This window comes from Streptomyces sp. NPDC034086, assembly GCF_055575515.1.
In genome coordinates this window covers 166713-220914 of sequence record NZ_JBVISM010000009.1, presented here as the reverse complement: position 1 = coordinate 220914, position 54202 = coordinate 166713, and the positions used below count along the sequence as shown (strand labels likewise).

Annotated in this window: 57 protein-coding genes (2 of these 57 only partly in view); 25 read left to right on the top strand and 32 right to left on the bottom strand. The window is 74.0% G+C overall.

The features are described from left to right. From ACZ514_RS21710 to ACZ514_RS21700, 3 genes are all read left to right on the top strand, one after another. Nucleotides 1-1205 carry the 3' portion of an ABC transporter substrate-binding protein gene (locus ACZ514_RS21710; RefSeq protein WP_468165469.1) on the top strand. Its footprint begins 379 nt before the window's first position, so 1205 of the gene's 1584 nt are visible here — the last part of the coding sequence; its start codon lies beyond the left edge, outside the window; the stop codon is at nt 1203-1205. A gap of 97 nt (nt 1206-1302) precedes the next feature. After that, a complete protein-coding gene (locus ACZ514_RS21705; protein WP_468166196.1) occupies nt 1303-1971 on the top strand; it encodes a uracil-DNA glycosylase in 669 nt (222 codons plus the stop codon). Between the two features lie 50 nt (nt 1972-2021). Beyond that, a complete protein-coding gene (locus tag ACZ514_RS21700) occupies nt 2022-2591 on the top strand; it encodes a hypothetical protein (protein ID WP_468165471.1) in 570 nt (189 codons plus the stop codon). A 55-nt stretch (nt 2592-2646) separates the two neighbouring features. Here the strand turns inward: ACZ514_RS21700 and ACZ514_RS21695 are convergent, their stop codons facing one another. Then, on the bottom strand, nt 2647-3183 hold the full coding sequence (locus ACZ514_RS21695; RefSeq protein WP_468165473.1) for a hypothetical protein: 537 nt from the start codon (nt 3181-3183) through the stop codon (nt 2647-2649). Nucleotides 3184-3274: 91 nt separating this feature from the next. Next, nucleotides 3275-3796 carry a DinB family protein gene (locus ACZ514_RS21690; protein ID WP_468165475.1) on the bottom strand — a complete coding sequence of 174 codons (522 nt, stop codon included), beginning with the start codon at nt 3794-3796 and terminating at the stop codon, nt 3275-3277. An 82-nt stretch (nt 3797-3878) separates the two neighbouring features. Between ACZ514_RS21690 and ACZ514_RS21685 the strand changes: the two genes are divergently transcribed. Further along, on the top strand, nt 3879-4790 hold the full coding sequence (locus tag ACZ514_RS21685) for a Gfo/Idh/MocA family protein (RefSeq protein WP_468694230.1): 912 nt from the start codon (nt 3879-3881) through the stop codon (nt 4788-4790). Here ACZ514_RS21685 and lnt read toward each other — a convergent pair. From lnt to ACZ514_RS21660, 5 genes are all read right to left on the bottom strand, one after another. Further along, nucleotides 4729-6273, bottom strand: a complete 1545-nt coding sequence (gene lnt, locus ACZ514_RS21680) for an apolipoprotein N-acyltransferase (protein WP_469125417.1) — start codon at nt 6271-6273, stop codon at nt 4729-4731. The two genes, ACZ514_RS21685 and lnt, sit on opposite strands and share 62 nt — an antisense overlap. A 47-nt stretch (nt 6274-6320) precedes the next feature. Next, nucleotides 6321-6782 (bottom strand): nuclear transport factor 2 family protein, encoded by a 462-nt coding sequence (locus tag ACZ514_RS21675; protein WP_468165481.1) that lies wholly within the window; start codon nt 6780-6782, stop codon nt 6321-6323. A 69-nt stretch (nt 6783-6851) separates the two neighbouring features. Beyond that, nucleotides 6852-7028, bottom strand: coding sequence for a hypothetical protein (locus ACZ514_RS21670; RefSeq protein ID WP_362456231.1), 177 nt, complete (start codon nt 7026-7028; stop codon nt 6852-6854). 121 nt (nt 7029-7149) lie between these two features. Continuing rightward, nucleotides 7150-8028, bottom strand: a complete 879-nt coding sequence (locus ACZ514_RS21665; protein ID WP_468165483.1) for an undecaprenyl-diphosphate phosphatase — start codon at nt 8026-8028, stop codon at nt 7150-7152. 48 nt (nt 8029-8076) lie between these two features. Beyond that, a complete protein-coding gene (locus ACZ514_RS21660) occupies nt 8077-8844 on the bottom strand; it encodes a TVP38/TMEM64 family protein (protein WP_468165485.1) in 768 nt (255 codons plus the stop codon). 143 nt (nt 8845-8987) lie between these two features. On the opposite strand from ACZ514_RS21660, the gene ACZ514_RS21655 reads away from it, so the two are divergent. The 4 genes from ACZ514_RS21655 to ACZ514_RS21640 all read left to right on the top strand — a co-directional run bounded on the left by ACZ514_RS21655 (nt 8988) and on the right by ACZ514_RS21640 (nt 12208). Continuing rightward, nucleotides 8988-9143 carry a hypothetical protein gene (locus tag ACZ514_RS21655; protein ID WP_468165487.1) on the top strand — a complete coding sequence of 52 codons (156 nt, stop codon included), beginning with the start codon at nt 8988-8990 and terminating at the stop codon, nt 9141-9143. Between the two features lie 89 nt (nt 9144-9232). Beyond that, nucleotides 9233-10414, top strand: a complete 1182-nt coding sequence (gene tuf, locus ACZ514_RS21650; RefSeq protein ID WP_468165489.1) for an elongation factor Tu — start codon at nt 9233-9235, stop codon at nt 10412-10414. A 92-nt stretch (nt 10415-10506) separates the two neighbouring features. Continuing rightward, entirely contained in the window at nt 10507-11349 is an 843-nt protein-coding gene (locus ACZ514_RS21645; protein ID WP_468165491.1) for a patatin-like phospholipase family protein, read from the top strand. A 67-nt stretch (nt 11350-11416) separates the two neighbouring features. Beyond that, a complete protein-coding gene (locus tag ACZ514_RS21640) occupies nt 11417-12208 on the top strand; it encodes a spermidine synthase (protein WP_468695455.1) in 792 nt (263 codons plus the stop codon). Here ACZ514_RS21640 and ACZ514_RS21635 read toward each other — a convergent pair. Both ACZ514_RS21635 and ACZ514_RS21630 read right to left on the bottom strand, forming a co-directional pair. Continuing rightward, nucleotides 12195-13493 carry an MFS transporter gene (locus ACZ514_RS21635; protein WP_468165493.1) on the bottom strand — a complete coding sequence of 433 codons (1299 nt, stop codon included), beginning with the start codon at nt 13491-13493 and terminating at the stop codon, nt 12195-12197. The genes ACZ514_RS21640 and ACZ514_RS21635 overlap by 14 nt on opposite strands. A gap of 96 nt (nt 13494-13589) precedes the next feature. Beyond that, complete coding sequence (locus ACZ514_RS21630) at nt 13590-14621, bottom strand: DUF8017 domain-containing protein (RefSeq protein WP_468165495.1); 1032 nt, start codon at nt 14619-14621, stop codon at nt 13590-13592. A gap of 111 nt (nt 14622-14732) precedes the next feature. Between ACZ514_RS21630 and ACZ514_RS21625 the strand changes: the two genes are divergently transcribed. After that, nucleotides 14733-15170 carry a DUF4442 domain-containing protein gene (locus ACZ514_RS21625; RefSeq protein WP_388937504.1) on the top strand — a complete coding sequence of 146 codons (438 nt, stop codon included), beginning with the start codon at nt 14733-14735 and terminating at the stop codon, nt 15168-15170. A 366-nt stretch (nt 15171-15536) separates the two neighbouring features. After that, nucleotides 15537-16199, top strand: a complete 663-nt coding sequence (locus tag ACZ514_RS21620) for a DedA family protein (protein WP_468166199.1) — start codon at nt 15537-15539, stop codon at nt 16197-16199. A gap of 26 nt (nt 16200-16225) precedes the next feature. Here the strand turns inward: ACZ514_RS21620 and ACZ514_RS21615 are convergent, their stop codons facing one another. After that, entirely contained in the window at nt 16226-16819 is a 594-nt protein-coding gene (locus ACZ514_RS21615) for a gamma carbonic anhydrase family protein (RefSeq protein ID WP_469125416.1), read from the bottom strand. Between the two features lie 132 nt (nt 16820-16951). Between ACZ514_RS21615 and ACZ514_RS21610 the strand changes: the two genes are divergently transcribed. Further along, nucleotides 16952-17701: an acyltransferase gene (locus ACZ514_RS21610; protein ID WP_468165498.1), complete on the top strand. Its 750-nt coding sequence runs from the start codon at nt 16952-16954 to the stop codon at nt 17699-17701. 174 nt (nt 17702-17875) lie between these two features. On the opposite strand, the gene ACZ514_RS21605 is transcribed toward ACZ514_RS21610, so the two are convergent. Further along, complete coding sequence (locus tag ACZ514_RS21605) at nt 17876-18079, bottom strand: hypothetical protein (RefSeq protein ID WP_468165499.1); 204 nt, start codon at nt 18077-18079, stop codon at nt 17876-17878. Nucleotides 18080-18247: 168 nt separating this feature from the next. Between ACZ514_RS21605 and ACZ514_RS21600 the strand changes: the two genes are divergently transcribed. Continuing rightward, a complete protein-coding gene (locus tag ACZ514_RS21600; RefSeq protein ID WP_469125415.1) occupies nt 18248-19252 on the top strand; it encodes a LuxR C-terminal-related transcriptional regulator in 1005 nt (334 codons plus the stop codon). 67 nt (nt 19253-19319) lie between these two features. On the opposite strand, the gene ACZ514_RS21595 is transcribed toward ACZ514_RS21600, so the two are convergent. Next, nucleotides 19320-20186, bottom strand: a complete 867-nt coding sequence (locus tag ACZ514_RS21595; RefSeq protein ID WP_469125414.1) for an EamA family transporter — start codon at nt 20184-20186, stop codon at nt 19320-19322. Nucleotides 20187-20294: 108 nt separating this feature from the next. On the opposite strand from ACZ514_RS21595, the gene ACZ514_RS21590 reads away from it, so the two are divergent. Next, nucleotides 20295-20891: a helix-turn-helix domain-containing protein gene (locus ACZ514_RS21590; RefSeq protein WP_469125413.1), complete on the top strand. Its 597-nt coding sequence runs from the start codon at nt 20295-20297 to the stop codon at nt 20889-20891. A 1-nt stretch (nt 20892) separates the two neighbouring features. Here the strand turns inward: ACZ514_RS21590 and ACZ514_RS21585 are convergent, their stop codons facing one another. Beyond that, nucleotides 20893-21297, bottom strand: a complete 405-nt coding sequence (locus tag ACZ514_RS21585) for a CoA-binding protein (RefSeq protein WP_469125412.1) — start codon at nt 21295-21297, stop codon at nt 20893-20895. A 580-nt stretch (nt 21298-21877) separates the two neighbouring features. Between ACZ514_RS21585 and ACZ514_RS21580 the strand changes: the two genes are divergently transcribed. The 3 genes from ACZ514_RS21580 to ACZ514_RS21570 all read left to right on the top strand — a co-directional run bounded on the left by ACZ514_RS21580 (nt 21878) and on the right by ACZ514_RS21570 (nt 26883). Beyond that, nucleotides 21878-22507 (top strand): YigZ family protein, encoded by a 630-nt coding sequence (locus ACZ514_RS21580; protein WP_467893624.1) that lies wholly within the window; start codon nt 21878-21880, stop codon nt 22505-22507. Between the two features lie 201 nt (nt 22508-22708). Beyond that, entirely contained in the window at nt 22709-23875 is a 1167-nt protein-coding gene (locus tag ACZ514_RS21575) for an exonuclease SbcCD subunit D (RefSeq protein WP_468165510.1), read from the top strand. Continuing rightward, nucleotides 23872-26883 (top strand): AAA family ATPase, encoded by a 3012-nt coding sequence (locus ACZ514_RS21570; RefSeq protein WP_468165512.1) that lies wholly within the window; start codon nt 23872-23874, stop codon nt 26881-26883. Before ACZ514_RS21575 ends, ACZ514_RS21570 begins: the two co-directional genes overlap by 4 nt. Here ACZ514_RS21570 and ACZ514_RS21565 read toward each other — a convergent pair. After that, the gene (locus ACZ514_RS21565) at nt 26873-27319 is read right to left on the bottom strand and encodes an Lrp/AsnC family transcriptional regulator (RefSeq protein ID WP_468165514.1); all 447 of its coding nucleotides are present in this window, start codon (nt 27317-27319) and stop codon (nt 26873-26875) included. The genes ACZ514_RS21570 and ACZ514_RS21565 overlap by 11 nt on opposite strands. Nucleotides 27320-27413: 94 nt before the next feature. On the opposite strand from ACZ514_RS21565, the gene ACZ514_RS21560 reads away from it, so the two are divergent. Then, nucleotides 27414-27929 (top strand): rhodanese-like domain-containing protein, encoded by a 516-nt coding sequence (locus ACZ514_RS21560; protein ID WP_468165516.1) that lies wholly within the window; start codon nt 27414-27416, stop codon nt 27927-27929. Between the two features lie 76 nt (nt 27930-28005). On the opposite strand, the gene ACZ514_RS21555 is transcribed toward ACZ514_RS21560, so the two are convergent. From ACZ514_RS21555 to ACZ514_RS21540, 4 genes are all read right to left on the bottom strand, one after another. Further along, nucleotides 28006-29715, bottom strand: a complete 1710-nt coding sequence (locus ACZ514_RS21555; protein WP_469125411.1) for a DUF885 domain-containing protein — start codon at nt 29713-29715, stop codon at nt 28006-28008. An 84-nt stretch (nt 29716-29799) separates the two neighbouring features. Beyond that, on the bottom strand, nt 29800-31233 hold the full coding sequence (locus ACZ514_RS21550; protein WP_468694255.1) for a GNAT family N-acetyltransferase: 1434 nt from the start codon (nt 31231-31233) through the stop codon (nt 29800-29802). A 127-nt stretch (nt 31234-31360) separates the two neighbouring features. Beyond that, nucleotides 31361-32959: an alkaline phosphatase D family protein gene (locus ACZ514_RS21545; RefSeq protein ID WP_469125410.1), complete on the bottom strand. Its 1599-nt coding sequence runs from the start codon at nt 32957-32959 to the stop codon at nt 31361-31363. 106 nt (nt 32960-33065) lie between these two features. After that, nucleotides 33066-33917 (bottom strand): alpha/beta fold hydrolase, encoded by an 852-nt coding sequence (locus ACZ514_RS21540; RefSeq protein WP_469125409.1) that lies wholly within the window; start codon nt 33915-33917, stop codon nt 33066-33068. 332 nt (nt 33918-34249) lie between these two features. Here ACZ514_RS21540 and ACZ514_RS21535 point away from each other — a divergent pair, with 332 nt between their 5' ends. Continuing rightward, entirely contained in the window at nt 34250-35002 is a 753-nt protein-coding gene (locus ACZ514_RS21535) for a GntR family transcriptional regulator (RefSeq protein WP_468165526.1), read from the top strand. 107 nt (nt 35003-35109) lie between these two features. Here the strand turns inward: ACZ514_RS21535 and ACZ514_RS21530 are convergent, their stop codons facing one another. The 3 genes from ACZ514_RS21530 to ACZ514_RS21520 all read right to left on the bottom strand — a co-directional run bounded on the left by ACZ514_RS21530 (nt 35110) and on the right by ACZ514_RS21520 (nt 38192). Next, on the bottom strand, nt 35110-36264 hold the full coding sequence (locus ACZ514_RS21530) for an ROK family transcriptional regulator (protein WP_469125408.1): 1155 nt from the start codon (nt 36262-36264) through the stop codon (nt 35110-35112). Nucleotides 36265-36364: 100 nt separating this feature from the next. Beyond that, entirely contained in the window at nt 36365-37015 is a 651-nt protein-coding gene (locus tag ACZ514_RS21525) for a response regulator (protein ID WP_469125407.1), read from the bottom strand. Between the two features lie 4 nt (nt 37016-37019). Further along, the gene (locus ACZ514_RS21520) at nt 37020-38192 is read right to left on the bottom strand and encodes a sensor histidine kinase (protein ID WP_468165532.1); all 1173 of its coding nucleotides are present in this window, start codon (nt 38190-38192) and stop codon (nt 37020-37022) included. Nucleotides 38193-38300: 108 nt separating this feature from the next. Here ACZ514_RS21520 and ACZ514_RS21515 point away from each other — a divergent pair, with 108 nt between their 5' ends. From ACZ514_RS21515 to ACZ514_RS21505, 3 genes are read left to right on the top strand one after another with little or no spacing between them, the layout of a single operon-like run. Beyond that, nucleotides 38301-39215 carry an ATP-binding cassette domain-containing protein gene (locus ACZ514_RS21515; RefSeq protein ID WP_469125406.1) on the top strand — a complete coding sequence of 305 codons (915 nt, stop codon included), beginning with the start codon at nt 38301-38303 and terminating at the stop codon, nt 39213-39215. 5 nt (nt 39216-39220) lie between these two features. After that, nucleotides 39221-39985: an ABC transporter permease gene (locus ACZ514_RS21510; RefSeq protein WP_469125405.1), complete on the top strand. Its 765-nt coding sequence runs from the start codon at nt 39221-39223 to the stop codon at nt 39983-39985. Nucleotides 39986-40025: 40 nt separating this feature from the next. Then, entirely contained in the window at nt 40026-40463 is a 438-nt protein-coding gene (locus tag ACZ514_RS21505; RefSeq protein ID WP_468165538.1) for a hypothetical protein, read from the top strand. A gap of 12 nt (nt 40464-40475) precedes the next feature. Here the strand turns inward: ACZ514_RS21505 and mug are convergent, their stop codons facing one another. From mug to ACZ514_RS21480, 5 genes are all read right to left on the bottom strand, one after another. Continuing rightward, nucleotides 40476-41024 (bottom strand): G/U mismatch-specific DNA glycosylase, encoded by a 549-nt coding sequence (gene mug / locus ACZ514_RS21500; protein WP_468166201.1) that lies wholly within the window; start codon nt 41022-41024, stop codon nt 40476-40478. Continuing rightward, on the bottom strand, nt 41021-42454 hold the full coding sequence (purB, locus tag ACZ514_RS21495; RefSeq protein ID WP_468165540.1) for an adenylosuccinate lyase: 1434 nt from the start codon (nt 42452-42454) through the stop codon (nt 41021-41023). The genes mug and purB overlap by 4 nt, the downstream gene beginning before the upstream one ends. Nucleotides 42455-42525: 71 nt before the next feature. Then, the gene (locus tag ACZ514_RS21490; RefSeq protein ID WP_469125404.1) at nt 42526-43308 is read right to left on the bottom strand and encodes an SGNH/GDSL hydrolase family protein; all 783 of its coding nucleotides are present in this window, start codon (nt 43306-43308) and stop codon (nt 42526-42528) included. Nucleotides 43309-43344: 36 nt separating this feature from the next. Then, nucleotides 43345-44364, bottom strand: a complete 1020-nt coding sequence (locus ACZ514_RS21485; protein WP_468165545.1) for a hemolysin family protein — start codon at nt 44362-44364, stop codon at nt 43345-43347. Next, nucleotides 44361-45701, bottom strand: coding sequence for a hemolysin family protein (locus ACZ514_RS21480; protein WP_469125403.1), 1341 nt, complete (start codon nt 45699-45701; stop codon nt 44361-44363). The genes ACZ514_RS21485 and ACZ514_RS21480 overlap by 4 nt, the downstream gene beginning before the upstream one ends. Before the next feature lie 211 nt (nt 45702-45912). Between ACZ514_RS21480 and ACZ514_RS21475 the strand changes: the two genes are divergently transcribed. Then, the gene (locus ACZ514_RS21475) at nt 45913-46338 is read left to right on the top strand and encodes a GNAT family N-acetyltransferase (protein WP_468165551.1); all 426 of its coding nucleotides are present in this window, start codon (nt 45913-45915) and stop codon (nt 46336-46338) included. Nucleotides 46339-46394: 56 nt separating this feature from the next. Here the strand turns inward: ACZ514_RS21475 and ACZ514_RS21470 are convergent, their stop codons facing one another. Next, nucleotides 46395-47054, bottom strand: coding sequence for a class I SAM-dependent methyltransferase (locus tag ACZ514_RS21470; protein WP_468165554.1), 660 nt, complete (start codon nt 47052-47054; stop codon nt 46395-46397). Nucleotides 47055-47223: 169 nt separating this feature from the next. Between ACZ514_RS21470 and ACZ514_RS21465 the strand changes: the two genes are divergently transcribed. After that, nucleotides 47224-47862 carry a hypothetical protein gene (locus ACZ514_RS21465; protein ID WP_469125402.1) on the top strand — a complete coding sequence of 213 codons (639 nt, stop codon included), beginning with the start codon at nt 47224-47226 and terminating at the stop codon, nt 47860-47862. Between the two features lie 2 nt (nt 47863-47864). Here the strand turns inward: ACZ514_RS21465 and bioD are convergent, their stop codons facing one another. Genes bioD through bioB form a run of 3 tightly spaced genes read right to left on the bottom strand, consistent with a single transcriptional unit; the run spans nt 47865 to nt 51151 of the window. Beyond that, nucleotides 47865-48581 carry a dethiobiotin synthase gene (bioD, locus tag ACZ514_RS21460; RefSeq protein ID WP_469125401.1) on the bottom strand — a complete coding sequence of 239 codons (717 nt, stop codon included), beginning with the start codon at nt 48579-48581 and terminating at the stop codon, nt 47865-47867. Nucleotide 48582: 1 nt separating this feature from the next. Continuing rightward, on the bottom strand, nt 48583-49917 hold the full coding sequence (locus tag ACZ514_RS21455; protein WP_469125400.1) for an adenosylmethionine--8-amino-7-oxononanoate transaminase: 1335 nt from the start codon (nt 49915-49917) through the stop codon (nt 48583-48585). Then, nucleotides 49910-51151, bottom strand: a complete 1242-nt coding sequence (gene bioB, locus ACZ514_RS21450; protein WP_469125399.1) for a biotin synthase BioB — start codon at nt 51149-51151, stop codon at nt 49910-49912. Before bioB ends, ACZ514_RS21455 begins: the two co-directional genes overlap by 8 nt. Nucleotides 51152-51330: 179 nt before the next feature. On the opposite strand from bioB, the gene ACZ514_RS21445 reads away from it, so the two are divergent. Continuing rightward, a complete protein-coding gene (locus tag ACZ514_RS21445) occupies nt 51331-52503 on the top strand; it encodes an 8-amino-7-oxononanoate synthase (protein WP_468165566.1) in 1173 nt (390 codons plus the stop codon). A gap of 9 nt (nt 52504-52512) precedes the next feature. Here ACZ514_RS21445 and ACZ514_RS21440 read toward each other — a convergent pair whose 3' ends face one another. Continuing rightward, a complete protein-coding gene (locus tag ACZ514_RS21440; RefSeq protein ID WP_468694287.1) occupies nt 52513-52734 on the bottom strand; it encodes a DUF397 domain-containing protein in 222 nt (73 codons plus the stop codon). A gap of 12 nt (nt 52735-52746) precedes the next feature. Further along, a complete protein-coding gene (locus ACZ514_RS21435; protein WP_468165572.1) occupies nt 52747-53631 on the bottom strand; it encodes a helix-turn-helix domain-containing protein in 885 nt (294 codons plus the stop codon). Between the two features lie 197 nt (nt 53632-53828). Between ACZ514_RS21435 and ACZ514_RS21430 the strand changes: the two genes are divergently transcribed. Next, nucleotides 53829-54202, top strand: partial view of an ATP-binding protein gene (locus ACZ514_RS21430; protein WP_468165575.1) — the 5' portion only. The gene runs 76 nt beyond the window's last position; only the first 374 of its 450 coding nucleotides appear in the window; its start codon is at nt 53829-53831; its stop codon lies off the right edge, out of view.

Below are 54202 nucleotides of genomic sequence, written 5' to 3'. Positions count from 1 at the left end.
TCAACCACAAGGTCGGTCCCGCCGGTCTCTTCAACACCCTGGACAAGATCGAGGCGCCGGACGCGCTCACGGTCGTCTTCCACCTGAAGACCCCCGACGCGACCTTCCCGTACGTGCTGGGATCGCCGGCCGCCTCCCTGGTCGCGCCGAAGGACTACCCGGCCGGGAAGATCCGCACCGACGGCAAGGTCACCGGCTCCGGACCCTACGTCCTCACCTCGTACACCGAGGGCAACGAGGCGGTCCTCGGCCGCAACGAGAGCTACACCGGCTTCGCCAACCGCCGCAACGACGGCGTGACGATCCGCTACTTCTCGGACTCCAAGAAGATGGTCGCCGCCCTCAAGGGCAAGGAGATCGACGCCACCTACCGCGGCCTCTCCGCCCCCGAGATCAAGGACCTCCAGACCCCCGCCTCGCACGCCCTCGGCGTCCAGGTCGTGGAGAACGTCGGCGCCGAGATCCGCTACCTGGTCTTCAACCCGAACGACCCGCAGGTCAACAAGCAGGCGGTGCGCCAGGCGATCGCCCAGGTCATCGACCGGGGCGCGATCGTCTCCAAGGTCTACCAGGGCACCGCCGAGCCGCTCTACTCGATGGTCCCCAAGGGCGTCGTGGGCCACAGGACGCCCTTCTACGACATGTACGGCAACCCCGACGTGGCCAAGGCCAAGAAGATCCTCACGGCCGCGGGGATCACCCAGAAGGTGGAGCTGACCTTCTGGTACACCACGGACCGCTACGGTGCCTCCACCGCGGACGAGTTCACCGAGATCAAGCGGCAGCTCGACGAGAGCGACCTCTTCAAGATCACCCTGCGCGGACAGCCCTGGAAGGCCTTCCAGGAGGGCTACAAGAGCGGTCAGTACCCGGTCTTCGGCCGAGGCTGGTTCCCGGACTTCCCGGACCCCGACAACTTCATCGCGCCGTTCGTCGGCAAGGAGAACGCGGTCGGCACCCCGTACGAGCCGGCGCAGATCGTGAACGAGCTGCTGCCCAAGTCGCGCCGCGAGGGCGACCGCTCGGCGGGCGTCAGGGAGTTCGAGGCGGCCCAGCAGATCTTCGCCCAGGACGTCCGGCTGCTGCCGCTGTGGCAGGGCAAGCTCTACGTCGGCGCGCGCGAGGACATCGCCGGAGCCGAGCGGGCGCTGGACCCGCAGACCGCCATGCAGATGTGGGAGCTGTACCGCAAGACCAGCTGGTGATCCCGGCGGGACGCCCGGATGGCGGCGTTGTCAGTGGTCCCCGGTAGGTTCGGAGCAGTTGCACGAACTTGTACCGGAGGTTGTCGACGTGACCCAGATGCTGCCCGAGTCCTGGCTCCCCGTCCTCGGCGGGGAGCTGGACCAGCCCTACTTCAAGGAACTCACCGAGTTCGTCGAGAAGGAGCGGGCGAACGGGCCGGTCTACCCGCCCCGCGAGCAGGTCTTCGCGGCCCTGGAGGCCACGCCGTTCGACAAGGTGAAGGTCCTGGTCCTGGGCCAGGACCCCTACCACGGCGCCGGCCAGGGACACGGCCTGTGCTTCTCCGTGCGCCCCGGGGTCAAGACCCCGCCCTCCCTGCGCAACATCTACAAGGAGATGAAGGAAGAGCTCGGCCTGCCGGTCCCGGACAACGGGTACCTGATGCCGTGGGCCGAGCAGGGCGTCCTGCTGCTCAACGCCGTCCTCACCGTGCGCGAGGCCGAGCCCAACTCGCACAAGGGCAAGGGCTGGGAGAAGTTCACGGACGCCGTGATCCGGGCCGTGTCCGACCGCCCCGACCCGGTCGTCTTCGTGCTCTGGGGCGCCTACGCCCAGAAGAAGATCCCGCTCATCGACGAGGAGCGGCACGTCATCGTCAAGGGCGCCCACCCCTCGCCGCTGTCGGCGAAGAAGTTCTTCGGCTCCCGTCCCTTCACGCAGATCAACGAGGCCGTGGCCGCCCAGGGCCATGAGCCGATCGACTGGCGGATCCCGGACCTCGGCTGACACCACACCGCGCCTCGGCGCCAGATCCGGTGCCGCCGGTTAGCTTCTTGATGATCGGACCGGACCCGGTCCGGCGGAGCGAGCCGGAGGCCCCGTTGACGGAGCAGCAGCAGGAGGCGTCGGAGGACGCCGTCATGACCAGGATCGGCCAGGCCGTCATCCTGCTGCACGCCGGAGACCGCGAGGAGGCCCGCAACCGGCTCGGCGAGATCTGGTCCGAGATCGGCGAGGAGGGCGACTGCCTGCACCGCTGCACCCTCGCGCACTACCTGGCCGACGCGCAGGACGACCCCGCCGACGAACTGGCCTGGGACCTGCGGGCACTGACCGCCGCCGACGGGCTCGGCCAGCGGCCGGGGGAGGCGCTCCCCGGGCGCGCCGACCCGCACCCCGCCGTGCGGGTGTTCTACCCGTCCCTGCACCTCAGCCTCGCGGCCGACTACGCGAAACTGCGCCGGCCCGAGGAGGCCCGGGCCCACCTCGCGCGGGCGCGGGCCGCCACCCGGGCGCTGTCCGACGACGGGTACGGCAACGGCGTGCGGGCCGCCATCGCCCGCCTGGAGCGCCGGCTGGAGGCCGAGGGGGGCCCGGGGCCCCGGCCCTTCCCCGGGCAGGCGTAGGCCCCGCCCGGGGGCCCTGGACGGGGTGTGGCGGCCGCCGCGGGGCGCGTCCGCTTCAGCCGCCCTCGACGCCCGCGCAGATCCGGGCCTCCGGACCGTCCGGATCCCAGTCCCCGTGCCGGCGGCCCAGCGCGCACACGTCCGCGGGCCGTACCGGCAGCTCGCGCGCCAGCCCGGGCGGCAGCCGCCCCTCCCGCCCCGGGGCGTGCGGACGGCCCGCCCCGCCGGCCTGTGCGCGTCCCGGCGGCTCGGCCGGCTCCGGGATGTCGGGTACCGCCGGCGCGGCCGGTGCGGCCTCCCGTGGCTCCGTACGCGGCCCCGGTACGGTGCGCGCCGAGCCCCGCCCCGCGGCCGTCGGGGCCGACGGGCGGGCGCCCTCCCCGGGTACCGCCCTCAGCGCCTCCAGGGCGGGCGCCTGGACGACCACGGGCAGCGCCCCCGGCCCGCCGCGCGGCTCGTGCCGGGGCGGCGGCCCGCCGGTGCCCGCCGCCGGGCCGGTGGGGGAGGGGTTCACGTTCACGCAGCCGGAGACGGCCGAGACGGCACAGGCGGCTCCGAGGAGCAGCTTCGTCGAGGTTCGGGTGGGGTGCACCCGGGCAACTCTGCTGTGCCGCGACCCCGTTGCGAAAACCAGGAGCCGATATTCACCCCGCACGGGTGACACGGAAGGGGTGACCGGCGCCCTAGTCGCCGGTGGCGCCGTCGATGTGCTCGCGCAGCAGGTCCGCGTGTCCGTTGTGACGGGCGTACTCCTCGATCATGTGGGTGTAGACCCAGCGCAGGCTGAAGACCTCGCCGCGGTGGTGGCCGGCGGCGTCCGACACCGCGTCCAGGGAGCGGCCCGCCGCCGCCCGCCGCGCCAGATCGGTCTCCGTCCGCCAGACCTGCTCGGCCGAGGCCCAGGTGTCCCCGTCGGTGAACTCGAAGTCCCCGTCCGGGTTCTCGCGGGTGCTGTACAGCTCGGGCAGGTCCTCGCCGAGGGTGATCTCCCGGAACCAGTACCGCTCCACTTCCGCCATGTGCCGTACGAGGCCCAGCAGACTCAGCGCGGAAGGCCGCAGCGGGGTGAGGCGCAACTGCTCCTCGGAGAGCCCCTCGCACTTCCAGGCCAGGGTGGAGCGGTGGTAGTCGAGCCAGCCCTCCAGCATCTCGCGCTCGCCGGCGGTGGTGGAGGGTTCGGTGCGGTGCTGTCCGTTCGACGTCATGGTCCACATCCTGGACGAACCCGCCACCGCCCACCAGGGATTAAGCTGCGGCTGTCCCCAAGGCACACACAGGAGGCTCCTGGTGAAGGTCGGCGTCATCGGACTCGGCGACATCGCGCAGAAGGCGTACCTGCCCGTCCTGACCACCCGTCCCGGGCTGGAGCTGCACCTGCAGACCCGCACCCCGGCCACCCTCGAGCGGATCGGAGACGCCCACCGCGTCCCGCCGGAGCACCGCCACACCACGCTCGACTCACTGCTCGCCGAGGGCCTCGACGCCGCCTTCGTGCACGCCCCGACGGACACCCACCCGCAGATCGTGGAGCGGCTGCTGGAAGCGGGCGTCGCGACCTACGTGGACAAGCCGCTGGCCTACGAGCTGGCGGACTCCCGGCGCCTGGTCGAGCGTGCCGAGGAGCGCGGGGTGAGCCTCTTCGTCGGCTTCAACCGCCGCCACGCGCCCGGCTACACGCTGTGCGCCGACCACCCGCGCGACCTGATCGTCATGCAGAAGAACCGGGTCGGGCTGCCCGAGGACCCCCGCACCCTGGTCCTCGACGACTTCATCCACGTCGTCGACACCCTGCGCTTCCTCCTCCCCGGCGAGGCGGACCACATCGACGTACGGGCCGTGGTGCGCGAGGGGCTGATGTCGCAGGTGGTGCTCCAGATGTCCGGTGACGGTTTCACCGCCCTGGGCATCATGAACCGGCGGTCCGGGTCGACCGAGGAGGTCCTGGAGGTGTCGGGCCAGGACTCCAAGCGCCAGGTCGTCAACCTCGCCGAGGTCGTCGACCACCGCGGCCAGCCCACCGTGCGCCGGCGCGGGGACTGGGTCCCGGTGGCCCGCCAGCGCGGCATCGAGCAGGTCGTGGACACCTTCCTGGAGGCCGTCGCGGCCGGCAAGGTGCTCAGCGCCCGGGACGCCCTGCTCACCCACGAACTGTGCGAGCGGGTGGTGCTGACGGCTCTGGAGCAGGCCTCCCGGGCCTGACCGCCCGCACCGCCACGGCCGCGCAGTACAGCGCCAGCGCGGCCAGACAGGCGCCCGCCGGCCAGTTCCCGAAGCGGACGAAGAAGGTCGTGCCCCGGGCGAGCGGCACCTCGTACGTGACCGCCGTGCTCGCCGAGACGGGCAGGGCGGGCCCGACGCGCTCGCCGGACGGCCCGTGGACGGCGCTGACACCGGTCAGGGTCGCGTGCACCACCGGGCGGCCCGTCTCGGCGGCGCGCAGGGCCGCCAGGGAGGCGTGCTGGGCCGGTGCCCAGCTGTTCTGGAAGGTCGAGGTCGCCGACTGCGCGACGAGCACCCCGGCGCCCTCGCGGACCAGGTGCCGGCTCATGTCGGGGAAGGCCGACTCGAAGCACACCAGCGGACCCAGCCGCACCCCGCCGGGCAGGTTCATGACCACGGGGGCCTCGCCGCGCATCCGGTCCTCGCCCGCCGCCCTGCCGACCGAGGTGGCCCAGCCCAGCACCGAGCGGGCCGGCACGTACTCGCCGAAGGGGACCAGCCGCATCTTGTCGTACCGGTCGCCGGTGGGGCCCTCCGGGCCGACCAGCACCGAACTCTTGTAGATGCCGGGCCGGTCCGAGCGCCGGGCGTCCACGTTCACCAGCAGCGGGGCACCGAGTTCCGCGGACAGGGCCGCCAGCCGCCGGGACAGGTCGGGCCGCGCCGCCAGGTCCGCGCCGATCCCGCTCTCCCCCCACACCACCAGGTCCGGCCGGGCCCCCGCCAGCGTCCGCGTCAGTTCCTCCTCCAGCCCGAACCGCCGCTCCGCGCTGTCCGCCCCGCCCACCGGGCCCGGCTGTACGACGGCCACGCGCACCCCGCCCGACACCTCGGGGCGGGGCGCCCACACCCCCACCGCGCCCGTGAGCACCGCACCCCCCGCCAGCGAGGCCACCGCCGGAACCCGCGCCCGCGGCGCCGCGACCAGCAACACCACGGCACAGTTCACCGCCACCACCAGCAGGCTCACCAGCCACACCCCGCCCACCGAGGCCAGCCGCAGCGCCGGCGGGACCTGCCACTGGCTCGCCCCCAGCAGCCCCCACGGCCCGCCCAGCCCCTGCCAGGACCGGACCAGCTCCGAGAGCAGCCATCCCGCCGGTACGAGGACCAGCCCGGCCGCGGCCCGCCGCGGGCCCGGCACCCCGCCGAGCAGCTCCCGCACCAGCAGGGCCCAGGGCACCCAGAGCACCCCCAGCAGCACGGCGAGGGGGACCAGGAACACGTGCAGGCTCGGCAGCAGCCAGTGGTGCACCGCCACGATGAACCCCGCGCCCCCCAGCCACCCCTCCAGCGCGGCCCGCCGCCCGGTGGGCGCGGAGCGCAGCAGCAGCATCCACGGCACGAGGGCGACGTACGCGGACCACCACAGCCCCGGCGCCGGAAAGGCGAGACAGGGCAGCGCCCCGGCGGCCGCGGCGCCCGCCGCACGCCACCACCGGGTCCGCTTCGCGAGCAGCATGACGCGCCTCCGCTTCCAGTGTGGGACCGCCCCCGGCCGGGCGCGGCTCAGGCCGCCGCGTGACGCCACTTCTCGTGGACCGTGACCCGCGTGAGCCGCCAGCCGTCCGGGGTGCGGACGAGCGAGAAGGCGTACCGCCCGGCGGTCACGAAGTCGGGGGCCGTGGCGCGGCCGTCCGCACCGGCCAGCCGCATCGGGTTCAGGAAGTCCGCCCGGACCCGCGCCGAGTCCCCGGGGTAGCCGCCCCGGTCCTCCAGCCGGATCAGGCGGTTGACGATCAGGTGCTGGCGCACCGGGAAGAGCTCCATGGTCCGCGCGAGCCAGTCGGCGACCTCCGCGGCCGGGCCCTCGGCGCCGCCGGCCGAGCTGTAGTCGGCCCGTCCCCCCGGAGTGAACAGGGCCCGGTAGGCGTCCCAGTCCCCGTCGTCGACGGCCACCGCGTACCCCGAGACCACCTCGTCGATGGCGAGCCGGTCCATCACGCTCGCCAGGTCCACACGCTGCGTCATCGGGTCAGTGTGCGGCCGCGGGGCGGCGGGGCCAAGGGGCGTGCGGCCACCGGACGCGCCCGGCGCCGGTCAGTGACCGGAATGCGCCTCCCGTTGCCGGATCACGACCAGGAACGCGTCACTGGCCAGGTCCATCACCACCTCCGCCGGCACGCCCTCGCGCGTCCGCTGCGCCGCGTACTCCTCCGCGGGCCAGCTCCCCCTCGGACTCCCCGCCGGAAAACGCTCCAGTACCACGCGGCCCATGAGAACCCCTTGTCGCTCGCTTCCAGGTCTCTCCCCGGACAACGACGCGGGGGCCGCCCGGGAACGTTCCCGGACGGCCCCCGCGTCGAGTTCCGGCCATGGGCCGGCCTCACGGGCCGGATCAGGAGCCCGACTCACCCGCGTGCGGGCTGAGCACGCCCATGCCGATGAGCGCGAACAACGCGATGCCGAGCAGGATCCGGTAGATGACGAAGGGCATGAAGCTCTTCGAGGAGATGAACTTCATGAACCACGCGATGACCGCGTAGCCGACGAAGAAGGCGATCACCGTGGCGAAGATCGTCGGCCCCCACGAGATGTGCCCGGGGCTCTCCACGACGTCCTTGATCTCGAACGCGCCGGAGGCCAGCACGGCCGGGATGGCCAGGAGGAAGGAGTACCGGGCCGCCGCCTCACGGGTGAAGCCCAGCAGCAGACCGCCGGAGATCGTGGCACCGGACCGGGAGACGCCGGGGATCAGGGCCATCGCCTGGCACAGGCCGAAGATCAGGCCGTCCTTGACGCCCAGCTCCCGGAGCGTCTTGCGCTGCTTGACCACCCGGTGCCGGCCGCCCTCCTCGTCGCGGGAGGCCAGCCAGTCGGCGAAGCCGAGGACGAGGCCCATGACGATGAGGGTGGTCGCGGTCAGCCGCAGGTCGCGGGCCGGGCCGGTGATCTGGTCCTTGAACGTGACGCCCAGGACGCCGATCGGGATCGAGCCGACGATGACCAGCCAGCCCATCTTGGCGTCCTGTTCGGAACGCAGCGCCTTGGTGAACAGGGAGCGGAACCAGGTGGAGATGATCCGCGCGATGTCCTTGCGGAAGTAGATCAGCACGGCGGCCTCGGTGCCGATCTGGGTGATGGCCGTGAAGGCGGCACCCGGATCGTGCCAGCCGGCGAAAGCCGCGGTCAGCCGCAGGTGCGCGCTGGAGGAGATCGGGAGGAACTCCGTAAGCCCCTGGACGAGACCGAGGATTAGGGATTCGAACCAGCTCATGTCGGGGTGCGCTCGTCCTTGTGATCGTCGGGCAGTTCGGGTCCGATGCTAGGGCCCGTGGGGAGCCGCCGTGACCACTGGGGGGTGTGCGGGCGCGGGCCGGGACGCGCCGGCGGGTGCCAGCCGGTGCCGCTTGCGCCAGGCGACCGCCGCCGCGACCGCTCCGGACAGGGCGATGAACCCGAACGAGGCCAGGAACGCGGGCGATCCGGGGGAGGAGGCGCTGGCTCCGGCGATCACGTACGCGGCGGTGTTGGGAACCGTCCCGAGCGCCGTCGCGAGCAGGAAGGGGAGCCAGCCGCAACGCGAGACGGCGGCGAGGTAGTTGGCCGCGGCGAAGGGCACCCCGGGAAAGACCCGGACCGCCAGCACCGAGCGGAAGCCGTGCCGGCTCAGCTGGCCGTCGGCCGCCTCCAGCCAGCGTCCGCGCAGGTACGGACGCAACGCCTCCTGCCCCATGGTCCGGCCCAGACCGAACGCGAGCCCCGCGCCGATCACGGTGCCGCCGACGGCCGCCACCAGCCCGAACTGGGACCCGAAGACCGCCCCCGCGGCGAGGTTCAGCAGGGGCCGGGGCACGAAGGCGGCCGTGCACGCGCCGTACGCGCCCGCGAACAGCAGCACCCCCGTACCCACCGGGAGCCCCGGCGGCCAGCCCTGCGCCAGCAGCCGCTGGGGCTCGTAGAGCAGTACGCCGGCCCCGGCCGCGACCAGCAGCACGGCGAGCAGCGACAGCCGGGCCACCGGCGCGAGGAGGAGGGACACCCGGGGAGAGTAACCGACCCCCGTGACGCGGCGCCGTAACCCAGGCCTCATCCGGGCCCGCCCGACCGGGGTCTCCCCGTCCGGCCGGAGCATCGCCGAGGCCCGCCCGCCGGGATCCCGGCCACGCCCCCCCCGCGGCCCGCCGGACCGTAATTCGTTCGACGCGGCCCCGGCGGTCCGGCAGGATCCGGTGCATGTCCCGGTACGCCTTCCCCGCAGCGCCGTCCGCAGTCGCGGACGCGCCGAAGGCTGCCGTCGTCCTCTCCTCCCTCTCCGCGCCGGAGGCACCCACCGCCTCCGCGGCCTTCGAGGCATCCGCCTTCGCCGCGTTCGACGGCGCACGAAGCTGACCCTTCCCGGATCGTCCGGCGGACCCCGCAGGGGGAGGGTCGGCCGGATCCAGGGGTCCCGACCAGCTTCGAGCCACGGGAAAGAGATCATGGCCAAGACGGCCTTCACCCGCACCAAGCCGCACCTCAACATCGGCACCATGGGGCACGTCGACCACGGCAAGACCACCCTCACCGCCGCCATCACCAAGGTCCTCGCCGAGCGCGGCGGCGCCTCCTTCGTGCCGTTCGACCGCATCGACCGGGCCCCCGAGGAGGCCCGCCGGGGCATCACCATCAACCTCACGCACGTCGAGTACGAGACCGACACCCGGCACTACGCCCACGTCGACATGCCCGGCCACGCCGACTACGTCAAGAACATGGTCACGGGCGCGGCCCAGCTCGACGGGGCGATCCTCGTCGTCTCCGCCCTCGACGGGGTCATGCCCCAGACCGCCGAGCACGTCCTGCTCGCCCGCCAGGTCGGCGTGGACCACGTCGTGGTGGCCCTCAACAAGGCCGACGCCGGTGACCCCGAGCTCACCGACCTGGTCGAGCTGGAGGTCCGCGACCTGCTCTCCGCGCACGGCTACGGCGGGGACACCGCGCCGGTCGTACGGGTCTCCGGGCTCCGCGCCCTGGAGGGCGACCCGCAATGGACGGGGGCGATCGAGGCCCTGCTGGACGCGGTCGACACGTACGTGCCGATGCCGGTGCGGTACACGGACGCGCCGTTCCTGCTGCCGGTCGAGAACGTCCTGACCATCACCGGCCGGGGCACCGTCGTGACCGGCGCCGTCGAGCGCGGCACCGTCCGGCCCGGCGACCGGGTCACCGTCCTCGGGGGCGACGGCGAGCCCGTCGAGACCGTGGTCACCGGGCTGGAGACCTTCGGCAAGCCGATGGACTCCGCCGAGGCGGGGGACAACGTCGCGCTGCTGCTGCGCGGGGTGCCCCGCGACGGGGTGCGCCGCGGGCACGTGGTCGCGGCGCCCGGGAGCGTGGTGCCGAGCCGGCGCTTCACCGCGCGGGTGTACGTGCTCTCCGCCCGCGAGGGCGGCCGGACGACACCCGTCACGACCGGCTACCGGCCGCAGTTCTACGTCCGCACCGCCGACGTGGTCGGCGACGTGGACCTGGGCGGGGCCGCCGTGGCCCGTCCCGGGGAGACGGTCGCGATGACCGTCGAGCTGGGCCGGGACGTGCCCCTGGAGGCGGGGCTCGGCTTCGCCATCCGCGAGGGCGGCCGCACGGTCGGCGCGGGGACGGTCACGGCCGTGCTCGGCTGACCCCGGGCCCGCCCCCGCCGTGGTGACGGCGGTCCGGTTGCGTCAGACTGCCGTCACCACCGGCGTGCGGAACGAGGGAACAGGGGGCCGACATGGGCGGCGGAACGGCACTGGTGCTCGGCGGCGGGGGCCTGACCGGCGTCGGCTGGGAGTCCGGGATCCTGTACGGGCTCGCCCGGGCGGGCGTGGACCTCACCACCGCCGACCTGGTCGTCGGCACCTCGGCCGGCTCCGTGGTGGGCGCCCAGCTCACCGCGGGCCTCACCGCCCGGGAACTGTACGAACGCCAGCTCGGCGACCCCGGCGGGGAACGCCCGGCCCGGCTGGGCGCCGGGGTGCTCGCCCGCCACGCCCTCGCGATGGCGCGCTCCCGGGACTCCGCCGCCTACCGGCGCCGGGTCGGCGCCTTCGCGCTGGCCGCCGACACCGGCGCGGAGGCGGAGCGGCGCGCGGTGCTGGCGGCCCGGCTCGCCTCGCACGAGTGGCCCGAGCGCCGGCTCGTCGTCACCGCCGTCGACGCGCTCAGCGGGGACCCGGCCGACTTCGACCGGGAGAGCGGGGCCGGGCTCGTCGACGCCGTCGCCGCGAGCTGCGCCGTACCGGGCGTGTGGCCGCCGGTGACGGTCGGCGGACGCCGCTTCATCGACGGCGGCGTCCGCTCGGCGACCAACGCCGACCTCGCGGCCGGGTACGCGCGGGTGGTGATCCTCGCCCCGATCTCGCTCGGCTCCTCGCTGGTCCCCTCACCCGCCTCCCAGGCGGCCCGGCTGCGGGCGGCCGGAGCCCGGGTCCTGCTCATCACCCCCTCCCCGCAGGCCCGCAAGGCCTTCGGGCGCAACGTCCTGGACCCCGCGCGGCGGGACCCGGCCGCCCGCGCCGGGCTCGCGCAGGCCGCCGCGCACACCGCCGACGCGGCGGGCGTCTGGTCGGCCTGACAATGGTGGGGTGAGCGACGAACAGATCCCGGTGATCCGGGAAGTGGGCCAGGGCACCGCCAAGCTGATGCCGGACGTGGACCGGGAGCGCGCCTGGCTCCTCACGGTCGACGGCGCCCCCCAGTCCTACGTCGACCTCGACGAGCCGGGGCACCTGGAGTTCGAGTACGTGCGCCGCCTCGCGCACGTGCTGGACTGCGCGGCGGAGCCGGGGGCCGCGCTGGACCTCCTGCACCTGGGCGGCGGCGCGCTCACCCTCCCGCGCTACGCCGCAGCCGCCCGCCCCGGGTCCCGGCAGAGCGTCGTCGAGTTCGACGCGGCCCTGGTGGAACTGGTGGAGCGGCACCTGCCGCTGGCCCCCGGGGCGCGGGTGACGGTGCACGCCGCCGACGCGCGGGCCTGGCTGGAGGCCGCCCCGGACGCGAGCGCCGACGTCCTGGTGGCCGACGTGTTCGGGGGCTCACGGGTGCCGGCCCAGCTGACGTCGGTGGAGTACGCGCGGCAGGCGGCGCGGGTGCTGAGGCCCGGCGGGCTGTACGCGGCGAACCTGGCCGACGGGGCACCGTTCGGCTTCCTGAAGGCGCAACTGGCCAACTTCGCCGCCGCCTTCGCGGAGCTGGCGCTGATCGCCGAGCCCGGGGTGCTGCGGGGGCGGCGCTTCGGCAACGCGGTGCTGCTCGCCTCGGACGCCCCGCTGCCGCTGGCCGCGCTGGCCCGGCGCTGCGCCGCCGACGCCTTCCCGGCCCGGGTGGAGTCGGGCGAGGGGCTGGCCCGGTTCATGCGCGGGGCGCGTCCGGTGGCCGACGCGGACGCGGTGTCCTCGCCGGCTCCCCCGGCGGGGGCCTTCAGCCTCGGGTGAGCCCGGCGGGGGCGGCGGCCTCCGCCGGAGCGGGGGCGGGGACCTTCGCGGCCGGGGGCCTGCGGGTGGTACGGCGGACGTCCGGTACGAGCAGGACCAGGGCGGTGGCGGCGACCACCAGCCCCGCGCAGCCCCACAGCGCCGGGGCGCGGCCGAAGGCGGCCTCGGCCGGGCCGGCCAGCGCGGTGGCGACCGGGAGCATGGAGACGGAGCCGAACCAGTCGTAGGCGGAGACCCGGGAGAACTTCTCCTCGGGTATCTCCTGGTGCATGGTGGTCATCCAGTTGACGCCGAACACCTCGATCGCGGCGCCGCTGGCGAACATCACCGCGCACAGCCCCCACACGGGCAGCGGCACCGCCAGCGCCGCCGAGGGCAGCGCCAGCGGGAACACGCACAGGGTGCCGACCAGCAGCAGGCGGCGCGGCTTCCACACCATCATCAGGACCGCTCCCGCGATGGTGCCGGCGCCGAAGAAGGCCAGGGCCACGCCCCAGGGGGCGGGCCCGCCCAGCCGGTCGCGGGCGACGAGGGGCCCGTACACCGCCTCCGCGGCCCCCACGACGGCGACGACGACGGAGAACTGGAGCACGATGCTCCACAGCCAGGGCCGCGTCCGGAACTCCACCCAGCCCTCGCGCAGGTCGGCCAGCAGGCCGCCGCCGGGGGCGCGTTCGGCGACCTGGCCGACGTCCAGGAAGGCGCGCAGGGCGCCCGCGACCGCGAAGGCCGCCGCGTCCACGGCCAGCACCCAGCCGGGACCGATCGCGGCGATCAGCGCTCCGCCGAGGGCCGCTCCGCCGATGCCGGCACCGTTCATCGCCATGCGGAAGAGCGCGAAGGCCCGGTTGGAGTGCTCGCCGGAGACGCTGGACAGGAGCATGCCCTCGGCGGCCGGGTTGAAGAAGGCCGTTCCCGTGCCGCACAGCGCGGTGAGCAGCATCATCTGCCACAGCTGGGGGTCACCGGCGAGGACGAGTACGGCGAAGGCGGCCTGCGAGACGCAGTTGAGGGCGTTGGCCGCGACCATCACGTGGTGGCGCGGCAGCCGGTCGGCGAGGGCTCCGCCGACGAGGAGGAAGAGGACGAGGGGCAGCGTACGGGCGGCGGCGACGAGGCCGACGTCCGCGCCGCTCCCGCCGGCTTCGAGCACGGCGAAGGAGGCGGCGATGAGCGCCCCGTGGCTGCCGAGGTTGGTGACGACCGCGGCACCCGTCAGGAGGCCGTAGTTGCGTCCGGCCCAGGCGGGCCGGCGGCTGGTGCGGGGGGCGGGGCGCGGGTTCACCCCGGGACTATCCCCCGTCCCGGGCCGAGAATCCAAACGGAATAACGGTGAACGGATCATCGGCCCGGGGATCCTGCGGGGCGCCGGGTCAGCGGGTCAGCCCTCGCTGAGCCGGACCGAGCTCAGGATCTTCTCGTAGGTCGCCTGGTCGACCTCGCCGGGGACACCGGCGGCGCTGTAGAGGACCCAGCTGGCGAAGTCACCCTTGGCGTTCTTGAAGCTGAAGGCGATGCTCTTGCCGTCCGAGGAGCACTTGTTCTCCTTCGGGACGTTGCTCACGGTCGCCGTCGCCACGTGACCCTTGAGGCCGGAGGAGGTGGTGTACTCCTTGGTCTCGGAGATCTTGACGTTCTCCTTGGGCAGCTTCTGCGAGTACCCGGCGAACACCCAGGTGCCGGCCTCGTTGCGGGCGGCGTCGGAGGTGTCCTTGGCGCCCTGGCCGCCCTTGGTGCCGGTGCCGGCCAGGGAGGTGGTCTCCTCGCGTCCGTCCTTGTTGGAGTCCACCTTGCACCAGTCCTCCTTGAGGTAGGCGGGCGCGGAGAACGTGACGAGCGGGGAGCCGTCCTTCTTGGAGTCGTCCTCGAAGCCGGCGATCACGCCGGCGCCCAGCACGTTCCACTCCGGCGGGACGTCGAAGGCGGTCCCGTGCTTCGGGTTGATGACCACCTTCCAGCCCGGGATCACCGGCTTGATGTCACCGCCGGCACGCGGGTTGGGCCCGCTCGGCGCGGGGGGCGCGACCGGGGCGACGGGCGCGGAGGAGGAGGCCGGCGGCTTGTCGTCGGCCAGGTCCGTGCCCTTGTCCTCCCGGGTCAGGACGAAGGCCGCGGTGGCGGCCGCGGTCACCACGACCGCGGAGGCCGCGACGATGGCCACGGTCCGCGTGGAGAACGGGCTGCCGCCCGAGGGCCGCGCCGGCTGCTGCGGGGGCGTGTTGCCCCACGGCTGGACGGGGGGAGGGGTCTGGTAGCCCGCCTGCGGGTAGCCGTAGCCGGGCTGCTGCTCACCGAATCCCGGCTGCGGCTGCTGCTGGTACGGGTTCGGCTGTCCCGGCTGCTGCTGGTACGGGTTCTGGTGTGCGCCCTGGGGGTTCTGCTCTCCCCCGGGCTGCTGCTGTCCTGGCCACATGGCCGGTAACCATAGTGGGAGCCGCCGACAGGGGCCACGTCCGCCCCCCGTCCGGCTATGGCCAACCGCACCTACTCGTGGGTAACATCGGCTGCCATGAGCGCTGAACAGATGAACGTGGGCGAGCTGCTCGCCCAGACGGTACCGATGGCCCGCACCCTGAACCTCGAGTTCCTGGAGACCACCCCGGAGCGCGCCGTCGTCCGGCTGCCGGACCAGCCCGACTTCCACAACCACGTCGGCGGCCCGCACGCCGGCGCCATGTTCACCCTCGCCGAGTCCGCGAGCGGCGCCATCGTCCTGGCCGCCTTCGGCGAGCAGCTCTCGCGCGCCGTGCCGCTGGCCGTCAAGGCCGAGATCGGCTACAAGAAGCTCGCCAAGGGCGTGGTCACGGCCACCGCCACCCTCGGCCGTCCGGCCGCCGACGTCGTCGCCGAACTCGACGCGGGCGGCCGCCCCGAGTTCCCCGTCACCATCGCCATCCAGCGCGAGGACGAGGCCGTCACCGGTGAGATGACGGTCGTCTGGACCCTGCGCCCGAACGCGTAGTCTCCCCCCGGCCGCCGCCGCGGGGCTGAAACCCGGAGGCGCGCGAGCGCGTCACGCGGCGAACGGGGCGGGGGAGCGGCACAGTGGGGGCGGGAGCGGTCCGGCGCGGGCCGCTCCCGTCGCGCCGTCCGGGGGCGGGTCCGCGGGCGGGAACCCGGAGGCGGGGAGAGCGCGGGGAGCGGGACGCCGTACCGGGACGCCGTACCGGGACGCGGGAACGAGGTGCCCGGACCGGATGCCGCCGGGTGCCGCCGGGCGTACGTCCCGGGAACTCCCGCATGGACGGAGGCCGCCCCGCGGAGCGGATAGGCTGCCCGTTCGGCGTGTCTCGGGGGCCCGCCGGTGACGACGAGGGAGGACGTACCGGTGCACATCCAGGAATGGCTGGAGGAAATTCCGGCGATCAGTGTCTATCTCCTGGTGGGGCTGGTCATCGGGCTGGAGAGCCTGGGCATCCCGCTCCCCGGCGAGATCATCCTCGTCAGCTCCGCGCTGCTGGCCTCGCAGCACGGGGAGATCGACCCGGTCGTCCTCGGCCTGTGCGCCATCGCGGGCGCGATCATCGGCGACTCCATCGGGTACGCGATCGGCCGCCGCGGCGGCAAGCCGCTGCTGGAGAAGCTCGGCAGGCGGTTCCCCAAGCACTTCGGGCCCGACCAGGTGGCCATGGCCGAGCGCTCCTTCGACCGCTGGGGCATGTGGGCCGTCTTCTTCGGGCGCTTCGTCGCCCTGCTGCGGATCTTCGCCGGACCGCTGGCGGGCGTCCTGCGCATGCCGTACTGGCGCTTCCTCGTCGCCAACGTCCTCGGCGGCATCCTCTGGGCCGGCGGCACCACCGCCGTCATCTACTCGGTCGGCATCGTCGCCGAGCCGTGGCTCAAGCGCTTCTCCTGGCTGGCGCTGCTCCTTGCCGTGCTGATCGGGCTCACCGCGACCCTGGTGCTGCGCGGCCGGATGAAGAAGGCGGCGGCCGAGGCGCGCGAGGCGGCGCCGGAGCCCGCCACCGCCCCGGCGGGCGCCTCGGACTGACCCGAGGCCGCCGGCCGGGCGGGGGGTCAGGCGCCGGGGGTCACCGAGGCGCGGTGCTGCCGCGCCAGCTCCCCGTACATCGCGGAGTTCGCCCTGATGCCCTCGCGCTCCTCCTCGGTCAGCTCCCGCCGCACCCTGGCCGGGACCCCCGCGACCAGGGAACCGGGCGGGACGACCATGCCCTGCGGGACCAGGGCCTGCGCCGCCACCAGGGAACCCGCCCCGATCACGGCGCCGTTGAGCACGGTCGCGCCCATCCCGATCAGGCAGTCGTCCTCCACCGTGCAGCCGTGCACCACCGCGTTGTGCCCGATCGAGACCCGCTCGCCGATGGACACCGGGAACCCGGGGTCCACGTGGACCGTGCAGTTGTCCTGCACATTGCTGTCCGCGCCCAGGGTGATCGGGCCGCAGTCACCGCGGAGCACCGCCGAGTACCAGACGCTCGCGCCGGCGGCCAGCGTGACGTCGCCGACGACGACGGAGGTCGGAGCGGCGAAGGCCGTCGGGTCCACCGACGGCTTCCGGTCTCCGACGCCCGCGATGAGAGCCCCCTGGTGCGCCGGGACGGCCTCGCCCGCCCGGCCCGCCCGGTTCGCCTGGTCCGGCTGATGGTTCATGGTCATTTCCCTCTGCTTCCGGTTGCCGCGCCCTCTGCACCGTAGGGCACGGGACGCCGCCGCCCCGCGATGGGGTGAAGATCACAGGAGCCGGGTCCGGACGTCCGGCGCGGGGCGCACTACCGTGGCCGGGTGCCGAGGAACCAGAACACGTTCTCATCCCTGGCGGCCCTGCGCCGCCGGATCGCCAGCCGTGCCGTGCACGCCGGCTGGCGCTGGATGCAGCAGGCCGGGGCGGTCACCGCGCAGCACCCGGGCCGGCTGCGCTTCGGGGCGATCGGCGACGGGACCCGGCTCGCCTTCCCCCAGGGCACCGTCTTCGGAGAGCGCTGGATCCGGCTCGGCGCGCACTGCATCATCGCCGAGCAGGTCACCCTGACGGCCGGGATGATGCCCGACCTCGACCTCGGCGCGGACCCGGTGCTCGTGCTGGGCAACGGCGTCGTCCTCGGCCGCGGCAGCCACGTCATCGCCGACGCCCGGATCTCCATCGGCGACGACACCTTCTGCGGCCCCGGCGTGTACATCACCTCCACCAACCACAGCTACGACGACCCGCACGAGCCCGTCGGACGGCAGTGGCCCCGCAGTGCCCCGGTGGAGATAGGGCCGGGCTGCTGGCTGGGCACGGGTGCGGTCGTCCTGCCCGGCGCGAAGCTGGGCCGGAACGTCGTGGTGGCCGCGGGGGCCGTCGTACGGGGCGAGGTGCCCGACCACGCCGTGGTGGCGGGAGCCCCGGCCAGGGTCGTGCGCCGGTGGGAGCCGGAGACCGGCTGGCAGCCTCCGCTGCGCACCCCGGCGCCGGTGCCGATACCCGACGGGATGACGCCCGAGCAACTGCGCGGGCTGGCGCTGCTGGCGGAGGCCGAGCAGTCCCCGTAAGACGGTGCCCGGGACGCGCGGGCCGGGAGGACCGGGCCGGGGCCGCCGACCAGGCGGCGGCCCCGGACGCGGCCCCGAGCCGCCTGCGGCTCCGTGAAGCCGCCCGGGAACGACGGAGCACCCGGCCGGCGGTGTGACCGCCGTACCGGGTGCTGTCGCCTCAGCGCGGGAGGATCATCCCCAGTCGGAGTCCGGCGGCTGGATCAGCGAGTCGGCAGACGAGGCGGTGGCGTCGATCTGCTGTTCCGCTTCTCCCGTGGCTGCGATTCCCCAATTGGTGCCGGCCGGCGCGTTGGCCGCGGCACCACTGAGTCCGATGACCGCGAGGATCGCGAGCAGCGCGGCGGAGACGGTTGACCGGATGTTGATCGATATCAAGGCGTTCCTCCCTTGGCCGGCCCGACCCCCGCGGACGATGCGGGCAGCGGGGCCATATCTGCGCCACGGGCCCTGTGGCACGCGATCAAGGCTGTACCGGGCGAGGGCCGCAATCAACCTTCGGGATACTGCGTGCACCCGCAGTTCAGCTAGAGGAAGAGGGATTTGATGACGGAACAGGAAATATCCACCGCCGCTCCGGACACCTCCCGGCTGACCGAGGCGGAGCTGCGGACCTACCGACGGGCCCTGCGGGGGGAGACGCTGCCCGATGACGAGCCCGGCCTCGCCCCGCTCCTCGCGCGCGAGGTCCTGTTAGCGAACACCCACCAACCCGGCACGTACGTGCCCGCCCCCTCCCGCTACCTGGAGAGCCAGCTCACCGCGGCCGTCCTGAGGGCCCTCGCCGGCGCCACCGAGGCCCTGGCCGGGATCCCCGCCCACGTACGGGAACTCGAGGCCGAGCAGCAGCGGTACCACCACAGCCCCAGCCCGGTCGGCACGCTCCTGCTGCGCACGGTTCCGGAGGTGAACGCGGAGACCATCCGCACCATCCAGGCCGCCGAGTACGAGATCCTCACCGCGCAGCCCGGCCACCGGAAGCCGAAGGTCCTCAAGGGCGCGCTGCCGCGGGACCTGCAGGCGGCCCAGCGCGGGGTGACCGTACGGACGATCTACCGCACCAGCGGGCGCACCAACCCGACGCAGCGGGAGTGGGTCGCCACCATGACGCGCGCCGGCGCACAGGTGCGCACCCTGGGCGAGGACTTCCTGCGGCTGATCATCGTGGACCGGGCGCACGCCTTCTTCGAGGTCTACGGAGAGGACGGCACCGTCCAGCAGGAAGCGGCCTGGTACACCCAGGACCGGGGGGTGTGCGCCCTGCTGGCCGCGCACTTCCGGCAGCAGTGGGACCGGGCCGACCCGTGGGTGCCCGGCGACGGGGCGGGCGCGCCGGGGTCGGACGACTCCACCAAGACCTCGAAGCTCCAGCGGACCATCCTGCGGGGCATCGTGGCGGGCCGGAGCCACCGGCAGATCGGCGAGAACCTGGGTCTGAGCGAGCGCACGGTGACGGCCCACGTCTCGAAGATGCGCGAAGCGCTGGGCCTGGAGACGGTGCCCCAGCTGACGTTCTGGTGGGCGACGTCCCCGGAGCGGCTGCTCCCGTGAGGGGTCCGGGACGCGGCCGGGCCGGCGGCCGTCGCCCCGGGCCGGGGGTGTGCTCCGCGGCGGGCCGTCAGCCCGCCGCGAGCAGGACCGTGCCCGCGAGGGCCAGGCCCGCGCCGGCGGCCTGGACGCCGCGCAGCCGTTCCCTGAGCACGACGAAGGCGGCGAGCGCGGTCACCACGGGGTACAGCGAGGAGATCACGGCGGCCACGGTGACCGGGCCGGTCTGGGCGGCCAGGGAGTAGGTGCCGTTGGCCGCGACGTCGGCCAGGCCCACGAAGGCCAGCGCCGGCGCCATGCTCCACAGCACGCGCGGGCCGGTGCCCTCCGGCAGCGCCGGGACCCCGCGCCGGGTCTGGGCGAAGAGGGCGGCTCCGGCGACGGCGACGTTGGTGACGCGCTGGACGAACAGGGCGAGGAACAGCCCGGTCACGGTGGTGGAGGCCTCCGCGATCAAGGCCATGACCGCTCCGAAGCCGAAGGCGGCGACGAGCGTCAGCACCACCGCCCGCCGCTGGACGGGGGCGCCGCGCAGCTCGGGGCCGCCGGCCAGGACGATGCCGACGACGGCCACCGCGATCCCCGCGAACTGGCCCGGGCCGGGCCGCTCGCCCAGTGCCAGCCCCACCCCGACCGGTACGACGACGCCGACGGAGCCGAGCGGGGAGACCACGCCCATAGGGCCGAGGGCCAGGGCCTTGTAGAAGGAGAGCATCGCCGCCGGTCCGACCAGACCCGCGGCCACCGCGAACCACAGCTGCGGTCCCGCCGCGCTCCAGGCGCCGGTGCCGAGGACGATCGCGCCGAGCACGGCGACCGCGGTGAGCTGCGAGACCACCAGTACGGTGAGCGCCGGTATCCGCCGCGTCAGCAGCCCGCCGCCGAAGTCGGAGAGTCCCCACAGCACGGCTGTGGCCAGGGCGAAGAGGGCAGTCATGGAGGGGACCTCGCAGTACAGTGCGGTGGACGGTGGAGTGCAGCAGCGAATACACCGCAGGTTAGTTCAGTCTATTGAACTGTGTCATCCAGAATATTGGACGGAATGGTGTCTGATCTCGAAGAGCTCACCCAGGCGCTCGCCCGCAACCTCAAGCGGTGGCGCGGCGAACGGGGCTTCACGCTCGACGCACTGGCCACCCGTTCGGGAGTCAGCCGCGGCATGATCATCCAGATCGAGCAGGCCCGTACGAACCCCAGCGTGGGCACCACGGTCAAACTGGCCGACGCCCTCGGGGTCAGCATCACCACCCTCCTGGACCACGACCGCGGGCCCCGGGCCCGCGTCGTACCGCCGGGGGAAGGGGTGCGCATGTGGTCGAGCCCGGAGGGCAGCGAGGCGCGCATGCTGCTCGGCGACGACCGCCGCGGGCCCGTGGAGATGTGGACCTACCGCCTGGAGGTCGGAGACGGCACGGCCTCCGACCCCCACGTGGCCGGAACCTTCGAGATGCTGCACGTCACGGCCGGGGCGCTGACCCTGGACGTGGGCGAGGACCGGTACGTCGTCCCGGCGGGCGGCGCCGTCTCCTTCGAGGCGGACCTCCCGCACGCCTACCGCAACGAGGGCACGGTCCCGATGGTGATGACCATGGCGGTCTCGATCCCGCCCGTCCCGGGGGCCGGTGCCCGCCGCGCCCGGTGAGTCAGAGGGCGGGGATCTCGATGGCCGGACAGCGGTCCATGACCATGTCCAGCCCCGCCTCACGGGTACGCGCGAACGCGGCCTCGTCGACCACGTTCAGCTGGAACCAGACGGCCTCGGCGCCGGCGGCGACCGCGTCGTCGGCGACCCGGCCGGCCAGCGCGCTGTTCACGAAGACGTCCACCACGTCGATCTTGAACGGGATCGCCTCCAGCGAGGGGTAGCCCGGCTCGCCGTGCACCGTCTCCGCCTTCGGGTGCACCGGCACCACCCGCTTCCCGAACCCCCGCAGCACCTTGGCGACCCCGTAGGCCGCCCGGTCCTCGTTGTTCGACAGGCCCACCACGGCCCAGGTGTCACCGAGCTCGGTGAGGATCTTTCGGATGGTCGCCTGGTCGCCGTACACGCGCGCCGCCTCCTGCTGGGGTCGTTCCGCCGGACCGTTCCGCAGGATCAACGGCGGGGACGCCTGTCCGATTCCCCGCAGACACCGCGGGGCCCCACTCGTCGAGCGATGGGCATGCTCGACCGGAACGTGGCGGGTGCCGGCTTTCTCGCCGAGGAACAACGGCTCCAGTCGCTCTCGCTGAGCGGTGGCGTTCCAGGCCTGTGGGACGCGAGCGGCACGGCAGGGCGGGAGAGGTTCCGCGCTGTGGTGGGCCGCCTGCCCCGCTGACGCTCCTGATCGCCGCAGGCGGGTGCGCCGGGAGGCGGCGTGCCGGTCCGCGCGGCTCTCGCGGCGGCGCCGGTAGCGGGCCCCGGCGCCGGGCGCGACGGTGATCGCGGAGAATGCCCGCAGAGCAGCCGGCCGTGGCCGAAGCGGACGTACTCCACCCAGCGGCGGGTGCCGCCCGACTTCCGCGCCGAGACCCGCGCGGAGGCGTCGCGGCCCGGGTGGAGCCAGACGTGACGGCCCTGGCGCTCTCGACAGCCCGCCCCGTTCCGATGCGGCCGGACCGCCCTTCACCACGGATTAGGGTGGAGCGGTGAAGGCAGACCAGTACGTGACGGTGGCCCGTGAGGGGACGCACGAGGCGGAGATCAACCGCTCGCGCTTCCTGTGCTCGATCGCGCCCGCCGCGACCGAGCGGGAGGCGCAGGAGTTCATCGCGCGCGTCCGCAAGGAGCACCCCGCCGCCACGCACAACTGCTACGCCTACGTCATCGGCGCCGACGCCTCCGTCCAGAAGGCCAGCGACGACGGCGAGCCCGGCGGCACCGCCGGCGTGCCCATGCTGCAGATGCTGACCCGGCGCGACATCCGGTACGCGGTCGCCGTGGTCACCCGGTACTACGGCGGCGTGAAGCTCGGGGCCGGAGGGCTCATCCGGGCCTACGGCGGGGTCGTCGGCGAGGCGCTCGACGTCCTCGGCACCGTCACCCGCCACCGGTACCGGCTGGCCACCGTCACCGTCGACCACCAGCGGGCCGGCAAGACCCAGAACGACCTGCGCTCCACCGGCCGCGCCGTGCTGGACGTGCGCTACGGCGAGGCCGTCTCCATCGAGATCGGCCTCCCGGAGGCGGACGTCGAGGCCTTCCGCGCCTGGCTCGCCGACGTCACCGCCGGGACCGCCGGCTTCGAGCTCGGCGGCGAGGCCTACGGCGACGGCTGAACCCGGCGTCCGCCGCGCCCCGGCCGTTCCCCTCAACTCCCCCCCGTCGCCGCGGAGTCCGGCCGCAGCGGTTGCGCGGCGGCCGGGGTGCCGGCCGGCGGGCGGACCCGCCGGCCGGGCCGACGGGTGCCCCGGTACCGGTTAGCCTGGGTGGTCGGTGCGGAGCCAGAGGAGAACAAGCGTGCGGGTTGGAGCGGTCGAGTGAAGTTCCTGCACACCTCCGACTGGCACCTCGGACGGTCCTTCCACCGCGTCAACCTCCTCGGAGCCCAGGCGGCCTTCGTCGACCACCTCGTCGAAGCCGTCCGGGAGCACCGGGTCGACGCCGTCCTCGTCGCCGGGGACGTCTACGACCGCGCCGTGCCCCCGCTGCCCGCCGTCGAGCTCTACGACAAGGCCCTGCACCGGCTCGCCGACCTCGGCGTCCCGACGGTGATGATCTCCGGGAACCACGACTCGGCCCGCCGCCTCGGCGTCGGCGCCGGGCTCATCGGCCGGGCCGGGATCCACCTCAGGACGGACCCCGCCGGCTGCGCCGACCCCGTGGTGCTGGCCGACGTACACGGCGACGTGGCCTTCTACGGGCTGCCCTACCTGGAACCTGCACTGGTCAAGGACACCTTCGCCGCGGAGAAGGTCAGCCACGAGGCGGTGCTGGGCGCGGCCATGGACCGGATCCGGGCCGACCTGGCCGGCCGGGCCCCCGGCACCCGCTCCGTGGTCCTCGCCCACGCCTTCGTCACCGGCGGGCAGGCCAGCGACAGCGAGCGCGACATCGCCGTCGGCGGGGTCGAGGCCGTACCCGCCTCCGTCTTCGACGGGGTCGACTACGCGGCCCTCGGCCACCTCCACGGCTGCCAGACGATCAACGAACGGGTCCGCTACTCCGGTTCCCCGCTCGCCTACTCCTTCTCCGAGGCCGCCCACCGCAAGACCATGTGGCTGGTCGACCTCGGCCCGGGCGGGGAGATCACCGCCGAGCGGATCGACACTCCCGTCCCCCGCCCCCTCGCCCGGCTGCGGGGACGGCTCGAGGACCTCCTCGAAGACCCCGCGCACGCCGCGTACGAGGACTCCTGGATCGAGGCCACCCTCACCGACCCCACCCGGCCCGAGGACCCCATGGCCCGGCTCGCCGCCCGCTTTCCGCACACCCTCAGCCTCGCCTTCGACCCCGAGGGCCGCCGGGAGGAGGGCACCGCCTCCTACGCCCAGCGCCTCAAGGGCCGCAGCGACCAGGAGATCGCCGAGGACTTCGTCGCCCACGTACGCGGCGGCGGCACCGCCGACGAGGCCGAGCGGACCGTGCTGCGCGAGGCGTTCGAGGACGTACGCGCCGAGGACGGCCGTCAGGAGGCCGGCCGATGAGGCTCCACCGGCTCCGGATCACCGCCTTCGGCCCCTTCGCCGAACCCCAGACCATCGACTTCGACGCCCTCTCCGGCGCCGGCATCTTCCTGCTGCACGGCCCCACCGGCGCCGGCAAGACCTCCGTCCTCGACGCCGTCTGCTACGCCCTCTACGGATCCGTCCCCGGCTCCCGCCAAGCCCCCGGTACCACACTGCGCAGCGACCACGCCGCCCCCGGCACCCCCACCGAGGTCACCCTCGAACTCACCGTCGGCGGGCGCCGGCTGGAGATCACCCGCCGCCCCGAACAGGACCGCCCCAAGAAGCGCGGCACCGGCACCACCAGGGACAAGGCCCAGTCCTGGCTGCGCGAGCACACCGGGGACGGCTGGACCGCCCTGAGCCGCTCCCACCAGGAGATCGGCGAGGAGGTCGAGCAGCTCCTCGGCATGAGCCGCGAACAGTTCTGCCAGGTGGTCCTGCTGCCGCAGGGGGAGTTCGCCCAGTTCCTGCGGGCCGGGGCCGAAGCCCGCGGCCGGCTCCTCGGGCGGCTCTTCGACACCCGCCGCTTCGCCGCCGTCGAAACCCTGCTCGCCGAACGTCGCCGCGCCGCCGAGGCCAGGGTGCGGGCCGGCGACGAGAAGGTGCTCGCCGCCGCCCAGCGGCTCGCTCAGGCCGCCGGAGACAGCGCCGACCTGCGCGCCTGGCCGCTGCCCCGCCACCAGCCCGGCGACCCCGGGCTGGCCGAGGCGGTCCGGGCCTGGGCGGCCGTCGCCCGGTGCTCCGCCCGCGAGCGGCTCACCGTCGCCGAGTACGCCCTCGCCGCCGTCGAGGGACGGCACGCCGCCGCCCGGCGCGACGCCGAGGAGGCGCGGGAACTCGACCGGCTCCAGCGCCGCCACGCCGAAACCGCCCGCCGGGCGGCCCTGCTGGCGCAGGCGGCACCGGAGCGCGAGCGGGTACGGGCCCTGCTCGACCGGGCCCGCCGGGGCGCCCTCGTGGCCCCCGCCCTGGAACTGCGCGGAGCCGCGGCCGCCGCCCACCTCACCGCCGCGCACGCCGAAACCCTCGCCCGGGCCGAACTCCCCCCGGGCCTCGCCGAAGCCGGCGCCGAACAGCTCGCCGCCGTCGAGCAGCGCCTGCGCGAGGACCTCGGCGCGGCCGGCGCCGCCCAGCGGGCCGAACAGCGCAGCGCCGAGATCGGCCGCGAGCGCGCCACGCTGGAGCGGGAGTCCCGGGACGCCGACGAGCGGTACCAGGAGTCCGCCGAGTGGCTCGCCCGCTGGGAGGCCACCCGCACCGCCCTCCAGGAGCGGGTCGACTCCGCGCAGCAGGCCCTCACCCTGGCCGAGCAGCTCGCCGGGCGGCTGGAGCCCGCCCGGATGCAGCTGACCGCCGCCCGGCGCCGCGACGCCCTCGCCGCCGACGCCGAAGCCGCCGCGGGCGAACTGCTGCGGGCGCGCGAGGAGTCGTCCGCCGCCCGCGAGACCTGGCTGGAGCTGAAGGAGGCCCGGCTGCGGGGCATCGCCGCCGAACTCGCCGGTGCCCTGACCCCCGGGGAACCCTGCACGGTGTGCGGGTCCGCCGAGCACCCCGCGCCCGCCCGCCCCGCGCCCGGGCACGTGGACCGCGCCGCCGAGGACGCCGCCCACGCCCGCTTCGAGCAGGCCGAGGAGCGCAGGGCCGCCGTCGAGCGCCGGCTCGCCGCCGTCCGGGAGGCGCAGGCCGAGGCGGCCTCGGCCGCCGGGGACGCCACCACCGCCGAACTCCTCGACCTCACCGCCGACCTGAGCGCCCGCCACGCCGCCGCCCACGCGGACGCGGCCGCCCTGCACACCGCCCGCGAGCGGCTCGCCCGCGCCGAGCGGGAGCACGCCGCCCGCAGCGCCGAACGGCTCGAAGCCGAACGCCGTGCCGCCGCCCGGGCGTCCCGGCGCGAGGCCCTCGACGAGGAGCAGGCCTCCCTCGAAGCCGAACTGGTCCTCGTCCGGGCCGACTCGCCCAGCGTCGCCGCCCGTGCCCGCACCCTCGAGGACCGGATCCGGATGGTGACCACGGCCGCCGCCGCGCTGCGCCGGGCCGAGACCACCGCCGCCCGGCTGAAGGAGGCCGACGACCAGCTCGCCGACGCCGCTTTCAAGGCCGGGTTCGACACCACCGAGCAGGCGGCCGACGCCGTGCTGCCGGAGTACGAACGCACCGCGCTCCAGCACCGCCTGGACGCCTGGCAGGCCGAGGAGGCGATGCTGGCCGACCGGCGGGCCGAGCGGGACACCGCCGCGGCGGCCGCCCTGCCCCCCGCCGATCCGGCCGCCGCCGCGGCCGCCGAGGAGCGGGCCGCGGCCCGGCTGCGCGCCGCCGGCTCGGCCGTCGACGCGGCCCGGGTGCGCTGCGCCGAACTGGATCGGCTCTCGCGCCAGGCGGAGCAGGAGCTGCGCGCCCTGGGCCCGCTGCGCGAGGCGTACGAGCGGGTGGCCCGCCTGGCCGGGCTCACCGCGGGCACCTCCGCCGACAACGAGCGCAAGATGCGCCTGGAGGCGTACGTCCTGGCCGCGCGGCTGGAGCAGGTCGCCGCCGCCGCGACCGTACGGCTCCTGCGCATGTCCGGCGGCCGCTACACCCTCGTCCACTCCGACGCCCGGGCCGGCGGACGCGGGCGTTCCGGCCTCGGGCTGCACGTCCTGGACGCCTGGACCGGCAGCGAGCGCGACACCGCCACCCTCTCGGGCGGCGAGACCTTCTTCGCCTCCCTCGCCCTGGCCCTGGGGCTGGCCGACGTGGTCACCGACGAGGCCGGCGGCATGCGTCTGGACACCCTCTTCATCGACGAGGGCTTCGGCAGCCTCGACGACCAGTCCCTGGACGAGGTGCTCGACGTACTGGACTCGCTGCGCGAGCGGGACCGCAGCGTCGGCATCGTCAGCCACGTCGGCGACCTGCGCACCCGCGTCCAGGCCCAGCTGGAGATCGTCAAACAGCGCGGCGGCTCGGTGGTGCGCCACCACACGGCGGGCGTCACGGACTGAGCGGCCGCCGGGCGAGCGGGGACGAGTACACGATGCTGGTGGTCACCGGGCCGAGCCCGGCGATCCGGCCCGTGACCTCCTCCAGGTGGCCCATCGAACGGGCCGCCACCTTCAGGACGAAGCAGTCGTCCCCGGTCACGTGGTGGGCCTCCAGGATCTCGGGGGTCGCCTCCAGGAAGTCGTGGAACGGCTTGTAGTTGCCGTGCGGATAGCGCAGCCGCACCAGCGCCAGGATGGCCTTGCCCAGCTTCTCGTGGTCGACCACGGCCGTGTAGCCGATGATGATCCCGGCCTCCTCCAGCCGGCGGATCCGCTCGGTGACGGCGCTCGCGGACATCGACACGGCGCGGGCGAGCTCCGTGAAACTGGCGCGGCCGTCCCGCTGGAGGGCCGCCAGGATCCGCCAGTCGGTGGCGTCGGGGGAATAACCGGTCATGGTGCAGGTCTAGCAGGGGAATCCCCGGAGGAACAAGGGAAAGGCCGGGGAAAACCGCTTCCCGCTGTGATCAACAGTTCGTAGATTCTGAGCCATGACGACGACGCAGCCCCAGACCAGCGCCCCGGCCCCCGCGAACCCCGTGCTTCGGGTCCCTCCGGCCAGTCCGGCCGCCGCCGCCGCGTACTTCGCGGCGAGCCTGGCCTTCCACGCGGACGTCTCGGACGTCGCCGCCGCCTTCAAGGCCCACCGCGAGCAGGGCGCCGACCTCGGCTTCCAGCTGATCGACTCCCGCTCCACCCCCTCCTGGGACCAGGCCCACGTGCCCGGCGCGATCCACCTGCCGACCGCCCTGATTCCCGAGCAGGCGGAGAAGCTGCTCGACAAGAACGTCCCCGTGGTCACCTACTGCTGGGGCCCCGGCTGCAACGGCGGCACCCGCTCCGCCCTCGCCCTGGCCGAACTCGGCTTCCAGGTCAAGGAGATGCTCGGTGGCATCGAGTACTGGATCCGCGAGGGATTCGAGGTCGAGACCTGGCAGGGTCCGCAGCGGCGCGCCGAGGCCGACCCGCTGACGGCTCCCACCGACTCGGACGACTGCGGCTGCTGAGCCGCTCCCACGGCGGCGGGCCGCCCGCCCCCCCAGGAGGGGGCGGGCGGCCCGCCGCCGTGCGCGAACCGGAGGCTCAGAGCCGCGACAGCTCGTCCACCAGGTCGTCCAGGCCCAGCGAACCCTGCGACAGCGCCGCCATGTGCCACTTCTTCAGGTCGAAGGAGTCGCCGTGCGCCGCCCGGGCGTTGTCCCGGCCCAACAGCCAGGCGCGCTCACCCAGCTTGTAGCCGATGGCCTGCCCCGGCATCGACAGGTAGCGGGTCAGCTCGCTCTCGACGAAGTCCGCCGGCCGCCCGCTGTGCAGGCCGAAGAACTCCTGCGCCAGGCCGACCGTCCAGCGTTCGCCCGGGTGGAACGGCGAATCCGCCGGGATCTCCAGCCCCAGGTGCATGCCGATGTCCACGATCACGCGCGCCGCACGCATCATCTGGCAGTCCAGGTAACCCAGGCGCTGCTCGGCGTCCTTGAGGTAGCCCAGCTCGTCCATCAGCCGCTCCGCGTACAGCGCCCACCCCTCGGCGTTGGCGCTGACGAGCCCGACGCTCGCCTGGTAGCGGGAGAGCTGGTCCGCGACGTGCGTCCACTGCGCGAGCTGGAGGTGGTGCCCCGGAACGCCCTCGTGGTACCAGGTGGAGACGAGGTCGTACACGGGGAAGCGGGTCTGGCCCATGGTGGGCAGCCAGGTGCGGCCCGGGCGGGAGAAGTCCTCGGAGGGATTGGTGTAGTACGGGGCCGCCGCGCCTCCCGGCGGGGCGATCATCGACTCGACCCGCTTGACGCGCTCGGCCAGTTCGAAGTGGGTGCCGTCGAGGTTCTCGATGGCCTCGTCCATCAGGCCCTGGAGCCAGGCGCGGACCTCGTCGACCCCCTCGATGTGGGTGCCGTGCTCGTCCAGGTGCCGCAGGGCGTCCCACGGGTCGCCGCACCCCGGGAGGATTTTGGCGGCCTCGGCCTTCATCTCGGCGAGCAGCCGGTGGTATTCGGACCAGCCGTAGGCGTACGCCTCGTCCAGATCCAGGTCCGTGCCGTTGAAGTAGCGCGACCAGCGGGCGTACCGCTCGCGGCCCACCGGGTCCGGGGCGTCCGCGACGGCCGGTACGTACACGTCGCGCATCCAGTCGCGCAGTTCGGCCACGGCGGCCGTCGCACCGGCCGCCGCCCCGTCCAGCTCCGCGCGCAGGGACTCGGGGCCGGCGGCGGCGAACTCCCCGAAGAAGTCCCGGGAGCCGTCACCGTCCTGGCCGGCCCAGGTGGTGAGCTGCTCCACGAAGGTGGCGGCGGGGCGCGGGCTGCCGAACAGCCCGCGCTCCAGGCCGAGGGCCAGGCTCTCGCGGTAGCCGGCGAAGCAGGCCGGCACGGCCCGCAGCCGCTCGGCGATCGCGGCCCAGTCGTCCTCGGTGTCGGCCGGGGTGAGGGTGAAGACCTCACGGACGGCGTGCGCGGGGGAGTGGATGTTGCTCACGGCCCGCAGGTCCTCGTCGGCCTCGTGCACCGCGAGTTCGGCGCTCAGCCGCTCGCGCAGCAGCCGGGCGCAGCGACGCTCGGCGTCGGTGCCGGCGCCGGGCAGCCGCTCGGCGGCGTCCAGCCGGGCGAGGGTGGTGCGCAGCAGCTCGCCGACGGCGGCACGGCCGGCGGGGGAGTAGTCCGGCAGCTTGCCGGAGCTGGCGGCAACGCCGAGGTAGGTGCCCTGGATCGGGTCGAGGGCGATGAGGTCGTCGACGTAGGCGTCGGCGACCTGACGGGGCAGACGCGCTGCGCTGTCGGTGTGGAGGGTCTCTGACATGCGGCCATCTTCGTACGCGCGAGGCCCCCGCGTCATCACCATAGCCGCCCGGCCTCCTGACGGACGGGCCGGGCGGCCGGGAACCTACGGCCTCCGGTCAGGGCCCGGGGCCGTGCCGCGTTCCGTACGGGGCCGCTCGCGCGGGACCTCGTACGGAAGGCGGGAGACGACCGGGGTCGCGTCCAGCCGGGCGGTGATCACCAGGGTGCCCTCCTCGATCTGGTAGTCGAGGGGCAGTCCGAGGCCGCGCATCGCCGCGACCATCCCCGTGTTGGAGGCCTGGGTGACGGCGTACACGCTGTCGCACCCGGCCTCGACGGCCATCGCGACGAGGCGGCGCAGCAGCTGCGAACCGATGCCCCGGCGCTGCCAGTCGTCCTCGATGAGCAGGGCCACCTCGGTCTCGTCGCCGTCCCACAGCAGGTGGCCGAGAGCGACCAGCTTGCCGGAGGCGGTGGTCGCGGCGAGGGTGCGGCCGAAGCGGGGGCTCAGCAGGTGGCCGAGGTAGCGGTCGGCGTCGGCGACGGGGCCGTGGTAGCGCAGGCCGAGGGTGCGCTCGCTGCACCGCTCGTGCATGGCGCTCGCGGCCTCCAGGTCGTCGCCGTCGGCGCGGCGCACGGTGATCTCGTTGCCCTCGGGCAGGGTCAGCACGTCCTGGCTCCGGGGGATCCGGGGCCCGAGGCGGGCGTCGAGTTCGACGAGGGCGCGGGCACGGGCGAACTCGGTCGGGGTGAAGGGCAGATACGGTCGTTCGACGGTGATCGCGCCGCCCGAGGGGTCGCGCAGCCGCATCACCGTGGACTCCAGGACGCCTTCGACGGGGGCGTCGGCGCCGGCGTTGGGGCGGCCCGAGAGGGTGGTGGCGGGGATCGACTGGATGGTGCAGCGGCCGAGCAGCTGGCGCAGTGCGAGGGGGAGTTCGGCGGCGTCCAGGGCGGTCCGGGTGGCCAGGCCGAGGACCCGCGTGGGGGCGTCCACCAGGTCGTGGGCGTCGGCGCGCTCGATCCAGGTGCTGCGGCCGCCGGCCTGGGAGACGGCCCGGCTCAGGCCGGCGGACGGCAGCTCGCGCGGGGAGCGCAGCAGGAACTCGTCGACCGTGCCGCCTTCGGGGAGGGGGTGCGTCTGGAGGGACAGGATGTCGACGCCTTCGCGGGCGAGGGCGGTGCACAGCGCGGCGAGGCTGCCGGGCTCGTCGCGCACCGTGGTCCGCATCCGCCACAGCGCCGGGGTGGCGGATGCCGTCGGCGCGGGGGCGGGCGCACCGGGGGCGGCCTTGCGCTCCGGGGGCGGCGCATGACTGTGCCGGCGCGCCCACCAGGTGTGGAAGGCCGCCGTGACCAGGAGCGCGACGGCCGAGGCGACGAGCAGGACGGGGCCGTCGGGGCCGTGCGCGACGAGGTTGGCGATGCCGTCGGCGACCGCGACGGCGCAGAAGAGGGCGGCGAGTTCGACGAGGTCCCGGCGCCAGTGGTGACGGTGGGGGCGCGGGGCGTGGAAGGCGGGGTTACGGTCAGTCATGCCGACCACTGTGACCCAGGGGTGTTGCGTGATCACGAACGGTCTGTGACCGACTGGTTAAGCGTCGCTCTGGCCTGTTTCGCCGGGTTTTCCAGCGGCTTTCGGACGACGTGGACCCCGCTGCCCGTCACGGCTGCCCCACGCGGCCGGGCTGGAGGGACTTCGTGAACAGTACGCCGCCTCCTTCGCGCCGCAACCGGACGGTGAGCTCCCCGCTGCCGCCGTCGATCTCGACCTCCCCGTAGTACGGGGGGTTCTCGGCCGGGGACATGTTGGCGACCGGCGCCGACCGGACGAACTCCGTCCGCGGCCCGAAGGTGGCGTCGAGCCGGCCGTCCGGGAAGCCGCCCGCACCGATCGGCCCGGACACGAACTCCCAGAACGGCGCGAAGTCGGAGAAGGCCGCGCGCTCGGGCGCGTAGTGGTGGGCGGCGGTGTAGTGGACGTCGGCGGTGAGCCAGAGGGTGCCGGTGATGTGCTGGTGCTTGACGTGCCGCAGGAGTTCCGCGATCTGGAGTTCGCGCCCCAGCGGTGCCCCCGGGTCGCCCTGCGCCACCGCCTCGAAGTCCACCGCCCCGTCCGGGACGACGATGCCCAGCGGCATGTCGGCGGCGATCACCTTCCAGGTGGCGCGGGAACGCGACAGCTCCCGCTTCAGCCAGGCCAGCTGCTCGGCGCCGAGGATGCCGACCGGGTCGTCGGTCCGGCGGCCGGGCGAGTTGGCGTCGCGGTGGGTGCGCATGTCCAGCACGAACACGTCCAGCAGCGGGCCGTGCCGCAGCACCCGGTACATCCGCCCCTCGGCGCGTCCGCCCCGCAGGTCCGTGACCGGGAAGTACTCGCCGAACGCGCGGCGGGCGCGGGCGGCGAGGGTGTCGACGTCCTTGACGGTGTAGCGGGGGTCGTCGAGGAGCTGCCCCGGGTACCAGTTGTTGCGCACTTCGTGGTCGTCCCACTGGGCGACGACGGGGACCTGGGCGTAGAAGTCGCGCAGGCTGCCGTCGAGCAGGTTGTAGCGGAAGTTCCCCCGGAACTCGTCCAGGGTCTGCGCCACCCGGGACTTCTCCTCGGTGGTGACGTTGTGCCAGACGCGGCCGTCGGGCAGCGGCACGGCGGCCTTGATGGGGCCGTCGGCGTAGACGGTGTCCCCGCTGAAGAGGAAGAAGTCGGGGTCCCGCAGGCGCATCTCGCCGAAGACGCGGTACCCGCCCAGCTCGGGGTTGATGCCCCAGCCCTGCCCCGCCAGGTCCCCGGACCACAGGAAGCGCACGTCGTGGCGGCGGGAGACGGGAGCGGTGCGGAAGGTGCCGCGCACCGGCTCGCCGGAGCGGCGCGGGTCGTCGGGGTCGGTGAGCACGACCCGGTAGTGGATCTGCCGGCCGGGCGGCAGGTCGCGCAGGGTGACGGTGCCGGTGTGGTCCGTGGCGGGGCCGAGGAAGGGGCCGTCGTGGCGGCGGACGCCGTAGCGGAACGACTCGCTCGGGGAGGTCTCCACATACATCCGGGCTGGACGGTCCGAGCGGGTCCAGACGGTGGCCGAGTGCGGGGTGACCTCTCCCGACTGGGTCCCCCAGAGCGCGGCCGGACGGCCGGCGCGGACGAAGCCGGGGGCGCGGCGGCCGGAGGCCCTGGCCGGTGTGGCCGGCGCGGCGGACAGCGCGAGACCGAGCGGGACGGCGAGGGAACCGCCGAGCAGGGTGCGTCGGGTGTGCGGCATCGGTGCCATGGGTGCGTCTCCAGGGCCGGCGGGGGGCGGGACGGACCAGTGTGCCTTCGCACACGGGACCGACCGCGTCCCCCACGCGAACCGCGGGTGAACAACCGTCAGCCGGTCACGGCCGCTGCCCGGCCGCCGCCCGCGCGGTGTCCAGGATGACGCGCGCCACCAGCGCCGGATCGTCGTTCATCGGCACGTGTCCGCAGCCCGGGAGCCGGATCAGCCGGGCCCCGGGGACGGTGTGCTTGGCGCGGACGCCCTGGTGGCGGTGCAGCAGCCGGTCGAGGGTGCCCCAGGCGATCGTGACGGGCAGTCCGGGAACGTCGTCCGTGAACCGTACGGAGCCCCCCGCGGCGAGGGTCCGCTCGAAGCCGGTGGCCCGCCGCAGGGCGAGGGTCTCGGCGACCACCGCCTCCGGGGCGCGCCGGGCCGGGCGGGCGTAGATGGCGCCGGTGAGCGCGGCGCGGCCGGGGCCGCTGCGCGAGAGCCGCTCCAGGACCGGCAGGGGCAGCGCCCTGGCCCCGGTGCGCAGGGCGCGCAGCGCGCCGAAGGCGTAGCGCCGCTCGGGTTCCGTCCAGAACCCGGCGGGGGACAGGGCGGTGACCGAGCGGGCCAGACCCCTGCGGCCCATGTCCAGGGCGAGCAGTCCGCCCAGGGAGTTGCCCGCGACGTGCGGGCGCTCGACGCCGAGCGCCGCGCAGAGCGCTCCGAGGGCGGCGGTGAGGGTGCCGAGGTCGTACGGGACGTCCGGGGGCAGGGGCGCGGAGTCACCGAAGCCGGGCAGGTCGACCGCGATGACCTCGTGATCGGCGGCCAGGAGGTCGGTCACCGGTTCCCAGGCCCGCAGGTGGTGGCCGATGCCGTGCAGCAGGAGGAGCGGTTCGCCGGACCCCACGCGCTCGTGGGCGACGGTGGCGGTGCGGGGGCCCAGCGGCGAATCGATCGTGAAGGAGACCGTGGCGGTCATGCTGCTCCTCGTCGGGGGACGCGTACGAGACAGGCCGTCAGTAGTGACCGGTCCATGACTACCGCCCGGTAGTCGCGGGCACAAGCCCGTACGAAATTCCCGCGACGGGGCGGGTGCGGGGCACGAACATCCTGTGAACGGCTTGCTACATATGCCCGGTGTGCCCGGCAAAGCGGCCAGGATTGGTCTTGACCAAGGGGGAGCGCCGTCCTATCGTCGCGGATAGTGCAGGAACCTTTAATAAACAAGGGCGCGGAACTGCGGCGCGGAAACGCCGCTGGCGCACGGCGATGCCGGGCACGGTGACAGCGGCGATTGCAGGAGGAGTCAGGGTGGGGACGACGCAGCTCGAATCGGTGCCGGAGCCGAAGTACTGGCACCTGAAGACCGTGCTCAGCGACGCGCTGGACCAGGACTTCGCGGTCGGCGAGGTCCTGCCGAACGAGCGTGAGCTCGCCGCGCGCTTCGGAGTGGCCCGCGCCACCCTGCGACAGGCGCTGGAGCAGCTCGAGCTCGAAGGCCGCCTCCAGCGCCGCCGCGGGGTCGGTACCACCGTCGCCCCGCCGCGCGTGGGCGTCGCCGTCGGCGGCGCCCGGCACGGCTGGCCCGACGAGGGCACCGAGGGCTGGGAAGCGGTGGACGCGGTCGAGGCCGTCCCCGCCGCCGCCGTCCTGAAGCTCCTCGGAACCGCGGCCGGCGAGCCCGTGCACACCGTGCGCCGGACCCGCGTCACGCAGGGCCAGGCCGTCGCCGCCGAACTGCTGTACGTGCCCTCGGCCTCCGTGCCCGGGCTCTCCGCCATCGACGCGCCGACCGGCCCCGCCCGGGCGCGGGCCGTCATGAGGGAGCTCCGGCGCCTCCCTCTGGAGGGGCAGGACCGCTCGGTCGAGCTGGGCTCTGCCCGGGCCGACGACGCCAGGGAACTGGACCGGCTGCCCGGCGCGCCCGTGCTCCTCGTGACCACTCGCTACTTCACCGCCGCGGGCACCGCCGCCGTCTCGGTGGCCACCTACCGCGCCGACACCTGCCGCCTCACCTTCGGCGACTCCGGCGTGGAGATCACGGAGACCCGCGCCGCCTCCTGACAGCGCCCCCGCCCGAACCGCCGCGCACACGCGGACCCCGGCAGCCCACGTGGCCCCGGGGTCTTTCGCGTCCGGGGCCACCACGAGGCGGACCCGGGGGCCGGGAGTCACCGGCGGGCGGTGACCGTCTTCTCCACCGTGAACAGTTCTTCCTCCACGTGGTCCAGGGCGAGGCGCAGGGCCCCCGTGGCCACGGCGGCTTCACCGAGCAGGGACAGCGCCACCCGCGGCGGGCGCAGGCAGTAGCGCTCCAGTTCCCGGCGCAAGGGATCCAGGACCCCGTCCAGACCGGCAGCCCAGCCGCCCACGACCACGAGCTCCGGATCCATCGCCAGCACCAGCGCCGCCACGTCGTGGACGAGCCGCTGGAGGAACCGGTCCACCGCGGCCACCGCACGCTCGTCGCCCCGCTTGGCCATCGCGAACACCTCGGCCACCGCCGGCTCGTCCAGCGGATGGAGGGGTTCGCCCGTCGTCGACAGCAGCCGCTCCGGGGTGGCTTCACGCCCCAGCAGGTGCAGGGCGCCGATCTCGCCCGCCGCGCCGCCGAAGCCCCGGTGCAGCCGTCCGCCGATCAGCGAGCCGGCGCCCGGGCTGAGCCCGGCCATCACGAACACCATGTCGCCGGTGTCGCGCGCCGCGCCCTTCCAGTGCTCGGCGACGGCCGCCGCGTTGGCGTCGTTCTCCACCTGGACCGGGCAGCGGAACGAACGCCGCAGCCGCTCGCCGAGCGGCAGCCCCGTCCAGCCCGGCAGGGCCGTGCCCAGGCGGACCGTTCCGTCGGCCTCGACGATGCCGGGGCTGCCGACCCCGACCGCGCGCAGGGAGTCGCGGGGGATCCCGGCCCGGCGCAGCAGATCGGCGACCGCCGCCCTGACGCGCTCCAGGCGCTCGTCGGCCGAAGCCGTCTCGGAGACTTCCTTGGTGCCCGCCCCGATGACCCGGCCGTCGAGCCCGGACAGCAGCACGGCGATCCGGTGCGAGCCGATCTCGATGCCCAGCAGGTGCCCGGCCTCGGCGCGGAAGCGAAACCTCCTCGCCGGCCGGCCCTGCCGCCGCGCGCCTTCCTCGGCGACCGCCTCGACCACCAGGCCGGTGCCGATCAGTCCCTCCACGACCCCCTCGACGGTCGGCCGGGACAGCCCGGTCAGCCGGGTCAGGTCGGTGAGCGTGGACGATCCGGCCGACCGCAGCGCGCGCAGCACCACGGCCGAATTGATGCGCCGCAGCAGAGAGGGATCCCCGCCGGTCAGCTGCCCCAACGTGTGTCCTCCCAGCTAGCGGCCCTGTCAGGCGGATCGTACTGCGCCCCCGCCGCGGCGGCGAGAAGCGGCCCCCCTCAGCCGGAACGAGCGCCTTCCCTCAGGCCGGCGAGACGAATCCGGACTCGTACGCCGTGATCACCGCCTGCGTCCGGTCACGCGCCCCCAGCTTGCCCAGGATCGCGCTGACATGGGACTTGACCGTCTCGGTGCCCACGATCAGCTCGCGGGCGATCTCCACGTTGGTCAGCCCCCGCGCCATGAGCCGCAGCACGGACTCCTCGCGCTCCGTCAGCCCGGCCCGCTTGAGGACCTCGCGGGCCTCCCGGTTGCCGTACTCGGCCGCGAGGGCCCGCACGGCCGCGGGGAAGAGGAGGGTCTCGCCCTCGGCGACGAGCCGCACCGCGTGCACGATCTCCGAGGGGCGGGCCCGCTTGAGCAGGAAGCCGTCGGCGCCGGCGCGCAGCGCCCGATAGACGTACTCGTCGTTCTCGAAGGTGGTGACCACGAGGATCTTCGGCGGCGCGTCCACCGACCGCAGGACCGCCTTGGTCGCCTCGATCCCGTCGAGCAGCGGCATCCGTACGTCCATCGCCACCACGTCCGGCCGCAGCCGGCGTACGAGGGGGATGACGGACGCGCCGTCCGCGGCCTCACCCACCACGTCGATGTCGGGCTGGACTTCCAGGACGGCACGCAGACCCGCGCGCACGAGGGGCTCGTCGTCGACGAGCAGTACGGTAACCGGCATCCGGTCAGGGTATTGGCTCCAGCGGGAGCCGCGCGCGCACCCGCCAACCACCCTCGTGGGGCCCGGTTTCCGCCTCGCCGCCGAGCAGCGCGGCCCGCTCGCGCATGCCGCGAAGCCCACTGCCGCCACCCGTCGTCAGGACCGGGCGCACCGACACCGGGTTCGTCACTTCCAGGTCCAGCAGGTCCGCGGTCACGCCGACCCGCACCCGGATGGGAACGGGACCGCAGTGGCGCAGCACGTTGGTGAGCGCCTCCTGCAGGATCCGGTACCCCTCGCGGGTGACCGGGCCCGGCAACTTCTCCAGCGGGCCCGACAGCCGCACGTCGACCGCGGACCCCGAGGCGCGCGCCGACTCCAGCAGCCGGTCCGCCTCCACGAGGGTCGGCCGCTGCGACGGGGGCTGCGCGGACTCCCGCAGGACCAGCAGGACCCGCTCCAGGTCCTCCAGAGCGGCCCGGCCGGTCTCCTCGATCGCGTTCAGCGCGCGGTCGGTGAACTCGGGGTTCCCGGCCGCCCGTGCCGCACCCGCCTGGACCACCGCCACCGTCAGGGCGTGACCGATGGAGTCGTGCAGTTCGCGCGCGATCCTGGTCCGCTCCAGCAGCCGTTCCGTACGCGCCTCCAGTGCGGTCAGCCGCTCGGCGGCGGACGGCCCCAGCAGGAGGCGGGCGATCGCGGTGATCAGCTCGCCCAGCAGCACCACGACGGCGATCAGCAGGACCAGCGGCACCGGAGCGAGCAGGGCCGCGGCCCAGCGCGCCGGGACGAACGGCAGCATGGGATCGGCCGTGGGGTGCCCCAGCGCGACCGCGGCCAGTTCCACGGTCACCACCGGGAGGCAGACGCTGGCGAACATGGCGGCCCCGGACACCACCAGCCGTATCTCCAGCCACAGCAAGGTGCGCCACCGGTCAGCCCAGCGCGCCGACGGGGCGGCGCTGATCAGGCTCTCCTCACCGGCCCGGTCCTGGGGAGAGAGCAGGAACTGCGCCTGGAGTCCTTCGGCCAGCCGTACCCAGGGCACGAACGCGAACGGTATGACGATCAGCAGGGGCATCCACGGACTGCGCGGGTTGATGAACATCCACAGGGCGAGCAGCAGCAGCGGGACGCACAGGTGCAGCCAGCGCGAGTACGTCACCGGCCGGAACGGGGCACGGAGAAGTCGGATCATGCCCACATCGTGGCAGGCGGGGAACGGGTGCCGTCTCCCCCACGTGGGGGAGACGGCACCCTCGCACGGGGGAGGGGAAGGCCGGGGCCGGACGGCGAGTCTTGAGCCATGAAGCGCATCGAGATCCGTGAACTGACCAAGGACCACGACACCCGCCGGGCCGTGGACCACCTCACCTTCGACGTCCTGCCGGGCAGGGTCACCGGATTCCTGGGGCCCAACGGGGCCGGCAAGTCCACCACCATGCGCCTGGTCCTGGGCCTGGACCGGGCGACCGCCGGCACCGCCACGATCGCCGGGATCCGGTTCACCGACCTGCGGAGCCCGCTGCGGGAGGTCGGCGCCCTGCTCGACCCCCAGGCGGCCCACGCGGGACGCCGGGCCCGCGACCACCTCCTCGCCCTCGCCGTCAGCAACGGCATCCCGGCCGCCCGGGTGGACGTGGTCCTCGAGCAGGCCGGCATCGCGGCGGTCGCCCGGCGCCGGATCGGCACCTACTCACTGGGCATGCGCCAACGCCTGGGCATAGCCGCTGCCCTGTTGGGAGACCCCGGCGTGCTGCTGCTGGACGAGCCGACCAACGGCCTCGACCCGGAGGGGATCATCTGGATCCGTGAGCTGATGCGCGGCCTCGCCGCCGAGGGGCGCACGGTCTTCGTCTCCAGTCATCTGATGGCCGAGTCCGCCGCGTTCGTCGACCACCTCGTCGTGCTCGGGCAGGGCAGGCTGCTCGCCGACAGCTCGCTCAAGGAGTTCATCGATGCCCGCAGCACACCCAGGGTGCGGCTGCGCACCCCGGAGCCGGACCGGCTGGCTGCCGCCCTGGCCCGCGAAGGCCTGCGCATGGCCGTCGCCGACGAAGGGCGCTGGACCGTCGACGGCATACGGGCCGAGCGGGTCGGGGTCCTCGCCGCCCGGGAGGGCATCGCCGTACTCGAACTCGCCGACGAACGGGCCTCGCTGGAACAGGCCTACCTCGAACTCACCGCGAACCGCTCGCCTTTCTCCGCCACCGCCGCCTGAACCCGATGGGAGTCACCGCCATGGCCGCCGCCCTGCCCACCGTCCCCGTCCTGCACTCGGAATGGATCAAGATACGTTCGGCCCGCGCGGTCCTCGGCTCGCTGATCGCCGTCTTCGCGGTCACCGCCGGCATCACGGTCCTCACCGCCGCCGCGACAGGTGAGTCCGAGGCCGGAGCCCTGGGGGAGGACCGGCTGCTCGGGGCCTTCTTCGGGATCAACTTCGGTCAGATAGCGGCCATGGCCTTCGGTGCGACCGCCTTCGCCGGGGAGTTCCGCAACGGCGCCCTGCGGGTCACGCTCACCGCCGTGCCCGACAGGACCAGGCTGTACCTGTCCAAGACAGCGGCCGTGGCCGGACCGGCCTTCCTGGTCGGACAAGCCACCGGCCTCGTCACCTTCGTGGCTGGGCAGGCCCTCATGGGGGAGCACGCGCTGTCCCTGGGCGACCCCGGGACGCTGCGCGCCGTCTTCGGCAGCGGGGTCTACCTCACCCTGATCGCCCTGCTGGCTGCCGGTCTCACCGCCCTCGTACGCAGCGGCACCCTGGTGATGAGCCTGCTCATACCCCTCCTGCTCATCGTGCCCTTCGTGGTCGGGCAAGTGGCGGGCGGCGCCATGCGGTTCATGCCGGACCGGGCGGGCCAGGCGGTGATGCGGACGCACGCCGAGGGTGCGCTCGGGCCCTGGAGCGGGCTCGGGGTGGCCGCCTTGTGGGCGCTCGCGGCCCTGGCGGCGGGCTGGGTGGCCGTTCAGCGTCGCGACGCGTGACGCCGGGCCAGTTGTCAGTGGTGCGCCGGATACTGACGGCATGACCACGGCAGACCACCTCGACACGATCGACCGGCTCCGGGCGCGGGAATTCCCGTCCGAGCCGGCCGTGCGCGGCGAACGGAGCTCCGGCCCCGGTTACCACCTGGTCCAGCTCAGCCGCACCCGGGATTTCTGGGACGACGACGGGTCCGGCTGGAAGGAGGCCGAGGAACAGATCAGCGCCGAGTACGGGGCTCTGGCCCAGGCCCTGAACGACCGGTGGGGGCAGCCGCAGGTCTTCGCCCTGGCGTCGGTGCTCGACCGGGTGTTCGGCGGGGAGGAGATACCGGATCCGTGGCTGGAGCTGTGCAACACCACCGACCACGTACACCTGTGGCGGGTCGAGGACCGGTGGCTGGTGGTGTGCGTGGCGCAGTGGGACAAGGAGTTCCCGTTCCTGCTGATGGCGGGGGTCACCGTGGTGGACCCGCCGTAGCGGAGGGGAGGCTCAGGAGCCGTCGGGGGCTTGGGCGGCCACGCGCAGGCGGGCGTACTCCTCGGCCATGGACTCCGCCGTCCAGTGGGCGTTCAGGCCGCTGGGGTTGGGCAGGGCCCAGACGCGGGTGGCGCCGATGGTGCGGTCCTGGGGGCCTATCCGGGCCCGCCGGTCACCGAACGCCGTGCGGTAGGCGGTGACGCCGACCACGGCCAGCCACTGGGGGCGCAGCCGCTCCACCTTCGCGGTAAGGATCCTGCCGCCCTCGCGGAACTCCTCCGCCGTCAGCTCGTCGGCGCGGGCGGTGGCCCGGGCGACGACGTTGGTGATGCCCAGGCGGTAGGACAGCAGCTCTTCCTGCTCCTCGGGCGCGAGCCTTCGGGGGGTGAAGCCCGACAGGTGCAGCACCGGCCAGAAACGATTGCCGGGGCGGGCGAAGTGGTGGCCCGTCGCGGCGGAGAGGAGACCCGGATTGATACCGCAGAACAGTACGCGCAGACCACCCGCGACCACGTCCGGGAGGACGCGGCCGCGGGCGGCTTCGAGCTCTTCGGGGGTCAGAGGATCGACCCCGGAGCGTAAGCGGCGGCCTCCGGGTGCTCCTTGGCGATGGCCTCGATACGGGAGACCACGGCCGCGACCTGGTCACCCGCGGCACCCGTGAAGGAGAGCTTGTCCGCCATGAGGGCGTCGAGCTGCGCACGGTCGAGCGGCATCCGCTCGTCGGCCGCCAGCTTGTCCAGCAGCTCGTTGCGCTCGGCGCCCTGCTCGCGCATGGCCAGGGCGGAGGCGACGGCGTGCTCCTTGATGACCTCGTGCGCGGCCTCGCGGCCCACACCGGCCCGCACCGCGCCCATCAGCACCTTGGTGGTGGCGAGGAACGGCAGGTAGCGGTCCAGCTCGCGGGCCACGACGGCCGGGAAGGCGCCGAACTCGTCGAGGACCGTCAGGAAGGTCTCCAGCAGGCCGTCGAAGGCGAAGAACGCGTCGGGCAGGGCGACCCGGCGGACGACGGAGCAGGAGACGTCGCCCTCGTTCCACTGGTCGCCGGCCAGCTCGGCCGTCATCGAGGCGTAGCCGCGCAGGATGACCATCAGGCCGTTGACGCGCTCGCAGGAGCGGGTGTTCATCTTGTGCGGCATCGCGGAGGAGCCGACCTGGCCGGGCTTGAAGCCCTCGGTGACCAGCTCGTGGCCGGCCATCAGGCGGATCGTCTTCGCGATCGACGAGGGGGCCGCGGCCAGCTGCACCAGGGCGGAGACCACGTCGTAGTCGAGCGAGCGCGGGTAGACCTGGCCGACCGAGGTGAAGGCCTGGGCGAAGCCGAGGTGGGCGGCGATGCGCTGCTCCAGGTCGGCCAGCTTGGCGGCGTCGCCGCCCAGCAGGTCGAGCATGTCCTGGGCGGTGCCGACCGGGCCCTTGATCCCGCGCAGCGGGTAGCGCCGGAGGAGGTCCTCCAGGCGGTCGTAGGCGACCAGCAGCTCGTCCGCGGCGGTCGCGAAGCGCTTGCCCAAGGTGGTCGCCTGCGCGGCCACGTTGTGGGAGCGGCCGGCCATGACCAGCTCGGCGTGCTCGCCGGCGAGCTTGCCGAGGCGGGCCAGGACGGCGACCGTGCGGTCGCGGACCAGCTCGAGGGAGAGCCGGATCTGCAGCTGCTCGACGTTCTCGGTGAGGTCGCGGGAGGTCATGCCCTTGTGCACGTGCTCGTGGCCGGCGAGGGCGTTGAACTCCTCGATCCGTGCCTTCACGTCGTGCCGGGTGACCTTCTCGCGCTCGGCGATGGAGGCGAGGTCGACCGTCTCCAGGACACGCTCGTAGTCGGCGAGGGCGGCGTCGGGGACCTCGATGCCGAGGTCCTTCTGGGCGCGCAGCACGGCGAGCCACAGCCGCCGCTCCAGCGTGACCTTGTACTCGGGGGACCACAGGACGGCGAGCTCCGCGGAGGCGTAGCGGCCGGCCAGGACATTGGGGATGCGGGGCTTGGCAGTCACGTGTAGGGATTCTACTTGGGCCGCGGCTGTGCGTTTGCGCAGGTAGGGGCAGTCCCGGCGATTGTGGTTTGCTACGAGCCGGGCGGGGTCCCGTACGGCAGCAGGTCCGGGCGCTTGGCGGGGCGGCCGTCCCCGGAGGAACGGCCCGTCAGCCGGCGGCCGATCCAGGGGACCAGGTGCTGCCGGGCGAAACGCAGGTCCTCGGCCCGGCGCACGGGCCAGCCCGGGGGAGCCGCCGGGGGCAGTGGCGCCCGCCAGTCCTCCTCGGCGGGCAGTCCCAGAGCCTGCCACACGGCCTCGGCCACCCTGCGGTGGCCCTCCGGCGTCAGGTGGAGCCGGTCGACGTCCCACAGGCGCGGGTCCCCGAGCACGGGGGCCCCGTACAGGTCCACCAGGAGGGCCCCGTGCCGTGCGGCGAGCTCTTCGAGGATGCCGAAGAGTTCTTCCATGCGCGGCCGGAAGCGTTCCATCACCGGCCCGTTGCGGCCGGGCGAGCGCATCAGCACCAGCTGCCCGCAGGACGGCGCCAGGAGTTCCACGGCGCTCTCCAGGTGGGCCCGTACCCGCCCCATGTCCACCTTGGGGCGCAGGGTGTCGTTGAGCCCGCCCACCAGGGCCACCACGTCCGCGCCCATCGCGGCGGCGGCCGGCGCCTGTTCCTCGGCGATCTGGCCGATCAGCTTCCCGCGCACCGCGAGGTTCGCGTACCGGAAGCCCGGCTCGCGGGCGGCGAGCCGGGCGGCCAGCAGGTCGGCCCAGCCCCGGTAGGAGCCGTCCGGAAGCAGATCGGACATCCCCTCGGTGAAGGAGTCGCCGACCGCGACGAAACTGGTGTATGACGCATTCATCTCCATGGCGGAGCGATGCTACCGCGCGGTAGGGCGCTGCGCCTAGGCGGAGGCGGGCCGCCCGAAGAGCTCCCGCAGCACGTCCTCCATCGTCACCAGCCCGGCCAGGGCGCCGTCCGCGCCGAGGACCGCCGCCAGGTGCGTACGACTGCGCCGCATGGCCGTCAGTACGTCGTCCAGCGGGGTCTCCGCCCGCACCTGCGCGATGGGGCGCAGCGCGGACAGCGGGAACGGGTCGTCCCGTTCCACCACGTCCAGCGCGTCCTTGACGTGCAGGTACCCGAGGATCCGCTGGCGGGCGTCGACCACCGGGAAACGGGAGTACCCCGTCTCGGCGGCCAGGGCTTCCAGAGCGGCCGCCGAGACGCCCTCCCGGGCCGTGACGACGCGGTGCGCGGGCAGCACCACATCGGCGACGGGACGGCGGCCCAGTTCGAGGGCGTCGTGCAGCCGCTCGCTCGCCCGGTCGTCGAGGAGTCCCGCGTCACTGGAGTCCTTGACCATCCGGGCCAGCTCGTCGTCCGAGAACGTCGCCGTGACCTCGTCCTTCACCTCCACGCGCAGCAGCCGCAGCAGGGCGTTGGCGAAGGCGTTCACCGCGAAGATCACCGGCCTCAGCGCCCGGGTCAGGGCCACCAGCGGCGGCCCCAGCGCCAGCGCGGTGCGCACCGGCTCGGCCAGCGCCACGTTCTTCGGCACCATCTCGCCGAACAGCATGTGCAGGTACGTGGCCAGCGCCAGCGCCACCACGAAGGAGATCGCGTGCGCCACCCCGGACGGCACGCCGACCGCGTCGAGCAGCGGGCTCAGCAGGTGCGCGATGGCCGGCTCGGCCACCACGCCCAGCACGAGGGTGCACAGGGTGATGCCGAGCTGGGCCGCAGCCATCAGGGCCGAGACGTGCTCCAGCCCCCACAGCACCGCGCGGGCCCGCCGGTCGTCCTGCTCGGCGTACGGTTCGATCTGGCTGCGCCGGACCGAGATCAGCGCGAACTCCGCGCCGACGAAGAAGGCGTTGACGACCAGCGTCGCCAGGCCGATCAGCAGCTGGACCGCGGTCATCGGGTCTCCTCCGGGCTCTCGTCGCCGACGGGACCGGCCGGCGCGTGCAGCAGCACGCGCGCGGCCCGGCGACCGCCGGCGTCGACCACGTCCAGCCGCCAGCCGTCCAGCTCCAGGGTGTCGCCGACGGCCGGGATCCGGCCCAGTTCGGTCGCTATCAGCCCGGCGAGGGTCTCGTACGGGCCCTCGGGCACCCGCAGCCCGATCCGCTGGAGCTGATCGGTGCGCGCGGCGCCGTCGGCCGAGTACAGGATGCGTCCCGTCTCGTCCGTGCCGGCCGGCGCCAGGTCGGGGGTCTCGTGGGGGTCGTGCTCGTCGCGCACCTCGCCGACGACCTCCTCGACGATGTCCTCGAGCGTGGCCACTCCGGCCGTGCCCCCGTACTCGTCGATCACCACGGCCATCGTCTGCTTGCCGGACAGCCGGTCCAGCAGCCGGTCCACGGTCAGCGACTCCGGTACGAGGAGCGGCTCGCGCAGCAGCTCCGACACCGGATGCCGGTGCCGTTCCGCGGCGGGCAGGGCGAGTACGTCCTTGATGTGGACGATGCCGACCACGGTGTCGAGGCTGCCCCGGTAGACGGGGAAGCGCGACAGTCCGGTGGCCATGGTCGCGTTGGCCACGTCCTCCGCGGTGGTGCGCACGTCGAGGGCCGTGACCTGGACGCGCGGGGTCATCACGTTCTCCGCGGTCAGGTCGGCGAGGTTGAGGGTCCGCACGAACAGCTCGGCGGTGTCCTTCTCCAGCGCGCCCGCCTTGGCGGAGTGCCGGGCCAGGGCCACCAGCTCCTGTGGGCTGCGGGCGGAGGCCAGCTCCTCGGCGGGCTCCATGCCGAGCCGCCGGACCATGTGGTTGGCGGTGGTGTTCAAGTGGCTGATCAGCGGCTTGAACGCCCGGGAGAAGACGCGCTGCGTGGTCGCCACGCGCTTGGCGATGGCGAGCGGCGAGGAGATCGCCCAGTTCTTGGGGACCAGTTCGCCGACCACCATCAGGACGACCGTCGACAGGCCGGTGGCCAGGACCAGTGCGGTGGAGGACGCGGCGGCGGCCGACAGGCCCATGTCCTCGAACGGTCCCGTGAGCAGGGCGGCGATCGAGGGCTTGGAGATCATGCCGATCACCAGGCCGGTCACGGTGATGCCGAGCTGGGCGCCGGAGAGCTGGAAGGTGAGGCTGCGGACCGCGGCCAGGGCGCTGTCGGCCCCGCGCTCGCCCCGCTCGACGGCCCCCTCGAGCTCGCTGCGCTCGATGGTCGTCAGCGAGAACTCGGCCGCGACGAAGGCTCCACAGGCAAGACAGAGCAGCAGGGCCACGAGGAGCAGGAGTACCTCGGTCATCGGTCGCTCACCTCCGTCCCATGATCGGTCAGGAGGGGAGGTGCCGCGCGGTGTCGCGCACCGGGGGGTCGGGAACTCGGAGGCTCGCCCATGGGCGGAGGCTCACACCTTTCGTCTTCGATCGAGAAAACCATTCGTCATATGGTAAAGGAAAGGCAAAGGTGATGGCTCGTCCTCCGGGGCGAGTGGGCGCGGGTGATGGGATCGCTGGATGAACGATCTTCACATCGCCCCCGCGGCGGCCGGGGACCTGCCCGGCGTGCTGGACTTCTGGAAGGGCGCCGCCAAGGGCGCGAGCATCAGCGACGACCTGGCCGGAGTCCAGCGGCTGTACGAACGGGACCCCGAGGCGCTGCTGCTCGCCCGGCGCGGCGGCGAGCTCGTCGGCACCGTGATAGCCGGCTTCGACGGCTGGCGCTGTCACCTGTACCGGCTCGCCGTGGACCCCGGCCACCGCCGGCAGGGGATCGGCTCCGCGCTGCTGGCCGCCGCCGAGGAGCGGTTCGCGGCCCTGGGCGGCAGGCGCGCCGACGCGATGGTGCTCGACGGGAACGGGCAGGCGCACGGGGCCTGGCGGGCGGCCGGCTACGGGCCCGAGGACATCTGGACCCGCTGGGTCAAGCCGCTCACCGTCTGACCCGCGCTCTGCCAGGCGTCCGTCTCGCGGGCCGGCCATTCGTCCGCCCCAGGACGCTAGTCGTCCAGCCGGCGGGCCGAGCCGATGACGCAGTACGAGGTGGGCAGGGCCGGGCCGCGTTCCGGCAGGCGGAAGGAGCGGTGCGAGACGATCCGGAAACCGGCGGCCTCCACCGCGGCGAGCGGATCGCGGGCCGTGTGGCAGCCGCCGAACAGGCGGGGCCACACCGTCCGGTCGAGCGCCCGCTGGACAGCGGCCATGCCGGGCCCGGGAGCCAGCCCGTGCTCCAGGAACCGCAGCTCGGCGCCCGGGCGGAGCACCCGGTGCAGTTCGGCGAGGGCGCGCGGCAGACTGCGTACGGTGCACAGCACCAGGGAGGCGACCGCGGCGTCGAAGGCCTCGCTCTTGACCGGGAGCGCCTCGGCGACGCCCGGTACCAGGTCCACCGGCACCTCGGCGCGCAGCGCGGCCGCCGCGGCGAGCCGCCGCAGGGCACGCTCCGGTTCGATGGCGACGACCTCGGAGACGGCGGAGGGGTAGTGCGCGAAGTTCAGGCCGTTGCCGGCGCCGATCTCGATGACCCGGCCGGACACCCCTGCCAGGAGCTCGCGGCGCAGGGCACCGATCCCGGCGCGGGTCTCGGCGGCGGTGCTCGCGCGGGCGTAGAACCGGGCGAAGAACGGGTGGTGGACCGGATCGGGAGCGGCGGTGGGCATGGCGGGCCTCCGGGCGCGGATCGGCGGCGGACGGACGACACGGCTGCGCGTGCCCTCCCGGGCTGTTCCCCGCCTCGAACCGTCGCGAAACCGGTGCCGTCCGCGCGGTTCGGGCCATAATCGGCACCCCGGACCGGTACGTGAAGCGGCACCATGAGGAGAGCGGAACGTGATATCCCGTAAGCCCCCCGCCCGGGGTACGACCTTCGGCCGGGGTACGTCCCCCGCCCCGGGTACCTCCCCCGCCGGCGGCGGCACGGCCGCCGCCCTGCTCACCGCTGCCGCGGTGTTCCTGCTGGCCGGATGCGACTCCGCCCCCGCCCCCGAGCCCCCCGCTCCCCGGGCCGAGGCGCCCTCGGCCGACCCGCAGGCGGCCTTCCTCGCGGAAGTGGCCGCGCGCTGCGCCACCGCCACGGCCTCGCCCACCCCCACGGCGCCCGCGGGCGAGGCCGTCCCGCCGGACCCGGAGGCGCGCAAGTACGCCGAGAACCACGCGTACCGGCAGCAGACGCGGCTCACCCCCGCCGCCCGCTGCCGTGGGGAGGCCCACGCGGCCCGGATCAGGGCGGAGCTGGCCGCCGCACCCGCGGCGAATCCCGCCGAACTGACCGCGCTCCTGCGCGGCTTGGGCTACCCCGTCGCCGACGGTGACGTGTACGAGGGCGGTGCGGGCGCAGGACCCGGCTTCGCGCTGCTGGTGCCCGGCGCCGGCTCCTGCGTGTCGGGGCGGGCCGCCGCCCCCGCCCGCGTCGAGGTCCACGGGGCGTACCTGGAGGGCGGCTGCCGCGAACCGGCGGGAGGCCACTGACCTCAGGCGGGCCACTCGGCGAGGAAGGACCCCGCCGTCCAGGTGCCGTCCAGCGGCGCCGCCAGCCATCCCGGCGCGGCCGCGCGGAAGGCGGAGGGCGCCAGCCCGCCGGCGCCCTCCGGTACGGCCCCCAGCAGCGGGAGTCCGGACTTGGGGAGGTCGGCGAGGTTGCACCGCGAGGCCAGGTCGGGTGCGGAGGGCCAGCTGCCGACGACCACCCCGAGCGGGCTGATCGCCCGGGCGGCCAGTGCCTGTGCCGTCAGGTCGGTGGCGTTCAGCGTGCCGAGTCCCGCGGCGGCCACGACCAGCACCGGGGCGCCCATCAGCCGCGCCGCGTCCGCCAGGGTGCGGCCGTCCTCGTCGAAGCGCACGAGCAGCCCGCCGGCGCCCTCCACCAGCACCAGGTCGTGCTCGGCGGCCAGCCGCGCGGCCGCCTCCGCGATCGCGGCCGGGGTCAGGGTCGGCAGACCGGAGCGCCGCGCGGCGGTGTCCGGGGCCAGGGGCTCGGGGTAGCGGGCCAGTTCCAGCGCGGTCACGGCCGGGCCGGCGAGGCGTACGACCTCGGCCGCGTCCCCCGGCTCGTCCGGGCCGACCCCGGTCTGGGCGGGCTTGAGCACGGCCACCGAGCGGCCGGCGGCCAGGGCGGCGGCCGCGACCGCCGCCGTGACCACGGTCTTGCCGATCTCCGTGCCGGTACCGGACACCACGATGACGGACATCTCAGCCTTCCTTCGCCGCTGCGACGGCCGCGCGGCAGATCCGGGCCACGTCGGCGTCGCCGGTGACGAACGGGGGCATGGTGTAGATCAGGTCGCGGAAGGGGCGCAGCCAGACGCCCTCCCGGACCGAGGCCCGGGTGGCGGCCCACACGTCGACCGGGTGGTCGAGCTGGATCACGCCGATCGCGCCCAGCACCCGCACGTCCCGGACCCCGGGCAGGGCGGAGGCCGCGCCGAGGCCCTCGCGCAGGCCCGCCTCGATCCGCTTGACGTCGCCGGCCCAGTCCTGCCCGAGCAGCAGGTCGACGGAGGCGAGCGCCACCGCCGTGGCGAGCGGGTTGCCCATGAAGGTCGGCCCGTGCGCCAGGACGGGGACCTCGCCCTGCGAGATCCCGTCGGCGACCCTCTCGGTGCACAAGGTGGCCGCCAGGGTGACGTAGCCGCCGGTCAGGGACTTGCCGAGGCACATCACGTCCGGGGTGACGCCCGCGTGGTCGGCGGCGAAGAGCGCGCCGGTGCGGCCGAAGCCCGTCGCGATCTCGTCCAGGATCAGCAGCACCCCGTACTCGTCGCACAGTTCGCGCAGCACCCGCAGGTATCCCGGGTGGTGGAAGCGCATGCCGCCCGCGCCCTGGACCACCGGCTCCACGATCACCGCGGCCAGCTCGTCGGCGTGCGCGGCGATCAGGGAGCGCAGGTGGGCGGTGTACGCGGGGTCCACGGGGGTGTCGAAGTCCCCGGGCGGGGCGTCGGCGAACACCTGCCGGGGCAGGTGGCCCTGCCACAGTTCGTGCATGCCGCCGTCGGGGTCGCACACGGCCATCGGCTGCCAGGTGTCACCGTGGTAGCCGCCGCGCCAGGTCAGCAGCCGGGTCTTGCCCGTGCGGCGCAGCGAACGCCAGTACTGCAGGCACATCTTGACGGCCACCTCGACGGACACCGAGCCGGAGTCGCAGAGGAAGACGTGTTCCAGACCGGCGGGGGTGATCTCCACGAGCCGGGCGGCCAGCCGGACGGCGGGCTCGTGGGTGAGCCCGCCGAACATCACGTGCGACATCCGGCTCAGCTGGGCGGTCGCGGCCTCGTTCAGCACCGGGTGGTTGTAGCCGTGGATAGCCGACCACCAGGAGGACATGCCGTCGACCAGCTCCTCCTGCCCCTGGGCGGGGGAGGCGAGCCGCAGCCGGACCCCCGAGGCGGAGGAGACCACCAGGGTCTCCTGCCGCCCGGGCATCGGTCCGTACGGGTGCCACACGTGCTGCCGGTCCAGGGCGAGCAGGTCCGCCGTGGCCGAGGCGGGGTCGAGCGGGTCGTGCAGGGGGAACCGGTCACGCATTGGGGGCGATGTCCGTCCCCGCGCCCCGGCGGCGTACCGCCACCAGGTCCGAACGGACCTCCCCCGCCTCCGCCTGGGCGGGTGCCGGCGTCTCCTCGGCGTGTCCGGAGCAGCCGCCGCAGGCGGAACCGCAGCCGGAGGAGGCCTCGGCGCCGGCCGGTCCGCAGCCGCCGGATCCCTCCGCCGATCCGCACACGCCGCCCGCCCGGGCGGCGGCCGCCGCCGCGTCGGCGCGGTGCGCGGGAAGGGTGGTCGTACCGGCGCCCTCCACCTCGAAGCCGGCGTCGGCGATCATGTCGAGGTCGGCCTGGCCCGCCTGGCCCTCACTGGTCAGGTAGTCACCGAGGAAGATCGAGTTCGCCACGTGCAGCGCGAGCGGCTGCATCGAGCGCAGGTGCACCTCGCGGCCGCCCGCGATGCGGACCTCCACGTCGGGGCAGACGAAGCGGACCATCGCCAGGATCCGCAGGCAGCGCTGCGGGGTGAGGTTCCACTCCTTGGCGAGCGGGGTGCCCTCGAAGGGGATCAGGAAGTTGACGGGCACCGAGTCGGAGTCCAGCTCGCGCAGGGCGTAGACCACGTCGACGAGGTCCTCGTCGCTCTCGCCCATGCCCGCGATCAGACCCGAGCACGCGGACAGGCCCGCCGCGTGCGCCTTGCGCACCGTGTCGACCCGGTCGGCGTAGGTGTGGGTCTTGGTGATGCCGCCGTACGTGGCCTCGGACGTGTTGAGGTTGTGGTTGTAGGCATCCGCACCCGCGTCGCGGAGCTTCTCGGCCTGGCCGTCGGAGAGGAGCCCCAGGCAGGCGCAGACCTCGACGCCCTCGTTCTGCTCCTTGATGGCGGCGATCGTCTCGCCGACGCGCGCCACGTCACGGTCGGTCGGACCGCGGCCGCTGGCCACGAGGCAGACCCGCTTGGCGCCGCCGGCGACGCCCGCCGCGGCCGCCTGGGAGGCCTCGTCCGGCTTCAGCCAGGTGTACTTGAGGATCTCGGCCTTCGACCCCAGGCGCTGGGAGCAGTACGAGCAGTCCTCGGGGCAGAGCCCCGACTTCAGGTTGACCAGGTAGTTCAGCTTGACGCGGCGCCCGAACCACTGGCGGCGCACCTTGCCGGCAGCGGCCACCACGTCGAGCAGTTCGTCGTCGGAGGTCGCCAGAACGGCCAGCGCCTCTTCGCGGGTCGGCAGCTCGCGCCGCAGTCCCTTTTCCACCAGGGTGTTCAGCAGGTCCATGCGCCCGATCCTGTCCCACGCGACCACTCCCGGCCAAGGAGAGATCGGACAACATGGCCGGAAGGGAGTGTGTGGATCGCCACACCAGCCCCTCCGGTCACGGCGGATAGGGTCGAGCCGATCTGTCGACTGCCGACAAAACGCGAGACACATCGCGAGACGCGACGCGAGGACCGCCGATGACCCAGCACACCCCGCAACCCGAGGACGTCTTCGCCTGGATCGACGGCGCGGAGCGCGTCCGCGAGCAGGCGGGGCTGGTACGGACCCTGCGGCCGAGGCCCGCCTCCTCGCCCCTGCTGGACCTGGCGAGCAACGACTACCTGGGCCTGTCCCGGCACCCCGAGACCGTACGCGGGGCCTGCGAGGCGGCTGAGCGCTGGGGGGCCGGTGCGACCGGCTCGCGTCTGGTCACCGGCACCACCGAGCTGCACGCCGAACTCGAGCGGGAACTCGCCGCGTTCGCGGGCTTCGAGTCCGCCCTGGTGCTTTCGTCCGGATACGCGGCGAATCTGGCCGCGGTGACCGCGCTCAGCGGCCGGGGCACGCTGGTCGTCTCCGACGCGGGCAACCACGCCTCGATCGTCGACGGCTGCCGGCTCTCGCGAGCTGAGGTGGCGGTCACCCCGCACGGCGACGCCGAGACGGCCCGCAAGACCCTGAGCGGCCACGACGGCCGCGCCCTGCTGGTGAGCGACTCGGTGTTCTCCGTCGACGGGGACGCCGCCCCGCTCGCCGCCTACTACGCGGCCTGCCGGGCGGAGGGCGCGGCCCTGATCGTGGACGACGCGCACGGACTGGGCGTGCTGGGCGAGGGCGGCCGCGGTGCGCTGCACGCCGCCGGGCTCGCGGGAGCACCCGGCGTGGTCGCCACGATGACCCTCTCGAAGTCGCTCGGCAGCCAGGGCGGCGCGGTACTGGGGCCGGCCAAGGTCATCCGGCACCTGGTCAACACGGCCCGCGCCTTCATCTTCGACACCGGGCTGGCCCCGGCCGCCGCCGGCGCGGCGCTGGCGGGCCTGCGGCTGCTGCGCCGGGAACCGGAGCGCGCGGCCCGGGTCCGGGAGGTGGCCGCCGAGCTGTACGGGCGGCTCACCGCGTCCGGCCTGACCGCGGCCCGGCCGGACGCGGCCGTGGTGTCGGTTCGGGCCCCGTCGGCTTCGGCGGCACTGCGCTGGGCCGCCGACTGCCGCGAGGCAGGTCTGTCCGTGGGGTGCTTCCGTCCGCCGTCGGTGCCGGACGGCATCTCCCGGCTGCGGCTGACGGCTCGGGCGGATCTCACGGGGGAGGAGATCAGCCGGGCCGTCGGCACGGTCCTCGCGACCGCTCCGGCCGGAGCCACGGACCGCTAGGGCGTCACGTCACAGGTCCACGTCCGCCCGTACGGAGGCGAGGAAGCCGTCCCAGGCCGGCCCGGTGAAGAGCACGGCCGGGCCGTCCGTCCGCTTGGAGTCGCGGACAGCCAGCAGGCCGCCGGTCAGGGCGGCCGCTTCCACGCAGTTGTTCATTCCGGTGCTGCGGCTGCTCCGCCGCCACCGCGCGCTGTTCAGAAGTCCGCCGGGGGATAAGGGGGTTGCGGACACGGGGGTGTCTCCTTACGCGTCGTCAGCGAGGGAGCTGATGAGATCCGACGAGTCACGGGGCGGTAGGGCGTGCGCCTGGATGGTGCGGAACGCGGCGCTGTACGCCTCAAGGTCTTCCTTCCGCTCCAGATAGAGGCTACTCGTCAAATGGTCGAGCACCACCACATCCAGATCGGCGATGTTCGGAAATGAGAAAATGACGAACGGTCCTGTCAGGCCGAGATGACCCCCCACGGTGAACGGCAGCACCTGGAGCCGCACTTGGGGGAGCCGTGCCACCTCCACCAGATGCCTCAGCTGCTCCGCCATCACCCCCGGCCCGCCGATCTGCCGGCGCAGCACCGCCTCGTCCAGCACGGCACTCAGCTCCAGGGGCGGATCCGCCCGCAGCACCGCCTGCCGTGCCAGCCGTACCTCGACCAGCGCGTCCACCTTCGGCTCCGGCAGCCCGCCCAGCGCGGCCCGGGTCACGGCCCGCGCGTAGTCCGGGGTCTGCAGCAGCCCCGGCACCACGGAGAGCTCCACGGTGCGCGCGGCCCGGGCCCCGGCCTCCAGGCTGATGAAGTCCCGGTACTCCTGCGGGAGCAGGCCGCGGTAGTCGTGCCACCACTGCCGCCCGCGGGCGGTGTCCCCGCTCGACGCCGGGCCGGCCGCCGACGCCCCGAGGGCCTCCAGCAGCGCCCGCTGCTGGGCGCTCACCACGTCGCCGTAGGCGTCGAGCAGCAGCCGGATGTCCTCGGTCTTCACACCGCTGCGGCCCGTCTCGATGCGGCTGACCTTCGACTGGTGCCAGCCGACGATGCGGGCCACCTCGCCGCTGGTGAGTCCGGAGCGGTCGCGCAGCGCGCGCAGCTCCTCGCCGAGTTTGCGCCGACGTACCGCGGGACCGTGCTGCATACCCGCTCTCCTTCCACCGGCACACCTCGCGCCAGTCTGCCGTCCAAATACGCTCTTCCGTAGCAGAGTTCACCGCATTGAGCGACAGATATATGCATATCTTGGGGGAACAGCGGAAACGGCGGCACGATGGGTGGCACTCTGGCGCTCAGCGTAGATCCGGGGCGGCTTCGTCCCGGTGGGAAAGGGACGTCGCCATGGCAGATCAGCTGGAAGCATCCGTCACTCTGCCGAGCGATCCGGAATCGGTCGCCGCCGCCCGCCGCTACGTGGCGCAGGTACTGGCCGACTGGGGACTCCCGGAGGACACCGGCACCGCCGACAGCGTCCGGCTGATCGTCTCGGAACTCGCGACCAACTCGGTGCAGCACACCTTCGGCCAGTCGCCCACCTTCACCGTCGACGTCCGTCTCGAACGCGAAGAGTGGCTGCGCGTCGGAGTGACGGACAGCCACCCGCGCTGGCCCAGGCGGCTCCCCGCGGCCGTCCAGCAGGACAACGGCCGCGGGATGGTCATCATCCGCTGGCTGACGGCGGAGGCGGGCGGCCGGCTCTCGGTCAGCCCCACGGA

Bases quoted from the DNA above. Each gene is read 5' to 3' on its own strand.
- ACZ514_RS21505 (WP_468165538.1), top strand. From the start codon at position 40,026: ATGACCACGGCAGACCACCTCGACACGATCGACCGGCTCCGGGCGCGG.
- ACZ514_RS21520 (WP_468165532.1), bottom strand. From the start codon at position 38,192: ATGATCCGACTTCTCCGTGCCCCGTTCCGGCCGGTGACGTACTCGCGC.
- ACZ514_RS21600 (WP_469125415.1), top strand. From the start codon at position 18,248: ATGACGGAACAGGAAATATCCACCGCCGCTCCGGACACCTCCCGGCTG.
- ACZ514_RS21640 (WP_468695455.1), top strand. From the start codon at position 11,417: ATGCCGGACGTGGACCGGGAGCGCGCCTGGCTCCTCACGGTCGACGGC.
- ACZ514_RS21525 (WP_469125407.1), bottom strand. From the start codon at position 37,015: ATGCCGGTTACCGTACTGCTCGTCGACGACGAGCCCCTCGTGCGCGCG.
- ACZ514_RS21455 (WP_469125400.1), bottom strand. From the start codon at position 49,917: ATGCGTGACCGGTTCCCCCTGCACGACCCGCTCGACCCCGCCTCGGCC.
- ACZ514_RS21515 (WP_469125406.1), top strand. From the start codon at position 38,301: ATGAAGCGCATCGAGATCCGTGAACTGACCAAGGACCACGACACCCGC.
- lnt (WP_469125417.1), bottom strand. From the start codon at position 6,273: ATGCTGCTCGCGAAGCGGACCCGGTGGTGGCGTGCGGCGGGCGCCGCG.
- ACZ514_RS21555 (WP_469125411.1), bottom strand. From the start codon at position 29,715: ATGTCAGAGACCCTCCACACCGACAGCGCAGCGCGTCTGCCCCGTCAG.
- ACZ514_RS21625 (WP_388937504.1), top strand. From the start codon at position 14,733: ATGAACGTGGGCGAGCTGCTCGCCCAGACGGTACCGATGGCCCGCACC.
- ACZ514_RS21560 (WP_468165516.1), top strand. From the start codon at position 27,414: ATGACGACGACGCAGCCCCAGACCAGCGCCCCGGCCCCCGCGAACCCC.
- ACZ514_RS21490 (WP_469125404.1), bottom strand. From the start codon at position 43,308: ATGGAGATGAATGCGTCATACACCAGTTTCGTCGCGGTCGGCGACTCC.
- ACZ514_RS21510 (WP_469125405.1), top strand. From the start codon at position 39,221: ATGGGAGTCACCGCCATGGCCGCCGCCCTGCCCACCGTCCCCGTCCTG.
- ACZ514_RS21705 (WP_468166196.1), top strand. From the start codon at position 1,303: ATGCTGCCCGAGTCCTGGCTCCCCGTCCTCGGCGGGGAGCTGGACCAG.
- bioB (WP_469125399.1), bottom strand. From the start codon at position 51,151: ATGGACCTGCTGAACACCCTGGTGGAAAAGGGACTGCGGCGCGAGCTG.
- ACZ514_RS21480 (WP_469125403.1), bottom strand. From the start codon at position 45,701: ATGACCGAGGTACTCCTGCTCCTCGTGGCCCTGCTGCTCTGTCTTGCC.
- ACZ514_RS21550 (WP_468694255.1), bottom strand. From the start codon at position 31,233: ATGACTGACCGTAACCCCGCCTTCCACGCCCCGCGCCCCCACCGTCAC.
- ACZ514_RS21645 (WP_468165491.1), top strand. From the start codon at position 10,507: ATGGGCGGCGGAACGGCACTGGTGCTCGGCGGCGGGGGCCTGACCGGC.
- ACZ514_RS21665 (WP_468165483.1), bottom strand. From the start codon at position 8,028: ATGAGCTGGTTCGAATCCCTAATCCTCGGTCTCGTCCAGGGGCTTACG.
- ACZ514_RS21660 (WP_468165485.1), bottom strand. From the start codon at position 8,844: ATGAGGCCTGGGTTACGGCGCCGCGTCACGGGGGTCGGTTACTCTCCC.
- ACZ514_RS21540 (WP_469125409.1), bottom strand. From the start codon at position 33,917: ATGACCGCCACGGTCTCCTTCACGATCGATTCGCCGCTGGGCCCCCGC.
- ACZ514_RS21485 (WP_468165545.1), bottom strand. From the start codon at position 44,364: ATGACCGCGGTCCAGCTGCTGATCGGCCTGGCGACGCTGGTCGTCAAC.
- ACZ514_RS21445 (WP_468165566.1), top strand. From the start codon at position 51,331: ATGACCCAGCACACCCCGCAACCCGAGGACGTCTTCGCCTGGATCGAC.
- ACZ514_RS21570 (WP_468165512.1), top strand. From the start codon at position 23,872: ATGAGGCTCCACCGGCTCCGGATCACCGCCTTCGGCCCCTTCGCCGAA.
- ACZ514_RS21565 (WP_468165514.1), bottom strand. From the start codon at position 27,319: ATGACCGGTTATTCCCCCGACGCCACCGACTGGCGGATCCTGGCGGCC.
- ACZ514_RS21700 (WP_468165471.1), top strand. From the start codon at position 2,022: ATGATCGGACCGGACCCGGTCCGGCGGAGCGAGCCGGAGGCCCCGTTG.
- ACZ514_RS21475 (WP_468165551.1), top strand. From the start codon at position 45,913: ATGAACGATCTTCACATCGCCCCCGCGGCGGCCGGGGACCTGCCCGGC.
- ACZ514_RS21615 (WP_469125416.1), bottom strand. From the start codon at position 16,819: ATGAACCATCAGCCGGACCAGGCGAACCGGGCGGGCCGGGCGGGCGAG.
- ACZ514_RS21470 (WP_468165554.1), bottom strand. From the start codon at position 47,054: ATGCCCACCGCCGCTCCCGATCCGGTCCACCACCCGTTCTTCGCCCGG.
- ACZ514_RS21630 (WP_468165495.1), bottom strand. From the start codon at position 14,621: ATGTGGCCAGGACAGCAGCAGCCCGGGGGAGAGCAGAACCCCCAGGGC.
- tuf (WP_468165489.1), top strand. From the start codon at position 9,233: ATGGCCAAGACGGCCTTCACCCGCACCAAGCCGCACCTCAACATCGGC.
- ACZ514_RS21690 (WP_468165475.1), bottom strand. From the start codon at position 3,796: ATGACGTCGAACGGACAGCACCGCACCGAACCCTCCACCACCGCCGGC.
- bioD (WP_469125401.1), bottom strand. From the start codon at position 48,581: ATGTCCGTCATCGTGGTGTCCGGTACCGGCACGGAGATCGGCAAGACC.
- ACZ514_RS21595 (WP_469125414.1), bottom strand. From the start codon at position 20,186: ATGACTGCCCTCTTCGCCCTGGCCACAGCCGTGCTGTGGGGACTCTCC.
- ACZ514_RS21670 (WP_362456231.1), bottom strand. From the start codon at position 7,028: ATGGGCCGCGTGGTACTGGAGCGTTTTCCGGCGGGGAGTCCGAGGGGG.
- ACZ514_RS21655 (WP_468165487.1), top strand. From the start codon at position 8,988: ATGTCCCGGTACGCCTTCCCCGCAGCGCCGTCCGCAGTCGCGGACGCG.
- ACZ514_RS21675 (WP_468165481.1), bottom strand. From the start codon at position 6,782: ATGACGCAGCGTGTGGACCTGGCGAGCGTGATGGACCGGCTCGCCATC.
- ACZ514_RS21545 (WP_469125410.1), bottom strand. From the start codon at position 32,959: ATGGCACCGATGCCGCACACCCGACGCACCCTGCTCGGCGGTTCCCTC.
- ACZ514_RS21435 (WP_468165572.1), bottom strand. From the start codon at position 53,631: ATGCAGCACGGTCCCGCGGTACGTCGGCGCAAACTCGGCGAGGAGCTG.